The organism is Erwinia aphidicola (assembly GCF_024169515.1).
Lineage (GTDB): Bacteria > Pseudomonadota > Gammaproteobacteria > Enterobacterales > Enterobacteriaceae > Erwinia > Erwinia aphidicola.
Window position 1 is genome coordinate 922,747 of sequence record NZ_JAMKCQ010000001.1, and the last position, 56,122, is coordinate 978,868.

Annotated in this window: 56 protein-coding genes and 1 pseudogene (2 of these 57 running past the window's edge); 27 read left to right on the top strand and 30 right to left on the bottom strand. The window is 55.9% G+C overall.

Annotated elements, in window-relative coordinates; genetic code table 11:
- The 7 genes from lldD to J2Y91_RS04225 all read left to right on the top strand — a co-directional run.
- On the top strand, positions 1–168 hold the end of the coding sequence (lldD, locus tag J2Y91_RS04195) for an FMN-dependent L-lactate dehydrogenase LldD (RefSeq protein WP_133622773.1). It extends 978 nt beyond the left edge of the window; only the last 168 of its 1,146 coding nucleotides appear in the window; its start codon lies beyond the left edge, outside the window; its stop codon occupies positions 166–168.
- Between the two features lie 128 nt (positions 169–296).
- Positions 297–488, top strand: coding sequence for a type II toxin-antitoxin system RelB family antitoxin (gene relB / locus J2Y91_RS04200; protein WP_133622772.1), 192 nt, complete (start codon positions 297–299; stop codon positions 486–488).
- A complete protein-coding gene (locus J2Y91_RS04205) occupies positions 488–763 on the top strand; it encodes a type II toxin-antitoxin system RelE/ParE family toxin (protein ID WP_133622771.1) in 276 nt (91 codons plus the stop codon). Before relB ends, J2Y91_RS04205 begins: the two co-directional genes overlap by 1 nt.
- Before the next feature lie 125 nt (positions 764–888).
- Positions 889–1,350, top strand: a complete 462-nt coding sequence (locus tag J2Y91_RS04210; protein ID WP_048914667.1) for a nuclear transport factor 2 family protein — start codon at positions 889–891, stop codon at positions 1,348–1,350.
- Positions 1,351–1,353: 3 nt separating this feature from the next.
- On the top strand, positions 1,354–1,899 hold the full coding sequence (locus tag J2Y91_RS04215) for a TetR/AcrR family transcriptional regulator (RefSeq protein WP_133622770.1): 546 nt from the start codon (positions 1,354–1,356) through the stop codon (positions 1,897–1,899).
- A gap of 245 nt (positions 1,900–2,144) precedes the next feature.
- Positions 2,145–4,283 carry a putative bifunctional diguanylate cyclase/phosphodiesterase gene (locus J2Y91_RS04220; RefSeq protein ID WP_133622769.1) on the top strand — a complete coding sequence of 713 codons (2,139 nt, stop codon included), beginning with the start codon at positions 2,145–2,147 and terminating at the stop codon, positions 4,281–4,283.
- Positions 4,284–4,409: 126 nt separating this feature from the next.
- Positions 4,410–4,745, top strand: a complete 336-nt coding sequence (locus tag J2Y91_RS04225; protein ID WP_048914664.1) for a hypothetical protein — start codon at positions 4,410–4,412, stop codon at positions 4,743–4,745.
- 6 nt (positions 4,746–4,751) lie between these two features.
- On the opposite strand, the gene J2Y91_RS04230 is transcribed toward J2Y91_RS04225, so the two are convergent.
- On the bottom strand, positions 4,752–6,203 hold the full coding sequence (locus J2Y91_RS04230) for a methyl-accepting chemotaxis protein (protein WP_133622768.1): 1,452 nt from the start codon (positions 6,201–6,203) through the stop codon (positions 4,752–4,754).
- A 491-nt stretch (positions 6,204–6,694) separates the two neighbouring features.
- Here J2Y91_RS04230 and J2Y91_RS04235 point away from each other — a divergent pair, with 491 nt between their 5' ends.
- From J2Y91_RS04235 to J2Y91_RS04245, 3 genes are read left to right on the top strand one after another with little or no spacing between them, the layout of a single operon-like run.
- Complete coding sequence (locus J2Y91_RS04235) at positions 6,695–7,105, top strand: GNAT family N-acetyltransferase (RefSeq protein WP_048914663.1); 411 nt, start codon at positions 6,695–6,697, stop codon at positions 7,103–7,105.
- Between the two features lie 21 nt (positions 7,106–7,126).
- On the top strand, positions 7,127–7,816 hold the full coding sequence (locus J2Y91_RS04240) for a helix-turn-helix transcriptional regulator (RefSeq protein WP_062818080.1): 690 nt from the start codon (positions 7,127–7,129) through the stop codon (positions 7,814–7,816).
- A gap of 22 nt (positions 7,817–7,838) precedes the next feature.
- On the top strand, positions 7,839–9,137 hold the full coding sequence (locus J2Y91_RS04245; RefSeq protein ID WP_133622767.1) for a cytosine permease: 1,299 nt from the start codon (positions 7,839–7,841) through the stop codon (positions 9,135–9,137).
- A gap of 42 nt (positions 9,138–9,179) precedes the next feature.
- On the opposite strand, the gene wzz(fepE) is transcribed toward J2Y91_RS04245, so the two are convergent.
- The 3 genes from wzz(fepE) to J2Y91_RS04260 all read right to left on the bottom strand — a co-directional run bounded on the left by wzz(fepE) (position 9,180) and on the right by J2Y91_RS04260 (position 12,410).
- Positions 9,180–10,322, bottom strand: a complete 1,143-nt coding sequence (gene wzz(fepE) / locus J2Y91_RS04250) for an LPS O-antigen length regulator Wzz(fepE) (RefSeq protein ID WP_133622766.1) — start codon at positions 10,320–10,322, stop codon at positions 9,180–9,182.
- Between the two features lie 324 nt (positions 10,323–10,646).
- Positions 10,647–11,231, bottom strand: a complete 585-nt coding sequence (locus tag J2Y91_RS04255; RefSeq protein ID WP_133622765.1) for a YceI family protein — start codon at positions 11,229–11,231, stop codon at positions 10,647–10,649.
- Positions 11,232–11,387: 156 nt separating this feature from the next.
- Positions 11,388–12,410 (bottom strand): LacI family DNA-binding transcriptional regulator, encoded by a 1,023-nt coding sequence (locus J2Y91_RS04260; protein ID WP_133622764.1) that lies wholly within the window; start codon positions 12,408–12,410, stop codon positions 11,388–11,390.
- A 348-nt stretch (positions 12,411–12,758) separates the two neighbouring features.
- On the opposite strand from J2Y91_RS04260, the gene J2Y91_RS04265 reads away from it, so the two are divergent.
- The 5 genes from J2Y91_RS04265 (at position 12,759) to J2Y91_RS04285 (ending at position 17,807) form a co-directional block, all read left to right on the top strand.
- Complete coding sequence (locus J2Y91_RS04265) at positions 12,759–13,082, top strand: PTS sugar transporter subunit IIB (RefSeq protein ID WP_048914657.1); 324 nt, start codon at positions 12,759–12,761, stop codon at positions 13,080–13,082.
- The gene (locus J2Y91_RS04270; protein ID WP_133622763.1) at positions 13,079–14,401 is read left to right on the top strand and encodes a PTS sugar transporter subunit IIC; all 1,323 of its coding nucleotides are present in this window, start codon (positions 13,079–13,081) and stop codon (positions 14,399–14,401) included. The genes J2Y91_RS04265 and J2Y91_RS04270 overlap by 4 nt, the downstream gene beginning before the upstream one ends.
- The gene (locus tag J2Y91_RS04275) at positions 14,401–14,724 is read left to right on the top strand and encodes a PTS lactose/cellobiose transporter subunit IIA (RefSeq protein ID WP_048914675.1); all 324 of its coding nucleotides are present in this window, start codon (positions 14,401–14,403) and stop codon (positions 14,722–14,724) included. The genes J2Y91_RS04270 and J2Y91_RS04275 overlap by 1 nt, the downstream gene beginning before the upstream one ends.
- A 65-nt stretch (positions 14,725–14,789) precedes the next feature.
- Positions 14,790–16,217, top strand: coding sequence for a glycoside hydrolase family 1 protein (locus tag J2Y91_RS04280; protein ID WP_133622762.1), 1,428 nt, complete (start codon positions 14,790–14,792; stop codon positions 16,215–16,217).
- A gap of 150 nt (positions 16,218–16,367) precedes the next feature.
- Complete coding sequence (locus tag J2Y91_RS04285; RefSeq protein ID WP_133622761.1) at positions 16,368–17,807, top strand: 6-phospho-beta-glucosidase; 1,440 nt, start codon at positions 16,368–16,370, stop codon at positions 17,805–17,807.
- 148 nt (positions 17,808–17,955) lie between these two features.
- On the opposite strand, the gene J2Y91_RS04290 is transcribed toward J2Y91_RS04285, so the two are convergent.
- The 5 genes from J2Y91_RS04290 to J2Y91_RS04310 are packed head-to-tail and all read right to left on the bottom strand — an operon-like array spanning position 17,956 to position 22,725.
- A complete protein-coding gene (locus J2Y91_RS04290) occupies positions 17,956–18,834 on the bottom strand; it encodes a MurR/RpiR family transcriptional regulator (RefSeq protein ID WP_133622760.1) in 879 nt (292 codons plus the stop codon).
- Positions 18,831–19,787 carry an ABC transporter substrate-binding protein gene (locus J2Y91_RS04295; RefSeq protein WP_133622759.1) on the bottom strand — a complete coding sequence of 319 codons (957 nt, stop codon included), beginning with the start codon at positions 19,785–19,787 and terminating at the stop codon, positions 18,831–18,833. The genes J2Y91_RS04290 and J2Y91_RS04295 overlap by 4 nt, the downstream gene beginning before the upstream one ends.
- A 21-nt stretch (positions 19,788–19,808) precedes the next feature.
- A complete protein-coding gene (locus J2Y91_RS04300) occupies positions 19,809–20,861 on the bottom strand; it encodes a FecCD family ABC transporter permease (RefSeq protein ID WP_253537401.1) in 1,053 nt (350 codons plus the stop codon).
- Positions 20,858–21,883, bottom strand: coding sequence for a FecCD family ABC transporter permease (locus J2Y91_RS04305; protein WP_133622757.1), 1,026 nt, complete (start codon positions 21,881–21,883; stop codon positions 20,858–20,860). Before J2Y91_RS04305 ends, J2Y91_RS04300 begins: the two co-directional genes overlap by 4 nt.
- A complete protein-coding gene (locus tag J2Y91_RS04310) occupies positions 21,880–22,725 on the bottom strand; it encodes an ABC transporter ATP-binding protein (RefSeq protein WP_048914649.1) in 846 nt (281 codons plus the stop codon). The genes J2Y91_RS04305 and J2Y91_RS04310 overlap by 4 nt, the downstream gene beginning before the upstream one ends.
- A 454-nt stretch (positions 22,726–23,179) precedes the next feature.
- On the opposite strand from J2Y91_RS04310, the gene J2Y91_RS04315 reads away from it, so the two are divergent.
- Positions 23,180–25,351 carry a TonB-dependent siderophore receptor gene (locus J2Y91_RS04315; protein ID WP_253537403.1) on the top strand — a complete coding sequence of 724 codons (2,172 nt, stop codon included), beginning with the start codon at positions 23,180–23,182 and terminating at the stop codon, positions 25,349–25,351.
- A gap of 124 nt (positions 25,352–25,475) precedes the next feature.
- Here the strand turns inward: J2Y91_RS04315 and J2Y91_RS04320 are convergent, their stop codons facing one another.
- The 8 genes and pseudogenes from J2Y91_RS04320 to J2Y91_RS04355 form a co-directional block, all read right to left on the bottom strand.
- Positions 25,476–25,601 (bottom strand): type I toxin-antitoxin system Hok/Gef family toxin, encoded by a 126-nt coding sequence (locus tag J2Y91_RS04320; RefSeq protein WP_366521325.1) that lies wholly within the window; start codon positions 25,599–25,601, stop codon positions 25,476–25,478.
- A pseudogene (locus J2Y91_RS04325) lies at positions 25,543–25,692 on the bottom strand (DUF5431 family protein); the annotation flags it as partial. The pseudogene J2Y91_RS04325 and the gene J2Y91_RS04320, both read right to left, overlap by 59 nt.
- A 245-nt stretch (positions 25,693–25,937) precedes the next feature.
- Complete coding sequence (locus J2Y91_RS04330) at positions 25,938–26,240, bottom strand: hypothetical protein (protein WP_048914646.1); 303 nt, start codon at positions 26,238–26,240, stop codon at positions 25,938–25,940.
- Positions 26,241–26,255: 15 nt separating this feature from the next.
- A complete protein-coding gene (locus tag J2Y91_RS04335) occupies positions 26,256–27,521 on the bottom strand; it encodes a PTS sugar transporter subunit IIC (protein ID WP_048914648.1) in 1,266 nt (421 codons plus the stop codon).
- 41 nt (positions 27,522–27,562) lie between these two features.
- Complete coding sequence (locus J2Y91_RS04340) at positions 27,563–27,862, bottom strand: PTS sugar transporter subunit IIB (protein ID WP_062818079.1); 300 nt, start codon at positions 27,860–27,862, stop codon at positions 27,563–27,565.
- A gap of 89 nt (positions 27,863–27,951) precedes the next feature.
- Positions 27,952–28,395, bottom strand: coding sequence for a PTS sugar transporter subunit IIA (locus J2Y91_RS04345; protein WP_099755201.1), 444 nt, complete (start codon positions 28,393–28,395; stop codon positions 27,952–27,954).
- A 229-nt stretch (positions 28,396–28,624) separates the two neighbouring features.
- Positions 28,625–29,206, bottom strand: a complete 582-nt coding sequence (locus tag J2Y91_RS04350) for a P-loop nucleotide/nucleoside kinase family protein (RefSeq protein ID WP_133622754.1) — start codon at positions 29,204–29,206, stop codon at positions 28,625–28,627.
- On the bottom strand, positions 29,199–30,131 hold the full coding sequence (locus J2Y91_RS04355; protein WP_133622753.1) for a tagatose-bisphosphate aldolase: 933 nt from the start codon (positions 30,129–30,131) through the stop codon (positions 29,199–29,201). Before J2Y91_RS04355 ends, J2Y91_RS04350 begins: the two co-directional genes overlap by 8 nt.
- A gap of 267 nt (positions 30,132–30,398) precedes the next feature.
- Here J2Y91_RS04355 and J2Y91_RS04360 point away from each other — a divergent pair, with 267 nt between their 5' ends.
- Both J2Y91_RS04360 and ftnA read left to right on the top strand, forming a co-directional pair.
- A complete protein-coding gene (locus J2Y91_RS04360; protein ID WP_133622752.1) occupies positions 30,399–31,304 on the top strand; it encodes a sugar-binding transcriptional regulator in 906 nt (301 codons plus the stop codon).
- Between the two features lie 326 nt (positions 31,305–31,630).
- Positions 31,631–32,143 (top strand): non-heme ferritin, encoded by a 513-nt coding sequence (gene ftnA, locus J2Y91_RS04365; RefSeq protein WP_048914644.1) that lies wholly within the window; start codon positions 31,631–31,633, stop codon positions 32,141–32,143.
- Between the two features lie 266 nt (positions 32,144–32,409).
- Here the strand turns inward: ftnA and J2Y91_RS04370 are convergent, their stop codons facing one another.
- The 4 genes from J2Y91_RS04370 to J2Y91_RS04385 form a co-directional block, all read right to left on the bottom strand.
- Complete coding sequence (locus tag J2Y91_RS04370; RefSeq protein WP_133622751.1) at positions 32,410–33,537, bottom strand: ABC transporter substrate-binding protein; 1,128 nt, start codon at positions 33,535–33,537, stop codon at positions 32,410–32,412.
- 142 nt (positions 33,538–33,679) lie between these two features.
- Entirely contained in the window at positions 33,680–34,177 is a 498-nt protein-coding gene (locus tag J2Y91_RS04375; RefSeq protein ID WP_133622750.1) for a GNAT family N-acetyltransferase, read from the bottom strand.
- Between the two features lie 126 nt (positions 34,178–34,303).
- The gene (locus tag J2Y91_RS04380) at positions 34,304–35,410 is read right to left on the bottom strand and encodes a porin (RefSeq protein WP_436232200.1); all 1,107 of its coding nucleotides are present in this window, start codon (positions 35,408–35,410) and stop codon (positions 34,304–34,306) included.
- Positions 35,411–35,528: 118 nt separating this feature from the next.
- Positions 35,529–36,437: a LysR family transcriptional regulator gene (locus J2Y91_RS04385; RefSeq protein WP_048914638.1), complete on the bottom strand. Its 909-nt coding sequence runs from the start codon at positions 36,435–36,437 to the stop codon at positions 35,529–35,531.
- 132 nt (positions 36,438–36,569) lie between these two features.
- Between J2Y91_RS04385 and J2Y91_RS04390 the strand changes: the two genes are divergently transcribed.
- From J2Y91_RS04390 to J2Y91_RS04425, 8 genes are all read left to right on the top strand, one after another.
- Positions 36,570–37,889, top strand: coding sequence for an amidohydrolase (locus tag J2Y91_RS04390; protein ID WP_133622749.1), 1,320 nt, complete (start codon positions 36,570–36,572; stop codon positions 37,887–37,889).
- Positions 37,886–39,334 carry a M20 family metallopeptidase gene (locus J2Y91_RS04395; RefSeq protein WP_048914636.1) on the top strand — a complete coding sequence of 483 codons (1,449 nt, stop codon included), beginning with the start codon at positions 37,886–37,888 and terminating at the stop codon, positions 39,332–39,334. The genes J2Y91_RS04390 and J2Y91_RS04395 overlap by 4 nt, the downstream gene beginning before the upstream one ends.
- Positions 39,335–39,435: 101 nt before the next feature.
- Positions 39,436–40,959 (top strand): p-aminobenzoyl-glutamate transporter, encoded by a 1,524-nt coding sequence (gene abgT / locus J2Y91_RS04400; protein ID WP_133622748.1) that lies wholly within the window; start codon positions 39,436–39,438, stop codon positions 40,957–40,959.
- A 400-nt stretch (positions 40,960–41,359) separates the two neighbouring features.
- The gene (gene xyeA / locus J2Y91_RS04405) at positions 41,360–41,515 is read left to right on the top strand and encodes a XyeA family cyclophane-containing RiPP triceptide (RefSeq protein ID WP_133622747.1); all 156 of its coding nucleotides are present in this window, start codon (positions 41,360–41,362) and stop codon (positions 41,513–41,515) included.
- A 37-nt stretch (positions 41,516–41,552) separates the two neighbouring features.
- A complete protein-coding gene (gene xyeB, locus J2Y91_RS04410) occupies positions 41,553–42,743 on the top strand; it encodes a cyclophane-forming radical SAM/SPASM peptide maturase XyeB (RefSeq protein WP_133622746.1) in 1,191 nt (396 codons plus the stop codon).
- A complete protein-coding gene (locus tag J2Y91_RS04415) occupies positions 42,743–43,603 on the top strand; it encodes a pepsin/retropepsin-like aspartic protease family protein (RefSeq protein WP_133622745.1) in 861 nt (286 codons plus the stop codon). Before xyeB ends, J2Y91_RS04415 begins: the two co-directional genes overlap by 1 nt.
- A gap of 4 nt (positions 43,604–43,607) precedes the next feature.
- Entirely contained in the window at positions 43,608–44,825 is a 1,218-nt protein-coding gene (locus J2Y91_RS04420; protein WP_133622744.1) for an HlyD family secretion protein, read from the top strand.
- A 3-nt stretch (positions 44,826–44,828) separates the two neighbouring features.
- Positions 44,829–46,904, top strand: coding sequence for a peptidase domain-containing ABC transporter (locus J2Y91_RS04425; protein WP_133622743.1), 2,076 nt, complete (start codon positions 44,829–44,831; stop codon positions 46,902–46,904).
- A gap of 104 nt (positions 46,905–47,008) precedes the next feature.
- Here J2Y91_RS04425 and J2Y91_RS04430 read toward each other — a convergent pair whose 3' ends face one another.
- Positions 47,009–48,232 carry an oxalate decarboxylase family bicupin gene (locus tag J2Y91_RS04430; RefSeq protein ID WP_133622742.1) on the bottom strand — a complete coding sequence of 408 codons (1,224 nt, stop codon included), beginning with the start codon at positions 48,230–48,232 and terminating at the stop codon, positions 47,009–47,011.
- A 406-nt stretch (positions 48,233–48,638) separates the two neighbouring features.
- On the opposite strand from J2Y91_RS04430, the gene J2Y91_RS04435 reads away from it, so the two are divergent.
- Entirely contained in the window at positions 48,639–49,568 is a 930-nt protein-coding gene (locus tag J2Y91_RS04435) for a LysR family transcriptional regulator (RefSeq protein WP_133622741.1), read from the top strand.
- Here the strand turns inward: J2Y91_RS04435 and mdcH are convergent.
- From mdcH to mdcA, 8 genes are all read right to left on the bottom strand, one after another.
- On the bottom strand, positions 49,558–50,457 hold the full coding sequence (mdcH, locus tag J2Y91_RS04440) for a malonate decarboxylase subunit epsilon (RefSeq protein WP_133625009.1): 900 nt from the start codon (positions 50,455–50,457) through the stop codon (positions 49,558–49,560). The genes J2Y91_RS04435 and mdcH overlap by 11 nt on opposite strands.
- On the bottom strand, positions 50,457–51,065 hold the full coding sequence (locus tag J2Y91_RS04445) for a malonate decarboxylase holo-ACP synthase (RefSeq protein WP_133622740.1): 609 nt from the start codon (positions 51,063–51,065) through the stop codon (positions 50,457–50,459). Before J2Y91_RS04445 ends, mdcH begins: the two co-directional genes overlap by 1 nt.
- A 1-nt stretch (position 51,066) precedes the next feature.
- The gene (locus tag J2Y91_RS04450; protein WP_133622739.1) at positions 51,067–52,026 is read right to left on the bottom strand and encodes an AEC family transporter; all 960 of its coding nucleotides are present in this window, start codon (positions 52,024–52,026) and stop codon (positions 51,067–51,069) included.
- 131 nt (positions 52,027–52,157) lie between these two features.
- On the bottom strand, positions 52,158–52,958 hold the full coding sequence (gene mdcE / locus J2Y91_RS04455) for a biotin-independent malonate decarboxylase subunit gamma (protein WP_133622738.1): 801 nt from the start codon (positions 52,956–52,958) through the stop codon (positions 52,158–52,160).
- Positions 52,959–52,960: 2 nt separating this feature from the next.
- Positions 52,961–53,791 (bottom strand): biotin-independent malonate decarboxylase subunit beta, encoded by an 831-nt coding sequence (locus J2Y91_RS04460; RefSeq protein ID WP_133622737.1) that lies wholly within the window; start codon positions 53,789–53,791, stop codon positions 52,961–52,963.
- Entirely contained in the window at positions 53,784–54,083 is a 300-nt protein-coding gene (mdcC, locus tag J2Y91_RS04465) for a malonate decarboxylase acyl carrier protein (protein ID WP_133622736.1), read from the bottom strand. The genes J2Y91_RS04460 and mdcC overlap by 8 nt, the downstream gene beginning before the upstream one ends.
- A gap of 67 nt (positions 54,084–54,150) precedes the next feature.
- Positions 54,151–55,041, bottom strand: coding sequence for a triphosphoribosyl-dephospho-CoA synthase (locus J2Y91_RS04470; RefSeq protein WP_208864868.1), 891 nt, complete (start codon positions 55,039–55,041; stop codon positions 54,151–54,153).
- Positions 55,041–56,122, bottom strand: the 3' portion of a protein-coding gene (mdcA, locus tag J2Y91_RS04475; RefSeq protein ID WP_048914625.1) for a malonate decarboxylase subunit alpha. The gene runs 571 nt beyond the window's last position; 1,082 of the gene's 1,653 nt are visible here — the last part of the coding sequence; its start codon lies beyond the right edge, outside the window — the gene reads right to left on this strand; its stop codon occupies positions 55,041–55,043. The genes J2Y91_RS04470 and mdcA overlap by 1 nt, the downstream gene beginning before the upstream one ends.

The following is a 56,122-nucleotide window of genomic DNA, read 5'->3' on the forward strand; positions in this document are numbered from 1 at the left end:
CTGCTGGGCCGCGCTTATCTTTATGCGCTGGCGACCGCGGGTCAGGCGGGCGTGGAAAACCTGCTGACGCTGATTGAGAAAGAGATGCGCGTGGCGATGACGCTGACCGGCTGTAAAACCATTGCCGATATTTCGCGGGAATCGCTGGTGAACCGCGGCCTGGCATAAGGCTTGCTTCACTTTCCGCAGTGAGCGGAAAGTGAGGCTAACGTTTCCTGAACCCATCAATAACTTAATTGGTTTGCCCGCCAGGAACCGTTATACTGATTATAAATCCATCAGTTATGGAGCGAATCATGACCCACAAATTATCCCCTATCGTCTCGGAGTTTGAGACACAGGAGCAAGCGGAAAGCTATGACCGCTGGTTTCGCGATAAAGTCGAAACGGCCATCAACAGCAAGGCACCGCACTCCCCGCATGATGAAGTCATTGCCGGGGCAAAAAAAATGATTAAACAAGTGAAAGCAAGGAGAAAGCTGGCTTAATGCTCCCCATCAAATGGACTGATGAAGCAAAGAGGGACCTCTACGCACTTATTGCTTTCATTGCTGAAGAAAACCCTTACGCAGCGGAATCGCTGCTCCAGCAATTGCAGGAGTCTATTCTGCCTGTCGCTGAGCATCCCTATATGTTTCGCGCGGGCAGGGTTCCCGGAACCCGAGAAATTGTGGCCCATCCCAATTACATCCTCATTTACAAGGTCCTTAATGATGCCATTCTGGTGCTGGGCGTGCTTCATTCGCGTCGTGAGTATCCGTAGCGCATTATCACTCCCTCTCGCTTTTGTCTGTTTGAACATAAAAGGGGGCACAATCATTCCGCACTGGACACGGACTGTAACGATCGGTACAGTCAAGGCTCTTTAGTACACAAGCGGAGTTTTCCATGTCAGCTCTTGTCCCTCCCTTTACCCGTGAAAGCGCCATCCAGAAAGTTCGCCTGGCGGAAGATGGCTGGAACAGCCGCAACCCTGAAAGAGTGTCGCGGGTCTACACCCCCGACAGCCAGTGGCGCAACCGCGCCGAGTTCGTCAGCGGGCGTGAGGAGATCGTCTGCTTCCTCACACGCAAATGGGCCAGGGAGTTGGACTACCGCTTGATCAAGGAGCTGTGGGCGTTTGGCGATAACCGCATCGCGGTGCGCTTTGCCTACGAATGGCATGACGATAGCGGCAACTGGTTCCGCTCCTTTGGTAATGAGAACTGGGAGTTTGATAAGCAGGGGCTGATGCAACAGCGCTTCGCCTGCATCAACGATCTGCCGATTAGCGCGGACGATCGCAAGTTCTTCTGGCCGCTCGGCCGCCGCCCGGACGATCACCCCGGCCTGTCTGAGCTGGGACTGTAAGCGATGCGCAGCGTATATCAACGCGAGGACGTGCTGCCGCTGGTGGCGGGCGTATTCCGCGAGCTGGGCTATGACGGCACCAGCATCAGCCGCATTACGGAAAAGACCGGGCTGGGAAAAGGCAGCCTGTATCACTTTTTTCCCGGCGGTAAAGAGGAGATGGCCGCCGCGGTGCTGGCCGAGGTCGACAGCTGGTTTACGCTGAATATCTTCACTCCGCTGCATGAGCAGGCAGCGGCCAGCGCCATCCCTGCCATGTGGCAGGCGGTGGAGAGCTATTTTCACTCCGGCCAGCGCATCTGCCTGCTGGGCGCATTTGCACTGGATGAGACGCGCGACCGCTTTGCCAGCACCATCAGCCGCTACTTCTCGCGCTGGATTGAGGCGCTGACTGCCGCGCTTATTCGCAACGGGCAGCAGGCCGCATCAGCGCGGGAGAACGCTCAGGACGCGGTGCTCGGTATCCAGGGGGCCATCACTCTGTCGCGTGCAATGAACGACCCCGCACTCTTTACTGCCGCGCTGGTGCGCCTCTCGCAGCGCCTGTAACGCGGGTTTGGTACCAGGCAAATCGACCGCCACCCGCTCAATCTGCGGGCTGCCGATGGCGTAAATCCGCAGAGAGGGTTATACACAACCTTACGCCTCCTTTCCGCATGATTTTTTTCACTAATTTCAGACAATGCGTCATTTAATAACATCTTAATATTTGCCAATAATAGCCGATAAGGTAGTGTTTACTCTTTACAGAACCCGTGCTTACTGGGGCTACTCATCGTCTTTCCGGAACTTCAATGAAAATCGAACACAGCACGGTTGCTGAACTACGCCGCGAGTTTATGCGCAACGTTGTCGCACCAGTGGTTGCGGTCGTGGTGTTCGCCCTGCTGGGATGCGGATTTACCGCGTACTGGGTAACGGCACAGAGCAATGCGAAAGCAGAAGAAAAACAGCAGCAGGTCATTGAAAATATTTTTGCCCAGCATCTGGCTGATTTTGGCAACCAGCATAAAAATCTGCTGAAAGGCGCGGATTTACTGGTACAGATGGCAAAGCCGGACGAGTTTGGCAGCTGGCTCTACAGCCTCGCCGGTGACAACGAAATCTATCTGATGGACGCGCAGCACCGGCCAATTGCCGCCTGGCTGGCTGGCCGCGCAGCCCCGCTTTCCCGCTATGGCGGTGTCAGTCAGTCGCTCGCCAACTGGCTGCATCCTGCCGGCGGGGAGGATTTCACCCGCGATTTTATCCGCCTGCGCGGGCGGGTGGCGGAAGTGGTCATTGGCAGCCTGCCGGGCGATCGGGCTAATCGCCAGCTGGTGTTTATCCGCTATCTGCACTACAGCTTTATCGATTTTCTTGAACACCGTGGCGTCGTCAGCCGCTTCCGCTTTATCCCCAGCGATCCTGAACAGGCCAACAGCGCCGGTTTTCTGCTGACCTCGCAGCGCGGTATCCCGGTCAGCAGCGTCTCGTGGGAGCCGATGCGCCCGGGCACGCAAATGCTGAAAGTCACCGGGCCGCTGATTGCGGTGGCGATCCTCAGCATTACTCTGATGTGCATCCTGATGACGCACCGCCTGTGGTTCTCCTCGCTTAAACTCTCCAGCTCAATGCGTCGCCTGGCCGCCAGCGAAGCGCACGCCAGGCATCTGGCGCATCACGATACCCTAACCGGCTTGCCAAACCGTGCCTGGATTGAGGAGCAGCTCAACCGTCGCCTCTTCCAGCTGCCGCTAAAGGGCGAAAAACTGGCGCTGCTGCTGCTCGATCTCGACCGTTTTAAAATGATCAATGATACCTACGGCCATCATACGGGTGACGATCTGATCGTCGAAATCGGCCAGCGCCTGTCAAGACTGCTGCCGGGAGAGAATGCCGTGGGCCGTCTCGGCGGCGATGAGTTTGTGGTGATGCTCAGCAAGATCGAGAGCGAACAGCAGGTCGCGGAGATGTGCCAGCAGATCATCACCCAGCTGGCCGCGCCGATGACGCTGCGCGGCCACAAGCTGTGGGTTGGCGTCAGCATCGGTGTGGCGCTGGCTCCCGAGCACAGCACGGACCTGCTGGAGCTGATGCGTAAGGCGGATATTTCGCTGTACGCCGCCAAAGCGGAGGGCGGCGGGCGCTACTGCCTGTTTATCCCAATGATGGATGAAGCGCTGCAAAAGCGTCAGCGGCTGGCCCAGCAGCTGCGTATGGCGCTGGAAAACAATCATCTCGGACTGATGCAGTGGTATCAGCCGATTATGGATATCAGCGGCACTAGGCTGTTCGCCGTCGAAGCCCTGCTGCGCTGGCAGCACCCGACGCTGGGCGCCATTTCGCCGGCGGAGTTTGTGCCTATAGCGGAGGAGACCGGGCTGATTATTCCGCTCGGCGAGTGGGTGATTGAGCAGGCGTGCAGGCTGGCAACCCGCTGCCCGAAGCTGATCGTCGCAATCAATGTTTCGCCACTGCAGTTCCTGGCGCCCGGCTTTGTTGATACGCTGCGCGAAATTATCACCCGCCACAACGTAAATCCGCGTCATATCGAGCTGGAAATTACCGAGGGCGTGTTGCTGGAAGATGAGCAGCAGGCGCTGAGAACCATCCGCACCCTGCGCGCGGCCGGGTTCTGCATCGCGCTGGATGATTTTGGCACCGGCTACTCCAGCCTGAATTATTTGATCCAGTTCCCGGTGGATACGATTAAAATCGACCGCGCATTTATCCAGTCGCTGGGGGTACGTGCGAATTCGGCCACTATCGTGAAGTCGGTGATCAACCTCGGTCACAGTCTGGGGATAACGGTCACAGCGGAAGGCGTGGAAACCGAAGAGCAGCGTTTAATGCTGGAAGCCGCCGGCTGCGACCGGCTGCAGGGTTTCCTGCTGAGCCGCCCGCAGCCGGCGGAGCAGTTACGTCAGCTGCTCCTGGAAAAATTCACCTGACCAACGGGCGGACCGAACAAAATGGTCCGCCCCTACAGGACAATATAACCGTAGGGGGCGACCCTTTTTTCCGGTCGCCCCGTGCCAATGATTCGCAGCAAAATTTAACCTAATAAACGGAATAAAATGAAAAAGCTCTCCCTGGCAATAATCATGCTGGCCATCGCACTGCTGACCTGGTGGTTTGGTTTTCGCACTCCGCCGCACGACCCGCACTATGACGCCGCCGCCTGCGTGGCGCTGGATGTGCTGGGCACGCCAACCAGCGAGCAGGATTTTGTCGAGAAAATCCGCACGGTGATCGTCAACGAGAACAACTCATACTCGTTCAAACAGGTGAGCTACGACGACCAGCAGGGCCAGATGTCGATCGCTAAATATCGGGCGTTAAGCGCAGAGCAGAAAGCCACGGCGGCCAAAGACGTCGACAGCTGCATCCGCGTGATCTCCGCCAGCCACTGATTGTCCTCAGGCGAAGCGGAACACCGCAATCGCCTGCTGAAGCGCCTCAGCCTGCTGCTGCTGCTGCTGTGCAACCTCCAGCGTCTCCGCTACGTGCTGCAGGTTGTGCTGCACGCTGCTGTCAATGCTCTCCACGCTCTCCTTCATCTGCGTAATGCTGCTGAGCTGCTGGTCGTTCATTTGCATCAGTTCCTCAACCAGCTGCGCCAGGCCGCTGATAGTGGCGATCGCTTCCTGCATGGTTTTGCCTGCTGCGGCTACCTGCTCGCTGCCGCTTTGGCTGCGTTCCACCGAGGTGGCGATCAGTGTACGGATCTCCTTCGCCGCGTTTTCACAGCGCATCGCCAGGGTGCGCACCTCCGCCGCTACCACGGCAAAGCCCTGGCCGTGCTGACCGGCGTTGGCGGCTTCTACCGATGCATTTAGCGACAGGATATTGGTCTGGAAGGCGATGCCGTCGATCAACTCCAGAATCACGTTAATGCGCCGCGACTCCTGCTCGATCTGCGCCATTGAGCCGATGGCCTGTTCGAGATTTTCACCTCCACGCCGCGCCACCGCATTAGCCTCGTGCGCCAGCTGCTGTACCGCATGGGCTTTTTTGCTGGTCAACGAGGCCGCCGCATTCATCTGCTCCATCGCGCTCGCCGCCACAGCCAGCGCGTGCGCCTGCTCATCGGTGCGCTGCGACAGTGCGGCATTACGTTGCAGAATACTGTCGGACTCCTCCAGCAGCAGCCCGACGCCATCACTGACGCGGTTTAGCGTGCCGTGCATGGCGCCGAGCGTGGTGCTGAAGGTCCGGGCGAACGGCGTGCTGCTGCGGCTGTCTTCCGCCGTCAGCGTCAGGCGGCCCGGCTCGCGGTTGATCCACGCGGCTAACTGCGCCACTTCGCTGGCGGCACGGGCATCCGCCGCCATGCGCTGCGCAATGAAAATCAGAATGGCGGTTTGTGCCACGACGAATACCGCGTGGAACAGCACCATATGAAAACCCGGGTGCGTAAAGCAGACGATGCCGTAAAGGTCGTTTTCCTGCAAATAGTTGAACAGGGCGTGATGAATCGCGGCGGTGGCGGCACCCATCAATAACGGGCGGTAGTCGCGGTAGGCTAGCAGTGCCGAGAGCAGCACAAAAATAGAGAAGTGATATTCGACTTCACCTTCTCCAAGCTGGATCATCAGCGCCGAAAAGGCGATCAGGGTAACGGCAAACCACAGGCGGGTGGCCAGGCTTCCCGGCAGCAGCGCGCGCAGCAGTGTGCTGGCGAACGCCAGCGCGCCGCCGACAATCAGCGCCAGCATCAGCGAATCCATCACCCAGCCCACCACACTGGTGATAGTGAACATCCCCCACACCAGAAACAGCATCAGCAAATCGGCCTGGCGCCAGATTTTTTCCAGCGAGATAACTTCTACCGCCTGACCATTGCCCTGCTGAAACGTTGTAGCGTCCATAGGTACCCCAAAAAGAGAGATGATTGAGCAGATCATCGGCACGCGCTGGGTAAACATGAATCACTGCGAGGCTTTTTGCGATTGCGGTCACCTTTCAGCCAATGAAAAAAGGGACCGCGAGTTAGGCGGTCCCTTTAGGCAGGAATTTTCTTTTATAAAAGATTAGCTGAAGTTACTTTTGGCATCATCTTCAGTAATCTTTACTATTTCTCTTTCTGTCCGCTACCTGAGGTAGTCGCCGAAAAAGGTGCTGCGTGAGTAATTTCCCTGGTGAGGCGGAATATTTGCCTTGCCAAACTGCCGAGACGAAATGATATTAGTGTGATCTTGTTCACGGCTTCGTCTGATGGGTGACACCATAAGCGTTTTTGGCACCCGAGGGAACGGGGGGAAAACACTCTTGAAAAAAAGGCAAATTAATGATAATTACCCATCAGTAATATGCAGGTTATCTTATTAATTTTTAGTCAAATAATGAGTGCACGAAGCCAATGAAGATCCTTGTTACCGATACACCCGCTGCTGCTGATGAAGAGTACGTCATCGACAGCCTGTGGGCACATAATGCAAAAATAACGCCGGTGGATATCCATCCGCTGTTTATCACCCTGCGTGATGACGACAACCAAATCTACGCAGGGCTGGTTGCCAGAACCTGGTGGGGTGGACTGGAAGTTCAGTATTTATGGGTCAGCGATGCGTGCCGGGGGAAAGGGACCGGTCGTGACCTGATGCAAACCGCCGAAGCAGAAGCCCGCAAGCGCGGCTGCCATATGGCGTATGTCGACACCTTTGATTTTCAGGCGAAAGGTTTCTACGAAAAATTAGGTTATGCGCCTTACGGTGAGCTGGGCGATTACGCCCATCTGCACACCCGCCACTACCTGGCAAAAAAACTCTGACCGCACGCCCCCAGGAGGAAAATGGAATTGTCACCGGATAAGCCCGCATCCAGCTTCAGCGCATTGATTGCGATGATGGAGCATTTAACCGATCCCTGGGGGATTAAAGATCCCGAATCGCGCCATCTGTATATGAACCGCGCCGCATACAGCTACACCAATACGCCGGCGGATTTTAATATTGAAGGTCGCCTGGACAGCGAGTTTCCCGCCGCCTGGGCCGAATGCGAAGATGAGCTGATCGAACACGACCGCCGCACTCAGGCTTCTAACAGCCGGGTGGCGGTGATTGAGACCCACTACTGGTTCGGTCAGAAAACCTTAACGCCGTACGTCAGCGAGAAGCTGCCGCTGTATGACGAGCGCGGCGAGTATATCGGCGTGGCCTGGAATGCCAGGATCCTCGATACCATGTCGCCACTGAAATACATCACCCAGCAGAAGCCGGGGGTGCTGACCACCGAAGTCAGCAGCGATCTGTTCACCCGCTCCGAGCTAGATACGCTGTTTTTAATGCTGCAGCGCCTGTCGACCAAGGAAATTGCCCGCATTTATAACCTCAGCCATCGCACGGTAGAAAACCGTATTTACAACATCTACCAGAAAGCTGGCGTGCATACGCTGAGTCAATTTGAAGAGTACTGTCGCCACACCGGGCTGGACAACTTTATACCGGACCGCCTGATCGAAAAGGGCATTCAGTTTATTTAACTTTTAAGCAAGGAACCTCTCTGTGATCCGTATTGAAGATTACCCGCTCGAGCGCGTGCCGGACAATAAGCGCGTCTCATTTCTCAGCGTTGCGGTGGTGCACATGGGCATGCTCACCGCGCTCGATCAGTTTATGCTCGGCGCCGTGCTGGGTGACTCCATGAGTCTGGCCTCGGCCTTTATCGCTATTCTGGCCGGCAGTGTGATTTTCGGTATTGTCACCTACGGACTGGGCTATGCCGGGATGCGCGAAGGAATTTCCGGCAGCCTGCTGGCGCGCTGGTGCGGATTTGGCCGTATCGGGTCGGTGCTGATTGGCCTGGTGGTGGCGGTCAGCCTGCTGGGCTGGTTTGGCATTCAGAATGCTATCTTCGCCAAGTCGCTGAACTTTGCGCTTGGCGGCGTGCTGGGCTTCCCGCTGGCGGCCAGCCTTTCCGGCCTGCTGCTGACGGTGCTGGTCACCTTTGGCTTTAAGGCGCTACGCGTCACCGCACGCATTGCCGTGCCGCTGTTTATCTGCCTGGTCGGCTTTATCTCCTTCCATACACTGGCTGGCCACACCCTGCAGCAGATTATCGACCTGCCGCCAAAGGGCAGCCCGCTGACCATCAGTGCGGCAATCACCATGGTGGTGGGCGGGGCGATTGTTGCCAGCCTGATGACCCCCGACCTGACGCGCTATTCGCGCTCGTCGAAGCACGTGGCGGGTATAACCCTGATGACCATTATTGCCGGGGAGTTTATCGTGAACGGGCTGGCGATTATGATTGCCCGCACGCTGCAAACCGCTGATGTGGTGACGATTATGTCGCAGGTCGCGGGCGGCGTTGGCCTGCTGGTGGTGATCCTCTCCACCCTGCGCGTCAATGACCTTAACCTTTACTCTTCGTCCCTTGGGGTGATAAACGCCGTTGAGGGCATCTGCGGCGTCAAGCTGCAGTACCGTTACACCACGCTGGTGATTGGCCTGCTCGGTACGCTGCTGTCGGTGCTGGGCATTCTCGACCGCTTTGTCGACTTTCTGACGGTGCTGGGCGTGGTGTTCCCACCGATCCTCGGTATCATGCTGGTCGATTATCTGCTGCTGCGCAGCCATCGCGCCGCACTGGATAGCAGCCGCGCCGCTGGCAAGCTGCCAACGGATGCCGAGACGCCGGTGATTGGCTGGACGGCGATTGTCGCCACGCTGATAGGAAGTGTGATTGGCCTGATGACCGAGTGGGGCGTACCAACCATCAATTCGCTGCTGGTGTCCTGTGTGATCTACATCGTGCTATCGCTGGCGCTTCGCCGCAACCGCGTGGTGCAACCTTCCGTATAAACGTTCAGGGCGACGCACGCTGCGTCGCCCTGCTGTTCCTGATTACTTCACGCGCTCAGGCAGTAAATCAATCGTCTGGCTGCGCCTCTTCATCACGCTGTTCAGCAGTACCCAGGCACAGCTTGCCACCAGCCCCGCCAGAGCAAACAGAACCGCAATCAGCATCCGCTTCGGACCATCACGCTTAATGGGCTCGTAAGGCGCACGCATGTACTTGAACGGCTCAACGGTCAGCTCATCAATTTTCAGGTTGTTCAACTTTTCAATATACAGGCGTCGGTTTTGCAGGTCAGCGCTCAGTTGCGACGGGTCGGTAATTGACTTTTCAATCGCCAGTTTACGCTCCAGACCGTCGGCACCCAGGGTGACGGAAAAGTCCGGGTCATCCTGAATGGCAGTGCCGTTGCTCCAGGAAGGTTTTTTCAGGCCGGCAGAGCGGGCGATATCGAGGGCATACTGCAGGCGGTCAAGCTTAATCTGATGCAGATTTTTCGCCTGCACTAAATCAAATTCATAGCGCCCAATCTCTTTGCCTTTCAGCATATCAACCTGATATTTCAGGCGCTGATGCAGCTCCTGCTCCACCACCGTGGTGACATAGTTGATATAGCCTTCCAGCAGGTCGCGTGCGGCGGTGGGCGTTTCGGCGGTGTATTTGATCTCGTAATAACGGTACTCTTTTTTATCCCCGTCTTTGTCCTGCACCGAACTGTGCGAATCGATATTGCCATTGAGAATGGCATTGATCAGGTGATTACGCATCTCCGGGCTGTCGGCTTTGTCCTGCACCAACTCTTTAAAATAGGTAGTGTTAACCAGATATTTTTCGCGCAGAGTGCGTGAATCGAAGTTGCGCATAAAATCAGACAGCAGCGAGTCCGGGTTGATATCGGTTTTGATATTCAGCACCGCCAGCTCGGTCAGTACCTTTTCCATGCTGCGCAGCTGCGGCGCTTCGGCAGGTACCAGCACAGTGGAGCTGGTCCAGCGCTGCGGCATCAGATAGCTGACGCCAATCCCCGCCAATAATGCCAGCACGGTAAAACCCGCAATCAGATATTTTCGCTTTAGAATAATAGAGAGCAGCTCAAGCAGATCAATTTCGTCATCGGGGTGAGAATATGAATGGCCAGAATTTTCGATTCGCCGGGGGTGCGAATGCTCGTCAGAGGTGATGTAACTCATAGGTTCCTTTCCTGTAAAACTTGCAATAGCTCAGGGCGGGAGACACAGCGACTATACGTTAACCGATTGATATTTAACGAAATACATCACATTACTGCCATCACATCCCTTGATGGGCATTAATGTAACACAGACTATTCTTATTTTAAAAATAAAATTAACCGCAAATTAATCGTTAACAAAAAGTTATTTACTGGCAAAAAAGAATTAATAGGCTTACCTAGCTTGCGTCTTATTTACTCGCGACAAGCTAAGAATTGTCCTGGTATGGCAAGCGTATTAACCTGGCGGCGAAGCATTATCGCCCCGCCGCCGGTTGCAGCATTACTTCGCGTAAGCTTCGGTGCTGACGTGGATTTTCACCTCATCACTGACTGCCGGAACATACTTGTCGAGCTTAAAGTCAGAACGTTTGATGGTGGTTTCAGCATCAAAACCTATCGCCTGTTTTTTCACCATCGGATGCTCACCCTGCTTGTTCAGCACCGCGTGCAGGATCACCGGTTTGGTGATGCCTTTGATGGTCAGGTCACCATACACGTCCAGCTTGTTCCCGTCTTTGCTGACCACTTTGCTACTGCTGAAGGTCGCCGTGGGGTATTTCGCCACGTTAAAATAGTCCGCGCCTTTAAACTCGCTGGTCAGCGCCGCTACGTGCGTATCAATAGTGTCAATCGGCAGGCTAACCTGTACTTTCGATGCCGCCACGTTGGCCGCATCATAGGTAATTAAACCAGTAACGTTAGAGATATCCGCCGTGGGGTTAGAAAAACCAAAATGGTTCCAGGAGACCACCACGGCGGTATGGCCCGGGTCGATATCATAATTTTGTGCTGCGGCCATGGTGAACTGAGAATAGAGTGCGGCGCTCATCAGCAGCGGCAGGGCGATCTTTTTCATTGCAGACATTCAGGGGCATCCTGTTAGTAGAGTGACCTTTGAAGTCTGCAAGAGAAAGCGCGCCAGTGATATTGAAGATATTTGACCGCGACGTTCAAAAAAGCCACCTAATACCGGCAGGTTAATATCCCGATAACTTACTGTTTATATCGGTGATTATATTTATTACGTCCGCCCTTTATACGGCCCGGCCGCCACTGAATCACGCAGCACCAGCTGGCCATTGAATGCTGGCAGCGGTGCGGTTGGCTGACCATCCAGCATCAGCACCAGTTTTTCCAGCGTGTGTTTGATCATCTCGCCAACCGGCACATGTACCGTGGTCAGCGGCGGCACAAAGAAGGAGGCCATCGGGATATCATCAAAGCTGAGCAGCGACACATCCTCAGGAATGCGTTTACCGCTGGCGTACAGCGCCCGCGCCGCGCCAATTGCCATATCGTCGTTGCTCGCCACCAGCGCGGTAAATTCAACTGCGCGCTGCAGCAGCAGCTGTCCGGCTTCAAACCCGCTAAGCGGTGTCCAGCTGCCGTGAGCGACTAGCCGTTCATCAAACGGCAGATGATGCGAATGCAGAGCCGCACGATAACCGTTGAGTCGGCTGGTGCCGGTCGGCGAACCGGGCGAGCCGGCAATAAACGCGATGTCGCGATGCCCCTCGGCGACCAGGTAATTAACCGCATCAAAAGTATTTTGCTCGTGGGCGGCAAAGACGCAGTGCTGCGGATGCTGTTGCAGCTGACGATTGACGACAATAATCGGCTTGCTGGTTTGCTCAATAATCTCATCCAGCTCGGCGGTATTGAGAAAGCGCGGATAGATAATGATCGCATCACAGCGCAGATCGAGCAGGAATTCGATGGCCTGGCGCTCCTGACGGGCGTCATGCTTGCCATCAGCGAGGATCAGCTGGCGCCCATGCTGCTCGGTGACGGTGGCTGCCTGAAATAACAGTTCACTGAAATAGGGGCCGTTATATAAGGTATTGGTCACTACCAGCCCGATATTTTGCGATTTACTGGTGGCCAAATTGCGCGCCAGCAAATTAAGACGATAGCCCGTCTCTTCAATCGCCTTAAATACTTTATCCTGGGTAGTTTTACTGACGTAACTGTTTCCCGCTAATACCCGGGAAACGGTGGCTTTTGATACGCCCGCTTTTTTCGCAACATCCAGCATAGTAATCATTGAGGCATCCTGAAGACTAATTCCTGTTTGCCATAATACCCTGTTTTATCACCTGCCCCAACCTGATGTAGTAACAGCATGAAATTATTAGCTTTGTTGAGGTTCACTGTTGCCCTCCTTCGACTTTAATGCTGATAGATCCGTGAGTTAATAATAATTAAACTCGCTGATAACCTGCAGGTAACCTGATTAAAGATATATCTATTACCAGCATAAAACTGAGGTTTTACTCGGGCGATAACGGGCGATTGGGATCGCGCTCACAGAACGATTCAAAGAATATGAAACCGGTTGCAGAAACGGGGTTCTTTCGGCTATTTATTAAAAAAACCAGACCGGAGAACAACCATGAATAAGATCTTACTCTGTTGTGCTGCAGGTATGTCCACCAGCATGGTGGTACAGCGAATGGAAAAATCCGCGCAGGAAAAAAATATTGATGTTGAGATCAATGCCGTAGGTTTTGATGAGTTTAACCAGCAGATAGGCAGCTACGACTGCTGCCTGCTTGGCCCACAGATCAAGTACAAGCTGGTAGATTTCAAACCGATCGCCGACAAGCTGCACAAACCGATTGCCGTTATCAACATGATGGATTACGGCATGATGAACGGCGAGAAGATCCTTACCGACGCGCTGGCAATGATTGCCAATAACGGGGCAGCAAAATGAGTCGCCTCAGCGAGAAGCTGTTTGGCGTCATTGAGAACCGCATCAGCCCGATTGCGGCACGCTTATCCAGCCAGCGTCACGTGGTGGCGATCAAGGACGGCTTTATCTCCTCGATGCCGTTTCTGATTGTCGGTTCGTTTATGCTGCTGTTCGCTCACCCACCGTTTGGTGCCGACAGCCAGTGGGCATTTGCCCAGTGGTGGCTCGGCATGGTTGAGCGCCACAGCGAACAGATTATGATGCCGTACAACATGACGATGGGCATCATGGCGGTATATATCTGCGCCGCCATCGCTTACAACCTGGCGATTAGCTACAAAATGAACGGCTTTATGGCCGCCTGTCTGGCGCTGATGTCCTTCCTGGTGGTGGCCGCGCCGCAAACTAACGGCGCGTTACCGGTCAGCTCGCTGGGAGGGGAAGGGATCTTCACCGCGATTATTGTCAGCCTCTACGCCACCGAACTGATGCACTTCCTGCAAAAACACAATATCGGTTTTAAGCTGCCGGAACAGGTGCCGCCAAAGATCCGTCAGTCGTTCGATCTGCTGATCCCGATCCTGGCGATCTTCCTGACGCTGTTCCCGCTCAGCCTGCTGGTGCAGGATCAGTTTGGCATGCTGCTGCCGCAGGCGATTATGGCGATCTTCAAACCGATTATCTCCGCCTCGGATTCACTGCCTGCCATTCTGATTGCGGTGCTGCTGTGCCACCTGCTGTGGTTTGCCGGGATCCACGGCGCGGTGATTGTCGGCGGTATTTTGCAGGCTTTCTGGCTGACCAACCTCGGGATAAACCAGCAGGAGCTGAACGCCGGGCAGCCGATTACCCAGATCTTTATCGAGCCGTTCTGGCAGTTCTTTATCGTGGTCGGCGGTTCCGGTTCCACGATGGGGCTGGTGTTCCTCTACCTGCGCAGCCGCTCGGCGCACTTGCGCTCAATCGGCAAGCTTGGCCTGGTGCCCAGCATGTTCAATATTAACGAGCCGATTATCTTCGGTTCCCCGGTGGTGATGAACCCGCTGCTGTTTATCCCGTTTATTACCGCCCCGCTGGTCAACGCGGTGATCGCTTACGTTGCCACGCGCACCGACCTGGTCAATCACGTGGTGTCGCTGGCACCGTGGACCACGCCCGGCCCGATTGGCGCGGCCTGGTCTACCGGCTGGGATTTCCGTGCGGTGATCCTGGTTGGCGTGCTGATCGTGATTTCCACGCTGATCTACTACCCGTTTTTCAAGATGTACGAGCGCCAGTTACTGGCAGCAGAAGCCCCTGCCCCGTCCGAGGGTGAACTGAAAACAGTGGAGAATGCATGATGGATATGGAAAGCACGGTGATGGAGCTGATCATTAACGCTGGCGAAGCCCGCTCCTGCGCGATGCAGGCGCTGCGCGCAGCCCGCCAGTATGACTGGCTGGAAGCGGACGCGCAGTTGACGGCAGCGACCGCGGCGGCAAAGGCAGCGCATAAGATCCAGACCGCCTTAATCGGTGAGGATGAAGGCGTTGGCAAGCTGCCGATGAACCTGATTCTGGTGCATGCCCAGGACCACCTGATGAACGCCATGCTGTGCCGCGAGCTGGCAGAAGAGATTATCCTGCTGCACCGCGAGATTGCGGCCTTGAAGCACAAGGGCTGAGGCTGCGGGCAGACCGAAAAGAGGGTCAGGCGCGCCTGCCTCGTTAAACACGCAAGGAGAACCGGATGCAATACCCACAGTTAGCGCCCTTCCCTGACGGATTTTTATGGGGAGCGTCCACTTCGGCCTACCAGGTTGAAGGGGCGTCACTTGAGGATGGCAAAGGGCCATCGGTGATTGATAAAGCCAGCTTTGACCCGCGCCTCACCGACTTCACCGTCACCAGCGATCACTACCACCGCTTTAAAGAGGATGTGGCCCTGTTCGCTGAGCTGGGCCTGAAGACTTACCGTTTGTCGATCTCCTGGAGCCGCCTGTTCCCGAACGGCAGCGGCGAGCTGAACGCGAAAGGCGTGGAGTTCTACCAGCAGCTGCTGAGCGAATTGACCCAGCACGGCATTGAACCGCTGGTCACGCTGTACCACTTCGATCTGCCGTGGGCGCTACAGGAGAAAGGCGGCTGGTCCGATCCGGCGACGGTCGATGCATTCGAGCGCTTCGCCCGCACCTGTTTTGAACTGTATGGCGACCGGGTGAAATACTGGCTGACCATCAATGAACAGAACATGATGATCCTGAAAGGCGACGTCATCGGTACGCTGCCGGCAGGAACGCCCGATCCGCACAAAACCCTGTATCAGCAGAATCACCATATGATGCTGGCACAGGCGCGGGCGATGATCGCCTGCCATCAAATGCTGCCGGGCGCAAAAATCGGCCCGGCGCCGAATATCTCCTGCGTCTATCCGGCCAGTTCTAAACCTGAGGATGTGCTGGCGGCCCATAACTTCACCTCTATTCGCAACTGGCTGTACCTCGACCTTGCCTGCCATGGCCGCTACAACACCGTGGCGTGGCGCTTTATGCAGGAGAAAGGCTGGCTGCCAAAGATTAATCCGGGAGATATGGAACTGCTGAAGCAGGCGAAGCCGGACTTTATTGCCTTCAACTACTATGCCTCTGCCACCGTGGCTGCCGCGCAGGATGAGGCGGGCGAAGGCAGCCAGAAGGTGGATCAGCAGATGGCAGGCATCGATAAGGATGTTTACGTCGGCACCAATAACCCGCACCTGAAGAAAAACCAGTTTAACTGGTATGTTGACCCGGTGGGCTTCCGCATTACCGCACGCGAGATTTACGATCGCTACACGCTGCCGCTGATTATTACCGAAAATGGCCTCGGCGCCTTTGATGAACTGACTGCCGACAACAAGGTGCATGATGACTACCGCATCGCCTACCTCAGCGACCACCTGGCACAGCTGCAGCTGGCGATCAGCGACGGCGTGGAGATCTTCGGTTATTGTCCGTGGTCGGCTATCGATCTGGTCAGCACGCATCAGGGCATCAGCAAGCGCTACGGCTTTATCTACGTCAATCGCGACGAGCACGATCTGAAGGATCTGGCGCGCTACCGCAAGAAGAGTTTCAGCTGGTACCAGCGGGTGATCGCCTCGAACGGCGCGAATTTGCACAAAGATATCGGGTATTAAACCCGTGGGGATCGGGCATGCCGATCCCTACGGATTTCTCGGTTTCGCTGGGCGCGGCTCACCCGACCCCAGCGGATGTTCCACTATTTTGTAGCGGCGAGGCATGCCTCGCCCAGGACGTTGTTAATCTCACCAGATAAGGAAAAGGTTATGTCACAGCAGTTACCCAACGATTTTTTATGGGGCGGCGCGGTCGCGGCACATCAGGTTGAAGGCGGCTGGAATGAGGGCGGCAAAGGCCCGAGCATCGTTGACGTATTGTCCGGCGGCTCCCACGGCGTTGACCGCCAGATCACCGACGGCATCGACCCGTCGCTCAACTACCCGAATCACCTGGCGGTAGATTTCTACCATCGCTACAAAGAAGATATCGCGCTGTTCGCCGAGATGGGCTTTAAGTGCTTCCGTACCTCGATTGCCTGGACGCGCATCTTCCCGAAAGGCGACGAGCAGGAGCCAAACGAAGCCGGATTACAGTTCTACGATGACCTGTTTGACGAGCTGCTGAAGCACGGCATTGAGCCGGTGATCACTCTCTCGCACTTCGAGATGCCGCAGCATCTGGTCAAGGAGTACGGCGGCTGGCTGAATCGCAAAGTGGTCGACTTCTTTGTGCGCTACAGCGAAGTGGTGCTGAAGCGCTATCAGCACAAAGTGAAATACTGGATGACCTTTAACGAGATCAACAACCAGCGTAACTGGCGCTATCCGCTGTTTGGCTACTGCAACTCCGGGGTGATTTTTACCGACCACGATAAGCCAGAGCAGGCGATGTACCAGGTGCTGCACCACCAGTTTGTTGCCAGCGCACAGGTAGTGAAGCTGGGCCATGAGATTAACCCGCAGCTGCAGATTGGCTGCATGCTGGCGATTGTGCCGCTCTACCCGTGGTCGTGCCACCCGGACGACGTGATGTTCGCCCAGGAGTCGATGCGTGAGCGCTATCTGTTCGGCGATGTGCATCTGCGCGGCTACTACCCCTCTTACATCCTGAAAGAGTGGCAGCGTAAAGGCTACCAGATCGAGATGCAGCCGGGCGACGAGCAGGTGCTGCGCGACGGCTGTGCCGATTACCTTGGCTTCAGCTATTACATGAGCAATGCGGTGCAGTTCTCCGCCAGGGACAGCGATGATGGCCGCCATATTGAGGGCTTCCCCGGCAGCCGCCCGAACCCGCACGTGAAAGCGTCCGACTGGGGCTGGCAGATTGACCCGGTAGGCCTGCGCTACACGCTGAATGCCTTCTGGGAACGCTATCAGAAGCCGATGTTTATCGTGGAAAACGGCTTTGGCGCTTACGATACCGTGGAAGCCAACGGCGAGATCAACGACGACTACCGCATTGCCTACCTGCAGGCGCATATCGAGCAGATGAAGATTGCGGTGCTGGAAGATGGCGTTGAGCTGATGGGCTACACGCCGTGGGGCTGTATTGACTGCGTATCGTTCACTACCGGCCAGTACAACAAGCGTTACGGCTTTATCCACGTGGATAAAAACGATGACGGTACTGGCACCCTGGCGCGCGCTAAGAAGAAGAGTTTCGCCTGGTATCAGCGGGTGATCGCCAGCAACGGCGCAGATCTGTAAAGCTGGAAAACATCGGGGCGACCGAAAAAATAGTCGGCCCTGTTACTCCCCCCTCCACATCCTGTAGGGGCCGTCCGCTTTTCTGGTCGACCCGCATATCGATGCACAAGGTAAAACGGGCGAGGCATGCCTCGCCCCTGCGAGAAAACTACGCTTTCTTGCCAATCGAACGGTGCAGATCCTGAATGCGTTTCATCGACTTCATGGTTTTTTGCGGCGCCGTGGATGCCACCGACATCACCAGCATCTCCAGACACAGCAGCACCGAACCGTGCAGCGCCACTTTGCCGTTTTCCCCGCCGCGCGGGACGACGATCACCGTATGCGCTTCGCGACTGAAGCGTGAATCCGGCGCATTGGTCAGCAGAATCGCCGGAATACCGAGACGCCGCGCTTCGGCCAGCGTGGTCAGCCCCTCCCGATGCGCCGACTTCTGCCCCATCATGATCAGCACGTCGCCACGCTGCAGGCTCAGCAGCTGTTCTGCCAGCAGAATGCCGGTGCGGTTGAGCGCATAAGCCGGGGTGCCAATGCGCGTCATCATGCGCGCCGTATAGTCCGCCAGCACGCCGGAGGCACCAATGCCGAAAATCGCTATCTGCTGCGCCTCGGCCAGCAGCGCCACGGCCTGCGCCATCGCCAGGCGATTTTTCGGCTCGCTTAATACTTCGCAGGCGCGCTGGTGCCCCTCAATGACGAAATCGATACTGGCATTGATATCGCAGGAGAGCGCGCTGACGGTGGTGTTCATCTTCTCCGCCGAGTTCAGTCCCGGCCCGAGAAAGCCTTCCATCGTCAATTTCACATCGCGCAGGCCAGCAAAACCCAATGCCTGAATGGCGCGGATCACCGTCGCATCGGAGCTTTGCGTGGCGACCGCAATTTCCATGGCCGTATGTTCCAGTACCACGTGGCGATGTTCGTTGATATAGCTGGCAACGGCATACAAACGGGGAGAAAGCTGATGCGCCCGTGCTCGAAAGCGCTCGCCGTACAGATCGGTGCGCCGGCGGCTGCCATGGCTCATTGCGCCTCCGCTTTTTCCGGCAGCGTGCGCCCGGAAAGATGGGATTGAACTTGCGCCACCAGCAGGCCGAGCGAAGCGAATGAGTTAGAGATCACCTCATCGCGCGACAGCAGAATGTAGTGCCCGCTGCGGCAGGCTTTGAGGAAGTCACAGAAGCCGGGGATGACCCGGTTCATGTCGGCGATCTCATCTGCTGGCTTACCGCCAGTATCGGCACGCCAGGTATCAAAGACGAAATCGGCATCCAGCTCCGGCAGGCGTTCTGCACTGACATCGATGCGGCCCCCGTCCGGGATGCTGTCGACCAGCGGCGGGAACCTGAACCCGGCATCGCGCAGCACCCGGCCCAGCGAGTGATAGCTGTGATGCACGGTAATTTTGCCGTTGTTAGCCTGGATAACCGACACGCTGATGTGCTGCGTGTCGACGACGTGCTTCAGCTGCGCGATCTGCTGCTGATAGCGGCGTTCGAGGATCGCCAGCTGCGCCTGGGTGCCGGTGAGCTGCGCCAGCTTGCTGTAGATGCGCGGCGCCCCGCCAACCAGATGATCGATGCTGACGGTCGGCGCGATTTTCTCCAGCTGCTCTACCGCCACGTTGCGGCTCGGTTCGGTGATAATCAGGTCCGGTTTGGCGGCGGCAATCGCTTCGATATCCATGTCAGCGCTGCCGATAAACTGGATAGCGGAGTTATCAAAATCGACCCCGGTCAGCAGCCCGCTGGAGCGCAGGAAATGGCTACCGTCCGGGCGCGTTCGGCCGTGGCTGGCCACCGGCGGCGCGCCAAGCTCGATCAGCGGAATCGTGATATCAAGATCGTGCAGTGAGACGATGCGCGTGGGGTGCAGCGGCACGGTCACCGTGCGCCCGAGGTCGTCGGTAAATTGCTGGGTGGGTGCAGCCGCGCCCGCCGAAGCTGCCAGCAGCAGCAGGAAAACAGTGAGAATACGCATCAGATATCCATGAAGTAAGGCTTACAAAATATCGCGCCGCCGCCACAGCAGCAGCAGGAAAAACGGGCCGCCAACCAGCGCCATCACAATGCCCGCCGGAATTTGCAGCGGGGCAAACGCCAGCCGCCCCAGATTATCAGTGACCAGCACCAGCAGAGCGCCAATCAGCGCGCTGCCGCTCAGCAGGGCCACCTGGCCGCCGCGCAGCAGAAAACGCGCCATGTGCGGAGCGATCAGGCCGACAAAACCCAGGCTGCCGACGCAGGAGACGCTGGCCGCCGTCAGCAGCACTGGCGCGAAAAAACGCACCAGCGACAGCCGCTGCAGGCGCACCCCAAGCCCGGTTGCCGCCTGATTGCCAAGCAGCGCCACATCGGATGCGCGCGCAGTGAGAAACAGGATCAGCGCAGCGGGCAGCGCCCAGGCGAAGTCCACCGTCAGCAGAGGCCAGGTAGCGGCATGCAGGCTGCCCGCCATCCACACCAGCGCCGTCTGCACGTCACGCACATCGGCAGTGGTGATAAAAACGCCGATGCCCGCGGCAAACAGCCAGGAAACGCCGATGCCGATCAAGATAAAACGCGGCCGTGAGAAGTCGCGCGCCAGCGCCATGACCAGCAGCGCCACCATCACTCCGCCCGCCATACCCGCCAGCGGTCGCCACAGCAGGCTGAGCGCCGGAAATAACAGGATCAGCGTCAGCACTACCGCGCTGGTGCCCTCTTTCACACCAATCAGGCCGGGGTCGGCCAGCCCGTTACGGGTGATCGACTGCATTGCCGCCCCGGCCATGCCGAGCATCGCGCCGCACAGGGCCGCCATCAGCAGGCGCGGCAGGCGGATATCCCATACGATATAGTGCTGCTGTGCCGGCAGCGGCTGCGGATAAAACAGCGCCCGGCCAATCGCGGAAGCCGGAACCGGCAGCGAGCCTTGCGTCAGGCCGAACGCCAGCAGCGCCACGGCGCAGGCGGCCAGCAGCAGGCCAATCATCAGCAGGCGCGGGCGCAGCAGCAGCGTGCAGCGCGCCATTTGCAGGCGGTGGAAACCGACGCGCTGTGCGGCACTTTTCATTTGAAGAACCTTGAGGCAATAAAGATAAATACCGGGGCGCCGACCAGCGCGGTCATCACACCGGTGGCCAGCTCCTGCGGGGCAATCAGCGTGCGCGCGGCAATATCCGCCAGCAGCAGCAGCAGGGCTCCACACAGCGCCGACAGCGGAATACCAGCACGAATATCATCGGTCATCAGTCGCCGCACGATATGCGGCACCACCAGGCCGATAAAGCCGAGCGGGCCGGCAACCGACACCGCCGCACCGCACAGCAGCGCCGCCGCAATCAGCCCCAGCAGACGGGTACGGGCGATATTGACGCCCAGCCCGCTGGCGACAACATCCCCCAGCGCCAGCACGTTAAGATAGGGCGCAATCGCCAGCGCCAGCAGCAGGCCGATCAGCGCAGGCAGCGTAGCCGCCGCCGTCACTGCCCAGCTCAGCCCGGCAAGATCGCCAGCCAGCCAGGTGCGCATGGCCAGCAGAGTCTGCTCGTCGAGGATCAGAATGGCAGCGGTAATGGAGGAGGCAAAGGCCGAGAGCGCCACGCCGCACAGCGTCACCTTCAGCGGCGTCAAACCGCTGCGCCCGGCAGAGGCCAGCAGCATCACGACGGCAAACAGCGCGGCAGCCCCGCAGGCGGCAATCAGCGGGCGGCCAAACAGCATTCCGCCCCAGCTGGCGCCAAGCGCCGAACTGATGACCACCGCCAGCGCCGCCCCGGCATTTAAGCCAAGAATATGCGGCTCGCCGAGCGGGTTGCGGATCACCGCCTGTAACAGCATCCCGGCCACGCCGAGCGCGGCGCCGGTCAGCAGCGCCGCCGCCAGCCGCAGCAGGCGCAGGTCGACAATCACCCTATGGTCAAAGTTGCGCGGGTCATACTCCAGTAACGCCCGCAGCACGGTTGTCGGGCCGATATAGCGCGCCCCCAGCCCGAGATGCACCAGCGAACAGGCCAGCAGCAGCGCCAGCAGGGTCAGCAGCGCGCTGAACGGGCGAGCGCGACGACGGCGCAGGATAGCGGCGAGAGCGCTCATCCGGCAGGTGTCTCGCGGCGGCGAAATGGCATAAAGAGAGGCTTGCCGGTCAGCGGGTTAAGCGACATCTGCACCTCGACGTCGAACACCGTTTTGATCAACTCCGGAGTGCAGCTTTCACCCTCGTTAATCACGCCCGCCAGTCGCCCCTGCTTGAGGAACACCAGCATATCGGCGTAGTTGACCGCAAAGTTAAGGTCATGCAACACCACCACCACGGTACGGCCATGCAGGCGCGTAAGGTCGTGCAGCAGTTCGAGGATCTCCACCTGGTAGCGCAGGTCGAGGAAGGTGGTCGGTTCATCCAGCAGGATAGTGGCGGTCTGCTGCGCCAGCGCCATGGCGATCCAGCAGCGCTGACGCTGCCCGCCGGAGAGGCTGTCGACGGGCTGATGAGCAAACTCCAGCGTGCCGGTCAGGCGCAGCGCCTCTTCCACCGCCTGCTCATCCTGCGCTGACCACTGGCGCATAAACCCCTGCCAGGGAAAGCGCCCGCGCGATACCAGCTCAAACACCGTCAGCCCTTCCGGCAGCAGCGGCGACTGCGGCAGCATGCCGAGCTGGCGCGCTACCGCTTTGGTCGGCTGCTGATGAATGGATTTGCCGTCGAGCCGCACGCTGCCGCCCAGCGGTAACAGCATGCGCGCCATCGTGGTCAGCAGCGTTGACTTGCCGGAGCCGTTAGCCCCCACCAGTACGGTCATTTTCCCGTGCGGAATGTGCAGGCTGACGCCATTAACAATCAGCTGCTTGCCGTAACCTGCTGACAGCTGGTCAAGGACCATTCCGTGCTCTGCTGGCGCAGTGATTTCATCTGCTGTGTTCTCCACCCGCTGTGGCATTGCTGGCTCCTGCACCGCCACGGCGTGACGGCAGAGCCAGCGCGCGCGTAGGTATCAAATAAAAATAACTCTCATTCGTTTTCTCGATCATGCGTAGAATGACTGTAGTAGTCAAGAACTAATAGCGAGCTGAACTACCGCGCAGGCTCACCCTTTTTATGGAAATAACAGGAAAGATAAATAAATATAATACCTTTTATTTTCAATTGACTAATAAAAAACAACCTTAAATAAAACAGGACAATGATCCGCTTTTATTCTTGTCGGTTTGATTGCTGTTTTTTACGTTTACTACTACATCACTACGTGTTTGAATGATTCTCAATTACATATCCGACTCCCGTTTGCCGGGTCTCACGGATAGCGCTGCGCAGAGACGCAATCATCGGGCAATGACAATAACTCACCATCATCCCCGGAAAGGGGAGAGAATCGCTTGCGGGAAAAAGAACCAATGAAAGAATTATCCTGGCTTCTGGGGAAAAAAGGATCGGCTTTATTTTCACTGCTGTTTGTCGGTGCTCTTGCCTCGCCTGCCGCTCTTGCAGCGGAGAAGGAGAGCGCAAAAACTTCAGCGGATGCCAGCGATGGCGGGACGCTGACCGTAGAGGCCAGCGTCGCTGACGCAGACGCGGCAATGACTTCCGGCTATCAGCCGCTCAGCTCCTCCACCGCCACCCTGACCAATATGCCGCTGCTGGATATTCCGCAGGTGGTGAATACCGTCAGCGACCGGGTGATTCAGGATCAGCACGCCACCACGCTGGATGAAGTGCTGAATAACGTCAGCAACGTGGTACAGACCAACACGCTGGGCGGCACTCAGGATGCGTTTGTACGCCGTGGCTTCGGCAGTAATCGCGACGGCTCGGTGATGACTAACGGGCTAAAAACCGTGCTGCCGCGCAGCTTCAACGCCGCCACCGAGCGGGTGGAAGTGTTAAAGGGCCCGGCCTCAACGCTGTACGGCATTCTCGATCCGGGCGGAATGATTAACGTCATCACCAAGCGCCCGCAGACCACTTTTGGCGGCGCGATTGAAGCGACCTCCACCAGCTTCGGGGGCGGTACTGGCAGCGTCGATCTGACTGGCCCGATCGCCGGAACCCGGCTTGCTTACCGCCTGATCGGCTCATATCAGCACGAAGATTACTGGCGTAATTTCGGCAGCGAGCGCAGCAGCTTTATCGCCCCCTCCCTGACCTGGTTTGGCGATGACGCGACGGTAAACGTCTCTTACGCACACCGTAACTACAGCACGCCGTTCGATCGCGGCACTATCTTTGACCTGGATACCGGCCATGCGGTCAACGTCAGCCGCGAAACGCGCTTTGACGAGGCTTACAATATCACCGACGGCGAATCCGACCTCGCGCAGCTCAACACCGAGTACCGCATCAACAATCAGTGGACGGCTAAGTTTGACTACAGCTTTAGCCAGGATAAGTACAGCGATAATCAGGCACGCGTGATGGCCTATGATGCGGCAACCGGCAACCTGACACGCCGCGTCGATGCCACCCAGGGATCGACCCAGCGCCAGCATTCCGCGCGCTTCGACCTGCAGGGCGATGTGGTGATCGGCGGGTTGTATAATGAGATCCTTACCGGGCTGTCGTATGAGAACTACGATCTGCTGCGCACCGATATGATCCGCTGCAAAAACGTTAAAGATTTCAATATCTACAATCCGTCCTACGGCGCAACCGGCAAATGCACCACCGTGTCGGCCTCCGACAGCGACCAGACTATCAAGCAGGTCAGCTATTCCGGCTACGTGCAGGACTCGCTCTACCTGAACGATAAATGGATTGCCGTCAGCGCCATGCGCTACACCACCTTCACCGAATACGCTGGTAAAGGCCGCCTATTCAACGTCAATACCGACAGCCGCGACAGCCGCTGGGTGCCGAAATTTGGCCTGGTGTATAAGGCCGCACCGAACGTCTCCTTCTTCGGTAACGTCTCGCAGTCGTTTATGCCGCAGTACTCTATCGCCAGCTACATCGGCGAGCTGCCGCCGGAAACCGCCACCTCATATGAAGTGGGTGCCAAGTTCGACCTGTTCAGCGGCGTGACCGCTAACGTTACCCTGTTCAACATCGACAAGCGTAACGTGCTGTATACCGACACGGTGAACGGCGAAAGCGTGGCGAAAACCGCCGGAAAAGTGCGTTCGCGCGGCGTTGAGGTCGATGTCGCCGGGGCTCTGACGCAGAACGTTAACGTGATCGCCAGCTACGGTTATACCGATGCCAAAGTGCTGGAAGACCCGGATTATCAGGGCAAGATGCTGCCTAACGTGCCGCGTCACACCGGCTCGCTGTTCCTGACTTACGATTTCCACAACGTCATCGGCGGTAATACGCTGACCGTCGGCGGCGGCGGCCACGCGGTCAGCCGCCGTTCCGGCGACAACGATGAGGATTATTCGCTGCAGGGCTATGCGGTGGCCGATGCGTTTGCCTCGTATAAGATCAAGACGCAGAACCCGGTCACCCTGCAGGTCAACGTGAAGAACCTGTTTGATAAGACTTACTACACCTCGTCTATCGCCAGCAATAATCTGTCCAACCAGATTGGCGACCCGCGTGAAGTGCAGTTTACCGTGAAGATGGATTTCTGATAGCCGCCGATCAACGTAAAAAAGGGCTGCCCGGGAAGCGGACAGCCCTTTATAAAGGCGCTTGCGGTGCCAGCACAGCATCGGCTGCCTGAAAAGGCGGGGATCGCTCCCCGCCTCCAGGTTGCTACTTACCGGATTCGTAAGCCATGAAAGCCGCCACCTCCCTGTCTCCATCTCTGTAGCGAATTTCGCACAGCGACTTTCGCGTCAGCCAGGTGAATATTAACAGTGTGAAACACACGATTAATATGCACCAGATAAGGGTACTGCGTGGCAGTTTCATAGCCGGCTACTCCTTGCCTTGCGGCGGGTAAGAGGCTATCCTGATGTTGGTTGGACATAGGGTGAGCCTCGTGGGTTAATGAAAATTAACTTACGGGGCTTTCTTCTTTCTGCCTCACTACAAACCAGCATCACTACCGGCCACATGAGGCAAAAAGCCTCAAGCGCCGCGCCGACTATAGCGCCATACCCTCCGAATTGACAAAGGTTAAATTTCAAAAAAACCTTTCTAATTAGTTAGTTAAATAACATGCACCGTTAATCGGTATCCACGCCCGGGCCGGGTCGCCGCAGTGATTTGGGCTTAAAAGCCGTAGCGGATTGCGTCCTTGCTCTGCTGCATCAGGCCGTCAATTTTCTCTGAGTACAGCTCCATCCCTTTGCCGTCCCCGGCCTGCGAGCAGGCGCGGCGTTTGGCGTTGTAGGCCTTCATCAATTGCGCCTGGGCAAAGCCCGGCTTACCGTAGCTGGCCATGCTCTGCTCCCAGCACTGGATGGCGCTGTCGCCGTCACCCGACTCAGAGAATGCTTTACCCAGTTCGTTAAGCGCGGCGGCGCACTCCTTCGGCGCCAGGCCCTGCTGTAAGATCTTGTCAATTGCGTCCATAAAGCCTCCGGTTAATTAATGGAAGAAGTTAAGGATGTGGCCAAACACCAGACCGACGCCGATCACGTCCGAATCGCTAAAGGTGACGTTCTGGAAGCCGTACTGACCGAGCAGCGGCAGCAGCAGCGCCGGTAACAGGGTAATAAACAGCCCGTGGAACACGCCGCCGATAATCGCCCCGCGCCGCCCGCCAACCGCGTTAGCAAAGATGCCTGCGGTGCCGCCTGCGAAGAAGTTAGTCAGCATGCCCGGCAGGATCATCGCCAGCCCAACCCACGGGAACAGGAACATGCCAATCACCGCGCCGACGGTGGTCGAAATAAAGCCAACAATCACCGCGTTCGGTGCATAGGGGAACAGCACCGGGCAGTCGAGCGCCGGAACCGCATCCGGCACCACGCGCAGGGCGATGCCGCGAAACGCCGGGACGATCTCCGCCAGCAGCAGGCGCACCCCGGCCAGCAGCACGTAAACGCCAACCACAAACTGAATCGACTGCAGGAAGGCGTATACCAGATAGTTGACGCCGTTAGAGGATGCCGCCACCACTTCCGGACCGGCCGCAATCGCCGGGATCAGGTAGATCGGGATCATCACCACCATCATCGACAGATAAGTATCCTGCAGGAAGGAGAGCGCGGGTGGCAGCTCCATATCCTCGGTGCTTTTGCTGACGTCGCCGGTGACTTTAGCGACCCCGGCCTGCACCATATAGCCGATAGTGCAGAAGTGCCCGAGGGCGATATCATCACCGCCGGTGATCTTACGCACAATCGGCTGCGCAATCGCCGGCATCAGCACTGCCATCAGCCCGGCAATCACCCCGCCGAGCAGGATCAGTTCCACCCCGCGCAGGCCGCCCATGTAGCCGATAACCGAACAGACGGTCGCCATCCACAGCGAGGCCTGCCCGGTGAGGAAGATATACTTCCAGCGCGTCAGGCGGGCAACCAGGATATTGACGATAAACGCCACCACCATGATCAACGCCGTCTCACGGCCGAGAGTTTGCTGTGCAATCCCGGCGATAGAACCCACATCGGTTACCACGCCGCGCATATTAAAGCCTTTCTGGAATATCTCCCCGAGGAAGGTCAACGTGGCGACAATAATGCTGGCACCGGATAGCAGAACTAAAAAACCCAGTAACGTTTTTAATGTTCCGGTAATGACCTGTCCGGGGCTTTTTTTCAGGGCGATCAGGCCGATCATGGCAATCAATGAAATAAGAATTGACGCCTGCCCCAGTACATCATGGACAATAAAGGTAAGGAAAGACATAATACTCCCCTGTTCACTTATAATCGGATTTAAATGAAAAATTAAATAAGATAGCCTTTCTCTTTAAGGATTGGCTCTAGTTTTGTTTTTATTTCGTTTTTATCCACCAGCCGCTTGAGGTAAATAATGGTGGAGTTAATGGTGTAATGCTGAAACTGTGAACGGAAGTTTTCACCGGTCATGATAATATCAACGCGAGATGAGGTGGCACTGGATATATCACAGTGCGACAGGTCCGCATCGACACCCAGATCTTTTAGCGCCGCTTCAATACTCATTTCGCAGGCAAAGCTGCTGCCAAGCCCGGCGCCACATACCGCCAGAATGGATAATTTTTTCATCAGGCATACCTTAATTAAGTGTCTGTTAGTCCGCGACTACTGACTGCGGGTATGTTGACGGGCATCCCTTCCCCTGACCGCTCCGGGCTTCAGAACTGGCGTAAAATCTCCAGCACTGCTGATGGTTCTCTCGCCTGGCGCAGCCTCTCGACTACGCCATCTTCACAAAACAGCTGTGACAGACTGGCGATCATTTCAATATGAGAATGGCTGTCGACAGCAGCCAGGGCAAATATCACGTACACCGGGTCATTATCTTCACTGCCAAAACTCACGCCCTCTGAAACAATTAATAAAGAGAGCGCGGTTCTGATAACCCCTTCTTCTGGCCGGGCATGCGGCATCGCAATACCTTCACCCAGCACATAATAGGGGCCAATCTGCTTGTGCATATCATAAATAGCATTAAGGTATCGGGGTTCCACTGCACCATTATCGATCATCGGCTGCAGCGCAATCTCTACCGCTTTTTGCCAGTTATCAGTATGCGTTAACAGTTTCAGATTACTGTTATTAATCCAGTCGGTTAACATTCGGCTACCCTTGTTTATTGTTCAGAGAGTTAATTCACTATACTTTCTGTCGAATATTAAAAACGTGATCAAACTGACTTATTGAATAATAAATAATTAAATATCACTCAATTAAAATTAAAGCCATGGCATCAAGCTGGTTATTTCAACCAGTATTCGTCATTAATTTAATTCCTGTGAACCCTCAGGAAAGATCGACTTTAATTATCGGCGATAGTTAAAAGGTTTATTACCCCCGTTCGATGATCTCCCGCACCCACTGGGTTAACTGGCTGAAGTCGATGTCGCTGCGCTGATCGGCCAGCCATACCGGCCCCAGACTCATCGGCTCAGCGCTGTCGGCTAGCAGCTGCAGTTCGGCGACATATTCCGCCCCCGGATGACCCGGCAAGCGTGTATTCAGCCTCGCGGCGTAGCGCTGTGCCGCCAGTTCACCTGGGATCTGGCACCAGATCTCTGCCACCGTTTCAATGCCTGCACCGCAGATAAAGTCTTCGAGATCCGCCTTCGGCTGAAAGCCAAACCACGCATCGACAATAAAGGTGTTCCCCGCAGGTGCCGCCGCAATAATCGACCAGATCGCCTGATAAGCCGCAATGCCCAGCTTACGGTTCATCGGACGATCCACGCCGGTCAGCTGGCGCATAAACGGCTCTTTAATCGTGTCCAGCGTCAGCAGCGGCCAGCCGGTTTCCGTTGCCAGACGGGTCGCGATATGGCTCTTGCCCGACGCGGGTACGCCGTTAACCATCACCAGGCGTTTAGCGCCGGGCTGCTGGGCGGTGGGCTGCAGAGTGGACGTATCAGGCATGGCTGGTGCTTTCCTCTGTGGTAGTACGCGGCTGGAAATGTTTGCCAATCACCGCCTGGATTTCACGCAGGCGCGGGATAGCCAGCGTCTCCAGCTTTTCACGAGTGACGCGGTGATCGAGCGAGATGCAGTCCTTCCACAGCGCCCGCCCGGCAATCACGCCGGAAGCACCGTTGCTCATCGCATCCGCCACCTGGCCTAAGAAGGTACTGTGATCGACCCCAGCCGAGAGTACCGCCCACGGCACGTCCCCGGCAAGTTCGGTGATCGCCGCACAGTCTTTGGCCGAGCCAGGATAAGGGATTTTCAGCACTTTGGCGCCCAGCTCCAGCGACAGCCTGGTGCCTTCGTAGATCAGCGACGGCACGCGGCTTTTATACGCTTCTTCGCTTTCGTCGGGCAGAGCGTAGGTGAGGAACTCAACCACCAGCAGCAGGTCTTCACGGACGAAGTCCTCTATACAGTGGCGCAGAATATCGAGGTTATGACCGTTGGCGTCCGGGCGATCGGCGCGCAAATAGACCATAATTTTCCCCCCGTTAGCGCCCAGTTCGCGCACGCGGCGGGCGCTGATGCCCTCCACCAGGCGCGAATTGCGGTAGCCTTCCGGCGTGGTGTCAAAGCCGGATGCGTCAAGGCCGATCAGCAGCGCGGTATCGCGGGCAATAATGCCGTCATCAACCAGATCCGGCACCGCGCAGACGGCGTCCACCAGTACGCAAGAGGCCTGGCTGGCAAGATAGCGGGTGATATCGGCTTTAATGCCGCCCAGCTGCTGCTCGGAGATCGCTTTCTGCTGTTCCGGGTCGGCGCTCAGCAGGGTACGCATGGCCCCGCGCTGATCGCAGGCGATCACCAGCATCGCGCCGTTGCTGCCACAAATTTGCTGATAGCCGCGCAGCTCGGAAGTAGACATGTGTGACATAGGGTGGTCCTCACTTAGTACTAGGGTAAAAAAAGCCGTCATCGACGACCAGAAAGTTACCTTTAGCCTGTGTGCACGACCGCGGGCTGATTCCGCTGAATCTCCTGTCCTGTCAGGGGTTTCTGCCACCTGTGCACATTGCAATTTGTCTGGTGTTGCGCAATAATTCTCCAACCGATGAACTGAGTGTAATACATTGCAGAAAGGAATTACAACCTGAAAGAGCCACTTTTACAAGATCCCGCCACCACCCGGGCGATGATGCACATGGTGGCGAAGCTGCACTATCAGTCCGATATGTCGCAGGTTGATATCGCTAAAAAACTGGGCGTTTCCACCGCTACCATCTCGCGTCTACTGACCAAAGCGCGCGCGGCGGGGATCGTGCGGATCGAGGTGATTGAGCTGACGTCCCCCGAGGAGATCACCGCCGATCTCATTGCTCAACTGGGGTTAAAAAGTGCAGCGGTAGTGGAGTCGCCACCCGCAAACGTGCTGAGCGCGCTGAGCGCTCCGCTCGCCTCGCTGCTGCAGCAAGCGGATCTGGTTAGCGGTTCTGTGGTGGGTATCGGCTGGGGGCGGGCAGTGCGTGAAGTCACGCTCTCCGGTCTGCCGCGCCTGCCGGGAGTCATAACCGTGGCGCTGAACGGCGGAATGCAGCAGGCGGCGGCGCATTTTCAGATTAACGAATTTGTGCGCCAGGCCGCAGAACAGATGGGCGGCACACCGCATTTTCTGCATGCGCCCTATATCTCCTCCCCGGTGCTGCGCGATGCGTTTCTTTGCGACCCCGGCGTGCAACAAATTACCTCGCTGTGGGACAAGCTCGACGTGGCGATTGTCGGCGTGGGCCTGACGCATCATGCGCCGCAGCCGATGGAAGCCAGCACCGCCACGCCGGACGAGCAGGCGCTGAGCCACGCCGCTGGCGATGTGCTGCGCCATTACGTTACCGAAGCGGGAGAAGTGCTGGACTGGGAGGGGGAACAGCGGATGATCGCCGCCTCCCCCGATCAGCTGCGCCGCACGCCACTGTGCATTGGCGTGGCCGCCACCCCGGAAAAAGCGGCCGGGATCATCGGCGCCGTGCGTTCCGGCATGATCAACGCGCTGGTCACCGATATTAAAACTGCCCAGGCGATACTCGACCGCCTGGTAAGCGAAACGCTCTGACTCTTGCGGTGTGCCTTTACCTTAAGGGTAGAGGCACTTAACCTCATAAAAATCATCAGTTATTAGAAATATCTTATATCTAAGTTATTCTCATTTCGCTTTTTTAACCTGCCAGTTATTAATAAGAATAATTATCAAACTTATTTAAAAAACAGAACAATTTAGATTGAGCAAGGAATGATTATCACTTACCAATCATAACTTTAGGTAAGCAAATTTAATTTAGCCTTTGCTATATAAAACGGTTTTTATTTGTTCTTAATGCATGCATAATGCGCAGAAATCACCTGTTTGCTTCACCCTAAAAATAAATTAAAGGAGTCACCATGCTGACTAACGAAATGACTGCTCAGTTGAACGATCAGCTGAATCTGGAATTCTATTCTGCCAACCTGTACCTGCAGATGAGCGCATGGTGCAACGACAAAGGTTTTGAGGGCGCGGCTGCTTTTATGCGTGAGCACTCTAATGAGGAGATGCAGCATATGCAGCGTCTGTTCAACTACCTGAGCGACACCGGCGCGATGCCAGTGCTGGGTACGATTGAGGCACCGCCGGTGACCTTTAACTCCCTGCACGAAGTGCTGGAACAGGCCTATCAGCACGAGCAGCTGATCACTGGAAAAATCAACGAGCTGGCGCACGCGGCGATCACCACTCAGGACTATTCGACCTTCAACTTCCTGCAGTGGTATGTGGCTGAGCAGCACGAAGAAGAGAAGCTGTTTAAATCAGTACTGGATAAGCTGGCGCTGGTAGGCAACAGCGGCCAGGCGCTGTTCTTCGTGGATAAAGATTTGCAGAAGCTGAGTGAGCCAGGCGCAGGCGCGCACGGTTAACAAGAGGCAAAGGGCCGATCGAAATGAGGGTTGGCCCCTGAGTTATCCTCAGAAGTGACTGCGGTTGCTAAACGTCGGCTAACCGGTCTGCGCTCAGCCTGAGCACGCCGGAACGGCGACGCTCCCTGCGGGCTTCGGCACGCGGCATCCCTGCCACGTGACGTCCGGCTTATCTCCGTCCGATCTCCTTCCCCGCTATTACCGTGCTCGCAGTGGATCTATCACCGCAACGATAAGGCTCTGGGTGAAAGCAGCCCTGCCCCCTGTTACCCTTTCGGCTTCAACGTCACCCAGTATCCCGGCTGATAGTCGATCGGCAGGAAACGCTGGTGGAACTCGCGGAAGGTGGCATCGGGGTCGATATCCTTGAACAGCTCAGGATGCAGCCACTTTGCCAGCGCCTGAATGGCGACGAACTGGTACGGGCTGTCGTAAAACTGGTGCCAGATAGCGTGCGCGTTGCCGTTGGTTGCCACCGGCAGCGTGCGAAATGCCGGGCGGGCCATCAGCGCCGTCAGCCGCTGGGTGGCTTCGCTGATATTGGCGCCGGGACCCACTCCGACCCAGCCTCCGGCGGTGTTGTAGTTCTTCCAGTTAGCGCCGGTCACCACCACCACATCCGGGCGGGCGGCAATAATCTGCTCCGGATTAAGGGTGCCGAAGGTGCCGGGAATCAGCCCTTTAGCGATATTAATCCCGCCAGCCACTTCGACCATGCGGCCAAAATTCTCATCGCCGAATGACATGCAGCACTCTTCGGTATAGCCACCCGCCCTATCCAGCATCACTTTAGGCCGTGTACCCTGAAAGTTTTTCAGACGATCGGTAACGATGTCGATCTGCTGCTGGCGGAAGGCAATAATCTCCTCCGCCCGCTGCGGCTTGCCTACCAGCTGCCCCATGATGCGGATACTTTTCTCGGCATTCTCAAACGGCTTCTCGCGGAAATCGATAAACACCACCGGAATGCCCAGCTTATTCAGTTTTTCCGTCAGCTGGGATTCATCAGTTGCGGCTTTTGACTCAAGATTCATCAGCACCAGATCCGGCTTCAGCGTCAGCGCCTGCTCAACGTTGAAGGTACCATCTTTCGCGCCGCCAAAAGTTGGCAGCCGGGTAATAGACGGGTATTTTTTCGCGTAGACCTGGTAGCTGTCAAAGTCTGCTTTGGGCAGATCGTCACGCCAGCCCACCACGCGCTTGAACGGGGCATCGGTATCAAATGCGGCCAGCAGGTAGATTTGCCGCCCTTCACCCAGGATCACCCGCTGCACTTCGGATTTGATCTCAACTTTACGCCCGCTGACATCTTCCACCACGAACGGCGCGGCCAGCAGACTGGCGGATGAGAGCAACCCGCCAGCAACGATTAATGCTTTACCCCAGAACGTCATAGCCAACCTCATAAAAGAAAATGATTATTATTATCAATATCGCAATTACGTGGCGATGCTACGACGAGCGGCTGATTATTACAAGATGTGTCAGAGAGAAATTTCGGGCAGTGATTATCACGGCGCCCGGCGGCGCCATGATTCAGAAGCTAAACTGGTAGAATTTGCTGTCAACCGCCATCAGCGGGAAACTGGCGGGCAGCTCCGCGGGGAGGATTTCACTGAAGCCATTTTTTTCGTAAAAACGATGCGCGGCGAGGAAGGCGGAGGTGGTACCAAGAAACACGTCCTTTACGCGGCGATCGCGCGCCGACATGATCAGCGTGTTCAACAGCGCCGAGGCTACGCCGTGCTGCCTGCCGCGCCATTCTGCCGCAACAAACATCTTGCGCAGCGCCGCCTGCTGGTTGCCGATATCCTTCAGGCCGATGCAGCCCACCACCTTATTGCCCACCAGCGCCAGCCAGAAATCCCCGCAGCCCTGCTGATAAAAGTTTTCAATATCTCTGAGATCCGGCTGCTGCTCCGCCGTGATATTAATGCCGAACTCTTCGGTCTGGATCGGCAGGATCAGATCGACAACTCCAGCCTGAAACTCCGACCGATAGCGCTGAATGGTGACATGCTGTGTGGGCATCATGGTGAGCTCCGCTTTGGTTAAGATAATTCTGGCATTGCGGATTAATCTAGCGCTTTGGTCATGCATTGGCGAATGAAAATTCGCCAATGCTGAGATGAAATTTTCTCCACTCTCTGCTGGAACTGCTTAGAAATTATAGTAAAACGTCAGCCAGGTTTCATCGGGATCGTTGTCACTGCTGGCGGTGAACGTCCGCTCCAGGTAAACGCTGAAGCCCCATCCGATATCGGCCCCCATCCCAACATAGGTGTGATTCGCATGGTAGTTTTCATCGCTTTTCAGGCGCAGACTGTCCACCGCCACATAGGGTTGAATCGATTGTAGGCCGGGTTTGTTAATCTTGAAGGTGTAGCCGCCAAACGCCTCCAGGCCGTAGCCATCCCCTGCCAGATAGCGATCGGTGCGCTCGGCGTGCTGATTAGGCAGGAAGTGACGGTAATAGGTCGCGGTCCCCGCCAGATACCAGTTATTTGGCTGCCAGGTTAACGCCATGCCGGAATAGTGCTGCTGATAGCTGGTTTGCGTGCCGTTGCCATGTTTTATCGTTGCTTTGGTCTGATCCCACGCCGCACTGAGCGTCAGATCTTTATCCAGCTGATAATCGAAGCCAATCGCCGCGCCGCGATCGCGACGGTAATATTTGTTGCCGCCGAGCACCAGATCATTCTGCGGCAGCAGCCAGGCGGTATACAGCGTCAGGTCGCCAAAGGTGTTGGTGTAGTGGATGCTATTTTTGGGGCGGTTGCCACCGTCGTAGTCCCCTGCCACCCCGCTGCCATCCGCCGCCGCATAACCGTCATTATCCCAGACGTCACTTTTTACCCCGACGGTCTCATAATAAACGCCGTACTGATGGCCGAATGTCAGCGTGCCGTAGCGATCGTCTTTGATACCGCCATACAGCTGGCGCTGCTTGTCCCAGTTGCCATCGTGATCGTAATGATTTTTCAAACCGAGCATATGTGCGGTATCAATACCCCATTCGTAATAGGCAATAATGGAGGTGTCTGACGTCAGGGCATAATCACTGCTGAAGCGTAAACGCGTGCCGCCATCATGACCATTATGATTATCCGGCCCGCGGTTCCAGATAAATTCCGGGCGGATACTGCCGCCAATTTGCAGGCTTAACGGATCGAGCCAGCCAATATCAAAAGCCTGCTTCTTTAATAGCGTCACTTCCGCATGAGAGGCCGGAACCAAAGCCATCAGCGCGCTCGCGCCCAGTAACATCCTTGTATATTGCAAAATATCGCTCCATTGCTGTTAATAAATTCTGATAAGAAATCCGCGAATGGAGACGTATAAAATATCAATTAGATCATCGTCGTGATCTTTAGTGCTTTAACCATTATTTAACCGATTTTCCGCAATAAATGCGAAATAAACGCGCCAGCTCGGCCCCCATTGGCGTTAGCGTAGTGTCCTTCCGCTGAATTAAATAGAAGGTGGCATTAGGCAGCTGCTCTTTGATATTTAGCGCTACCAGCTGATTGCCCAGAATAGGATCGCCAATCACATCGCTGGAGAGAATACTGACAAAGTCACTCTGCGCAATCAGGCTGGTGCAGGCCATAAAGGTTTCGCAGGTAACGCTGATGGCCGGGGCCATGCCCATATCGTGCAGCAGATCGTGCAGCAGGCGGTAGTAGCTACCGCGCGGCGTTGGCATGGTCCAGTCGCAGTGCTGCAGCTCCGCCAGCGAAGTCGCGTGCTGGCACGGGTGCCCCTTGCGTACCACGACGCGGTATTCGCGCTCCATCAGCCGTTCATAGCTCAGCTCGCTGTCCAGGTGGCCGGGATAGGAAGTGTTAATGGTGAAATCCAGCTCGCCCTGGCGCAGTTCGGGGATCATCGAGACCAGCTGCCCTTCAACGATGCGGATCTTCACGTTGGGAAACTGACGCCGGAACTGGGTGATCACCTGCGGCATCAGGGTGCGTGCAATGCTGCCGCCCACCCCGATATTGACCGTACCGCCCGCCAGCCCCAGGCGCTGCTGGATATCCTCCTGCGCGACGCGCAGCTCTTCTATGATCAGGCTCGCATGTTGGAAAAAGTTATCACCGATTTCGGTGAGCGCCACGCCCTGACGACGGCGTATAAAAAGCCGCGCGCCGAGCACCTCCTCCAGTTCCTGAATCGATTTTGTTAAAGCGGGCTGAGACAGGCCTGCGGCGCGGCTGGCGGCGCGAATACTGCCGTGGCGCGCCACATCAACAAAGGCGCGTAGCTGGTGCAGCTTGATGGATGCGGGCATCGGATCTCCGTTTTTGTGATAACTGTTGATTATCAATCACAAGATATTGGCATCTTCTGCCTGCGGGATCCATTGTGTAGAACAGAAGGTGAACCCCTGAAAAAATTAAGCCCAATTCAGAAGGATGAACCGATGCACCAGGCTATTGCTGACTTTGTGAAAGAGATTGCGCCACGCCTGCAGGCACAGCGCCGCGACCTGCATAAATTTGCCGAATCCGGCTGGCTGGAGTTCCGCACCGCCACGCTGGTCGCCGCTGAACTGCATCGTCTTGGCTACGCGCTGCAGCTCGGCAAAGAGGTGGTCAACGCCGAAGCGCGCATGGGGCTGCCCCCCGCGCACGTGCTGGCCCAACACGAACAGCGCGCGCTTGAGCAGGGGGCGCTGCCCGAATGGCTGCCGCACTTCTCCGGCGGCTTCTGCGCGATTGTCGCCACGCTGGCAACCGGCCGGCCCGGTCCGGTGATGGCATTTCGCGTCGATATGGATGCGCTCGACGTGGTTGAGAACCAGAGCGCGGAGCACCGCCCGCACGCCGAGGGCTTCGGCTCTATTAATCCAGGCATGATGCACGCCTGCGGCCACGACGGCCATACCACCATCGGACTCGGGCTCGCGGCGGTGCTGAAACAGTTCGCCGGGGAGCTGTGCGGCACAATTAAGCTGATTTTCCAGCCTGCCGAAGAGGGCACGCGCGGCGCGAAATCGATGGTTGCAGCGGGGGTGGTCGACGATGTCGACTTCTTTACCGCTATTCACATCGGCACCGGGGTGCCCGCCGGGGAGCTGGTGTGCGGCAGCGATAACTTTATGGCCACCACTAAGCTCGACGTTAGCTTTCGCGGCAATGCCGCCCATGCCGGAGCGCGCCCGGAAGAGGGCAGCAACGCCCTGCTGGCCGCCGCGCAGGCCGCGCTGGCGCTGCATACCCTGACTCAGCACAGCGGCGGCAGCGCCCGCGTCAACGTTGGCGTGTTGCAGGCAGGCACCGGGCGCAACGTCGTGGCCGACCGCGCGATGATGAAGGTGGAAACCCGCGGTGCCACCAACGAAATCAACGACTTTATCTATCAACGCGCCCTGCAAACCCTGGCCGGTGCCGCCGCAATGTACGGTGTGGAACATCAGGTGACGCTGGTGGGTGCGGCGCGCAGCAGCCAGCCGACCGCGCCGTGGGTACGCTATATCCGCCGCCAGGCGCGGCATATTCCCGAGCTGACCTCGCTGGTGGACACGCGCGGTGCGGCCGCCGGTTCGGAAGATGCCACCTACATGATGGAGCGGGTAAAACAGCGCGGCGGCCAGGCCTCCTACATTATTTTCGGCACCGAGCTGAGCGCCGGGCATCACAACGAAAAATTCGACTTCAACGAGCAGGTGATGGCCGTGGCGGTGAAGACCCTCGCGGCAATTGCCTTCAATATTGAACAGTTTGAGCCGGAGGCCGCATGAACCCTGAGATGAATGACTTTGTCGCCCGCTACATCGACCAGCATCAGGCGCGCTTTACCGCCTTAAGTGACGCCATCTGGGACCAGCCGGAAACGCGCTTTACGGAAACCTTCGCCGCCGGGCTGCTGTCCGGCGCGCTGGAACAGGAGGGTTTTCGCATAGAGCGGGCGGCGGGCGGTATCGAAACGGCATTTATTGCCAGCTACGGCAGCGGCCAGCCGGTGATTGCCTTGCTGGGCGAATATGACGCGCTGGCCGGCCTGAGCCAGCAGGCGGGAAGCAGCACGCGCACGCCGCTGGTGGCCGACGGCAACGGGCACGGCTGCGGGCATAACCTGCTCGGCACCGCCGCGCTGGCCGCCGCCTGCGCGCTCAAAGCCTGGTTACAACAGCATGGCACTAAGGGCACCCTCCGCTTTTACGGCTGCCCGGGCGAAGAGGGCGGTTCCGGTAAAACCTTTATGGTGCGCGAAGGGCTGTTTGACGACGTCGACGCCGCGCTCACCTGGCATCCTGAAGGGTTCAGCGGCATGTTTAATACCGCTACCCTCGCCAATATCCAGGCGGCTTTCCACTTCAGCGGCGTCGCCTCCCACGCCGCCAACGCCCCGCATCTCGGGCGCAGCGCGCTGGACGCCGTCACATTAATGAACACCGGCGCTAACTTCCTGCGCGAACACATTATTCCTGAAGCGCGGCTGCACTATGCGGTGACCAACAGCGGGGGCAGTTCCCCCAATGTGGTGCAGGCGGAGGCGGAAGTGCTCTACCTGGTGCGCGCCCCGCAGCTCGACCAGCTGCAGGATATTTACCAGCGGCTGACCGATATTGCGCGCGGTGCAGCGCTGATGACCGGCACGGAAATGACGCTGCGCTTTGAAAAAGCCTGCTCTAACTATCAGCCCAATCGGACGCTGGAACGGCTGATGTATCGCCAGCTCAGCCACTTCGGCCTGCCCGAATACAGCCACGCTGAGCGCCAGTTTGCCAGCGAGATCCGCCAGACGCTGAGCGCGGACGATCTGCGCAACGCGGGCCTTAACGCCGCGCGTACCGGGGGGGATGCAGGCCGTAAATGGGTTGAGGAGTTGGGGGACCGCGTGCTGATGGACAGCGTGGCGCCCTACTGCGCCAGCGAGGAGGTACTTTACGGCTCCACCGACGTTGGCGACGTCAGCTGGGTGGCGCCAACCGCGCAGTGTTTCACCCCCTGCTTCGCCTTCGGCACCGCGCTGCACAGCTGGCAACTGGTCGCCCAGGGACGCACGTCGATTGCCCATAAAGGCATGTCTCTTGCAAGTAAAACGCTGGCAGCGACCGCGCTGGCCCTGTTCAGCGATGCGCAGCTGCTGGCAGAGGCGCAGCAGGAGTTTCGCCAGCAGCGGGCAAAACAGCCCTATCACTGCCCTATTCCGGCCGGAGTAAAACCGACGCCGCTGGCATAACGCATCAAGCACCACCCGGAGGCCTGGCTCGATCCCGGCCCCGTAAAAAAAACCAAAAAACGCAAACAACACCGTAACGACGACAAGGCTAAGGATGATCCATGAGCGAAACCACAGCGGCCAACAAAAGCCCGGGAAAAATCTTTTACTGGATTGAGCGCATCGGCAACAAAGTGCCCAATCCGTTTCTGTTATTTGTTTACCTGATCGCGGTGCTGATGGTGTCGACCGCGCTGCTCTCCTGGTTTGGCGTAGCGGTGAAAAACCCGGCCAGCGGCAAAATGGTCGAGGTAAAGAACCTGCTGAGCGTGGCGGGCATTCAGTGGATCCTGCCGAATATCATCAAGAACTTCAGCGGCTTTGCCCCGCTTGGCTCAATCCTTGCCCTGATGATCGGGGCCGGTTTAGCCGAGCGCACCGGGCTGCTGCAGGCGCTGATGAATAAGATGGCCTCGTTTGTCAGCGCCCGCTACGCCAGCTATATGGTGCTGTTTATCGCCTTCTTCAGCCATATCTCGTCCGATGCCGCGCTGGTGGTGATGCCGCCGCTCGGCGCGCTGATGTTTATCGCCGTCGGCCGCCACCCGGTCGCCGGGCTGCTGGCGGCGATTGCCGGAGTGGCTTCCGGCTTTACCGCTAACCTGCTGATTGTCACCACCGACGTGCTGCTCTCCGGCATCAGCAGCGAGGCAGCGAAAGCCATCAGCGATACGGTGCACGTCAGCGTAGTGGACAACTGGTTCTTTATGGCAAGTTCGGTGGTGGTACTGACGATTGCCGGCGGGCTGCTGACCGATAAATTTGTCGAGCCGCGCCTGCCCGCGTGGCAGGGCAGCAGTGAGGAGAAGCTCGCCAGCCTGACGCCGTTGCAGAACCGCGGCCTGCTGATGAGTGCGATTGCCGCCGCGGTGTTTATTGGTCTGGTCGCGCTGATGGTGGTGCCGGAAGGCTCGATGCTGCGCGATCCGGCCAGCGGTTCGATCATTCCCTCGCCGTTTATCAAAGGCATCGTACCGCTGATTATTCTGTTCTTCTTTGTGGTGGCGATTACCTACGGCGTGGCGACGAAGCAGATTAAACGCCCGGACGACGTGCCCGCCCTGTTGATTGAGCCGATGAAGAGTATGGCCGGATTTATCGTGATGGTGTTTCCGCTGGCCCAGTTTGTCGCCATGTTTAACTGGAGCAACATGGGAACGTTTATGGCGGTCGGGCTGACCGACCTGCTGGAGCAGCTGGCGATGACCGGCGCCCCGGCGTTTATCGGCCTGATGTTCCTGTCGGCATTTCTGTGCATGTTTATCGCCAGCGGTTCGGCTATCTGGTCGATTCTCGCGCCGATTTTCGTACCGATGTTTATGCTGCTTGGCTTCCATCCGGCTTTTGCACAGATGATTTTCCGCATCGCCGACTCCGCCGTGCTGCCGCTGTCGCCAATGTCCCCTTTCCTGCCGCTGTTCCTCGGCTTCCTGCAGCGCTACCGCAAAGATGCGCAGCTCGGCACTTACTACACGCTGATCGTGCCGTACCCGCTGGTGTTTTTCGCCGTGTGGATTGCACTGCTGCTGGCGTGGTATGCGCTGGGCCTGCCGATTGGACCGGGCGTGTACCCGGCAATGCCGTAGGATCTTTGTAGGGGCTGACCTTTTTTCCGGTCAGCCCTGAATACCGATACAGGGCCGATCGGAAAAGATGATCGGCCCCTACACTGTGCACACAAAACATTTATTATCCATTTATAAACGCCACCATATCTATTTCGTCAAAAAACCACTTTACCTAACAAAAAAATGCCACATTCGCCATCAGCAGATTTTCATTTAAAAAATAGAACCCATACAGAAGACATAAATGATAAATACCTCATTAAATTCAATAAGGTATCATCATGCGATCCCAAACTAATAAAACCCAACAATTTAACGAAAGAAAACTTTTTTAGTAAAAAACACAATTCAATTCAAAAACCAAAGCGAGTATTAATAAAAATACTCATCAATTATGGTGAGAAAAAAGGAGTAAGCAATGTCTAAATTATCTAAAGAGATAGCTAAAAACCAGGCTGAGGTCATCACGTCCAAAGATAGAAATGAAGAGAAGAAAGCATTAGCACAATCTATGCTTGACAGCATCTCTGGCGGCTGGGTTAATGCCTTTGCTCGCTGGGGAAAAAGCTTTTAATTAGCATCTGATACAGGGTGATTTAGCCCTGTATCATTTGAAAAACTGGAGCCAAAATGACCTTAAAAAAATAAAGCACCTTGAAATAATCTTAAAAGTCAGTGAAAGATGCAACATCAATTGCTCTTACTGCTACATGTATAATTTAGGGAATAACATTTCGATAAAATCAAAACCTGTAATCCCCTTCTCTGTAGTTAAAGACTTAAGGAACTTCTTTGAACAAGCAACTAAAGAACATGAAATTGAAACTATTCAGGTTGATTTTCATGGTGGCGAACCACTGATGATGGGTAAGGAAAGATTTGAAGTAGCTTGTGATGAGTTAGCCAAAGGCCATTACAAAAACACAAAACTGAACATGGCATGTCAAACAAACGCAACACTCATCGATGATGAGTGGATCGAGGTTTTTTCAAAATACAACATCAGTGTTGGTATCTCTATTGACGGACCCAAACATATCAATGATAAACACCGGCTTGATAAAAAAGGGCGTAGTACATATGATAAAAAAGTAAACGGCTTAAAGATGCTACAAAAAGCGTGGCAAGAAGGAAAACTAGCCGATGAGCCGGGCATTTTATGCGTAGCAAATCAATCAGTTAATGGAGCGGAGATTTATCGACATTTTGTTGATGATTTAAAATCTAAAAAATTTGATTTTCTTATTCCTGACGAAAGCCATGATACTTGTTCGAATCCAGATGGATTGTCAAAATTTTATTGCGATGCAATGGATGAGTTTTTTTCTGACGCTAATAAGAATGTCTATGTCAGGTACTTTCATACCCATATGCAGTCAATGTTAAGTCAGGAATTCCGTCCGGTAATGGGGATCAGCAAATCAAATGATGATATTCTTGCTTTCACAGTCTGTTCTAATGGTGATATATATATTGACGATACTCTCAGAGCCACTAATGATTCCATCTTCACGCCAATTGGTAACATTAAAAACTTGACATTATCCGATGCGCTGTCTTCATGGCAGATGAAAAAGTATATTTTGATAAAAAAAACATTGCCAGAAAACTGCACTGACTGCGTATGGAAAAAAATATGTGGTGGTGGACGTCATATTCAGCGCTACTCAAAGGATGATGACTTCAACCGTGAAACAGTATTCTGCCCCTCAATAAGAAAAATCATGAGCCGGGCGGCCTCTCACCTGATATCATCTGGCATTCCGGAAGAAAAAATAATGATGAATCTGGAGATAATATAATGACCAGGATTTTTATTTTTTTGATATTAATCTCTCTCAATTGCATGGCTGATACCATTACTGACTCATGGCGATTACGATATGATGAGCGTGGATTACCATTAATAGATGTAAAGATTGCTGACCGCTATCACACCCTGATGTTAGATACGGGTAGTGGGCAAGGTTTACACCTCTATTTATACAATTTAGAAGCTATTATTGCCAACCCAAGTATCGATGCCATAAAACTTACCTCGCGTCGAATGATAGATATAACTGGGCTTGATAACAACATTCCTGTATGGAAAATCGATAAACTTCGTATTTCCAACACTATATTTCATAATGTCGAAGCCGCTGGCTTCAAACCATGGGGACTGACGGTGGGAGGAAAACAACCCATTAGTGAAGTTTTGGGGTTAGGTGTCTTTCAGGACCAAAAAATCCTTATAGACTTCAAAAACGACAAATTAAAAACACTTAAAAACCTTCCAGCCAATATTAAAAACTGGTCATCTTTCCCAATTAAAAAAACAGACTCTGGGTTAAGAATCTCTGTTAATGCCAATCAAAAAAAACTAAATTTGATTATTGACACTGCAGCCAGTCACTCATTTCTTTTTTCAGACCGCTTACCGAAGAACATGAAATTTTCAGGCTGCCGTAGCATTGAGCCTGAAGCATCGAATTTAGATTGCACGGTAGCAAAAATAACATTAAAAGATAATAAAGACAAAATCACAAATAGTTTAGCCATGGTGACAAATAGCGTAACACCTAAGGAATTAGATTTTGATGGTTTGTTGGGCATGAATTTTATGCGTGGCCACCAAATAATCATTGATACAGAAAAACAAATGCTGTATTTAAGAAAGTAGCCCCATGAAAGAACGGAATTCAATTTTTAGGCCAGAATCCCTGAAATTCAAAAAAGACGCATGGCTGGGGAGTTTTACTGTATCGACGCCTTCTGTACTTCCTGCCGCCCTAGGGTGTGCCATTGCGGTCATAATCATCTTTGTCATTCTATCATTTACAACATATTCTAAGAAGGTTCCAGTAAATGGTCGCATAATTTACAACCCAGCAGCAGTAGAGGTTGTATTTAATCAAGATGGTATAATAGATAACATCGCTGTAAATCAGGGGAGGAAAGTAAAAAAAGGAGACACTATTGCCAGCATTTCACATGATGTTTCCTACGCTGGTGGTGGAATGAATAAATCATTACAGGATGCAGCTCAAAGCCAACTTAACAAACTTCAAAAACGAGAAGTTGAGCGACATCAAGAGGGAGAGAAAGAACGCCAGCTCTTGCTAAGAATGATCAGTACCAAATCCGCAGAAATTTCCGCTATACACCTTGCAATCACCACTGAACTTGAGCGCCAAATCAGTTTAAAAAAACGCCTGGGCTTTTATCAAAAATTACTCGAAAAAGGTGTTTCTACCGTACAAGAAAAAAACGAGCGAGAAAATGATTATTACAACACTTCCACCCAAATAAATATGCAAAAAATTAATTTATTACGTGCACAAGGGGAGAAAATTCAACTTGAGGATGAACTTTCCCATTCCAGTTCAAAAGAAAATCAATATATTACCGACATATACCAGCAAAAAGTCACGCTGCAACAGAAAATAATCAGTGCATCTGCTGTGGTTGAATCCAGGGTTTTAGCTCCCAGAGATGGCATTATAACATCAATGAGCATATTTGAAGGTCAGAGAGTCAGTGCAGGTAAAGTTGCCGCAGTTATTGTACCAGAAAACTCCCACCCATTTATCGAAATGTGGCTCCCACCCTTTGCGTTGCAAGAAGTAAAATTAGGCCAACACGTTATGCTGCGGGTTGAATCATTACCCTGGGAATGGTTTGGCAAAATACACGGTAAGGTCACAACTATAAGTTTAAGCCCTGAATTAATTACGGGTAGCAATCAACGTTTTCGTATACTTATAACCCCAGATGCCACTACACAGATTCTTCCTGCTGGAGTCAAGGTTGAAGCAGATATAATGACTTCGCATCGGAGAATTTGGGAATGGATCTTCTCACCAGTTAAAAATAGCATTCAAAGAATTTTGAATGAGGAATAACAGATGATTTTTTCATGGAAGAAAACACCTCTGACTTTACAATCGGAGACAAATGAGTGTGGATTAGCATGCCTGGTAATGATAGCAGGATATTTCAGAAAAAAAATGGATTTAGCTTCAGCACGTTTAATTCATGAGGCGTCCCGTCATGGAATGACATTGAGAGAACTTGTCGCCGCCTTTGACAGAATTGAAATGACGGCTCGCGCTGCAAGAATCGAGCTTAACGAACTTCGCTTATTATCATACCCAGTCATACTCCATTGGTCATTCAATCACTTTGTAGTACTTGTCAAGATAACTCGACGTGGTGCTATTATTCATGATCCTGCCACTGGCAGAAGAAATATATCATTACGTGAACTTTCTGATAAGTTTACTGGTATAATACTTGAAGCATGGCCCACTGAAAAATTCGATAAAAAACCATTAAAAATGAATGTTAAAACAACTGATCTTTTTCATGGAATCAGGGGGATTCGAACGATTTTCTCAGGTGTTTTGCTGCTATCAGTTTTGTTAGAACTACTGTCGATAGCTGTGCCAGCAGCGTCACAATTTACTATCGACATACTGGTTCGCTCATCAGATCGTGAAGGCATAATTTTAGTGGGATTTGTTGTTATCACTGCGTTACTGATCAAAGGTGCTTTTTCATTGGTAAGAGCTTGGGTATTGATGAATCTTCGCTATACGCTTAGCGTCAAGTGGGCTGAAATGTTCTTTAATAGACTAATTCAATTAACATTAGCATTTTTCGAAAAGCGCCACACCGGGGATATAGCATCGCGTTTTCAATCATTAACGGCCATTCAGGAGGCTTTTACTGCTGATATGGTAGCCTCGATACTCGATGCTATTGTCATCATTATCTCGTTAACTATCATTATTAACTACTCTGCTGTTTTGTCTATGGGGCCAATTTTTGCAGCCACCATTTTCATTGCCATAAAATTGAGCATGTTTTCAGTATACCGGATGAGTAAAATAGAGCATATCACCTCTGAAGCGTTACAATCATCTCATTTCCTCGAAACGGTTAGAGCCATAAGTGCTATAAAGATGCTTAATTTAGCCCCCATCCGTCGACATGAGTGGCTAAATCATGTTGTCAATAGTACTCATGCAGGAAACAAAATATTCAAATTAGATCTTCTGACAAACACTGCAGCAGCTCTTCTCATCGGACTATCGAGTATTTATGTACTAAGTATCGGAGCTGTAGGGCTTGATAATGGGATAACTACAGGAACATTATTAGCGATAATAATTTATTCTGACATGGTCATTTCTCGTACTATTAAAGTCGTCAACGCAATTTCTGACTTCTGTCTGTTATCAATGCATAGTCAACGCTTGACTGATATTGCTGTTTCGCCTATTGAGCAAGCACAAGATAACCCTCACCATCTTAAATTCAATGGAAATGTTATTATAAGGAATTTATCCTTTCGACATTCACCTAATGAGGAAAATATATTTGAAGGTATAAATATTGAGATTATGGATGGGGAGAACATAGCTATTGTAGGACCCTCTGGCTGTGGTAAATCAACGCTCCTTCATGTTATTTCTGGTCTCTACGCCCCTACTGATGGTGAGATTTTTATTAATGGCATTAACACATCACGCATTGGAAAAGAGAACTTTAGAGAAAATGTTTGTTTCGTTATGCAAGATGATAAATTATTAGCGGGCACCATAAAGAAAAACATAACTGGTTTTTCAGAAAACCCAGACGTCGAGCGAATGTTAGAATGTGCAAAATATGCATCGATTGATAAAGAAATTTGCAATTTCTCATTGGGCTATGACTCAATGATTGGCGATATTGGCAGTACCCTCTCAGGTGGACAGCGCCAACGTATTTCTATTGCCAGGGCACTTTACCGGCAACCTAAAATTTTGCTACTTGACGAAGCAACAAGCGATCTTGATATTGAAAACGAAAAAAAAATCACCCTCGCTATTAGTAATCTGTCAATCACACGTATTTTTGTCGCTCATCGCCCTGAAATGGTCAAATCAGCAGACCGCGTGTTTAATCTTCAATTGAAAAAATGGATCAAAAATATTTAATATTTATTTACATATTACACTTGTTGGCAATACCCTATTATATAAATATAAAATCACTCATAAAGAATATGGGGCGGGGCTTGCCCCGCCTGGAGCAACAGGGGTTAGTCGACGATCGGAGTTTTGCTTTTATTCAGCGCAGCCATAAAGGCGTCGTCCAGATGCAGGTGCTGCTTCACCAGCGCAGGCGGGGTCAGCGCCAGCCACTGATTGAGCGACAGATCCGCATAGTAATCGCTTTTGAACAGCTCTAAGAAACGCAGCGGCTTATCGCCGGTATTCTCAATGTAGTGCCCCATGGCAAACGGCACATAGCCGACGTCGCCGGCACGGAAATCAAAGGTGCGTGCCTGGCCGGAAGAGGCAAATACCCCCATGCGCCCCTGACCTTCAAGATAGTACTGCCACTCGTCGTTGTTCGGGTGCCAGTGCAGCTCGCGCATCGCGCCCGGTTCCAGCTCGACCAGCGCGGCGGCAATGGTTTTGGAAATTTTAAAGGTGGAGGAGTCGGTAATCCGCACCGTGCCGCCCTTCAGGGTTATCGGTTTCTGCGCCATCATTCGGTGGCTGAACTGCAGCGTGGAGCGCTTTGCCCCACTCATCGCATCCGCACTCAGCGCGCCGGGAACCTCGCCGGCAAAAATATACTCATCTGACGGCGACGGCAGCCGGTCGAAGGTGCTGGCGGGCACGCCGAAGTTTTTCGCCAGCACCTCCGGGGGAATATGCTTAAACCAGTCGCTAAGCAGGAAAGTGCTGTCCTCATCGAAATTACCGTCATCGAAGGCCAGCAGGAACTCGCAGCCGTCCGGCCCCAGCCCCTGAATTGAGTGCGGCATACCGGGCGGGAAGTACCACAGGTCACCCACGCCAACGTCATCCACAAACCAGCCACCGTCGGTATCCAGCGCGGTAATGCGCGCCCTGCCGTAAGTCATATAGGCCCACTCCCCCTCTTTGTGCCAGTGCAGCTCGCGGATGCCGCCCGCGTTGAGGCGCATGTCCACCCCGGCAATGGTGGTGGAGATCCCCAGCTCACGCTGAGTGACCTGGCGCGTCCAGCCGCCGCTGCCTTTGCGCACATGGGCGTCGCTGAAGGAGAAACGCAGATTGGGCAGGGTCCCGCTATCGGTCGCAGGGGGGTTCACGATATCCGGGTTCTCTGCTTCGCGGATGGGATCGTGCGGGCCAGGATCGGTGCCGCCCATTTTTCCGTTCCACGGCTGGGCGGTAATCTTGTTGTCATGGGCGTGGACGCTGCCTGCTGCCAGGGCCACGGTGCCGCCGGCGGCAAAGGCCATAAAACCACGACGTGTAATAGGCTTCATAATGCTGTTCCTTTTATCAGCTCAAATCAGACCACAATCAGAAGCGGAATAAACCACTCATTGATTAGCCTAAGCGATACTTCGTAACTCGCCAGCAACAGCCGAAGGGGATTAACGCATGAATTGTAAATAGAAATCCATTGAAAAATTTAATTAATCCGCTGAAAAACATCAATAAGATTAACGTTATCTAATTGTTGTTTAGGTTATATTGATGTTAAATATCGCAGCAGCGATTTTTTAGCACAAAACGGCGCTTAAACATCAAGTCTGTTTATCAACATTATGCTGCTGTTGTCATGGCTGGTTACACGCACTGCGCTACGATGCGTCAAGAAAACCCCTCTCGCCGGCCCTAAAATAGCCGGCTCACTCTGACTTCTTTTTACCTTCAACGCGGGCAACTATGAAAATCGATTCGGATATCACTTTTCGTAAGCTGGAGATCTTCATCGCCTTTATGAGCCGTGGCAACCTGGCACGCACCGCAGAAGCGCTGGGGATCAGCAGCGTCAGCGTTCACCGCGCCCTGCACAGCCTGGAAGAGAGCGTGCGCTGCCCGCTATTTATCCATCAGGGACGCAACCTGGTGCCGCTGCCCGCGGCGCAAACCCTGTGGGAATACAGTCAGGAGGCGCTGGATACCCTGTCGCGCGGCGTGGAGGAGACGCGTAAAGCGGCGGGTATCGGCCAGGGGCATATTCGCCTGGGCACGCTCTACTCGCTGACGCTGGAAACCATTCCGAAGCTGATTATGGGGATGAAGCTGCGCCGCCCGGACCTCGAAATGGAGCTGACGATGGGGTCGAATCAGCTGCTCACCACAAAGCTGGAGGATGGCTATCTTGATGCCATTCTGATTGCGGTGACGCCTGGCGAGATCGACTACAGCCGCTTTGAAATGCTGCCGCTGTTCGATGACGATATCTTTCTGGCGGCTCCGGCCGCTTCCGGGCTGGACACCAGCTTCCCCGCCGATCTGCGCGATTTTCGCCAGCAGAAATTTGTCTCGCTGGCGGAAGGATTTGCTACCTGGCAGGGCTTTCAGGAGGCGTTTAACGTTGCCGGATATGAGCCGGATATTGTCACCAGGGTAAACGATATTTTTTCTATGCTGAGCCTGGTGCAGGCGGGTGTCGGCTATACCCTGCTGCCGGGGAGGATGAAAAAAGTGTATGAAAATTCGGTGCAGCTGCTGCCGCTGGCGGAGCCATACCAGATGCGCCAGAACATCGCGATTGTCTTCGAGCGCAACCGCGAGCATGACCCCAACCTGCTGGCGCTGGTGGCGGAAGGCCGCATGTACAGCCGCCAGCGTCAGCAAACTAAGGCTTAATTCGCGCCACCAGGCGGCGGGCCAGCAGCAGCCCGCCCTGCTCCAGCGCTATCGCCTCCCCACGAGATAACGGCCCGCGCGTTAGCCCCGTCAGCACCGCGCCGGGCGGCATCTCAATCGCCAGCCCGACTTCCCGCTCGTTCGCCGCCACCATGGCTTCATGCCAGCGCACGGTACGCGCCATGTTCTGCGCCAGATCGTCGGCGATCTGCTGCGGCTGCCACAGCACGCGGGCGCTGCTGCCGCTGAGATAAGCACAGCGCGGGCGCTGGAGGGTTAACCTGTTGAAGGCGGCCGCCAGCTTAGCCGCCGGAGCGGCCATTAGCGCGCAGTGCGAAGGCACACTCACCGCCAGCCGATGCACTTTCTGCGCCCCGGCGGCCAGCGCTTTGTCTGCTACCTGCGCCATCAGCGCATCGCTACCGGCAATCACCAGCTGCTGCGGCGCGTTGATATTCGCCAGATAACAGCCCGTCTCCAGCAGCGGTTCCAGCTGCTGCTGCTCCAGCCCGACAATGGCCGTCAGGCCGTAGCCCTGCGGATAAGCCTGCTCCATCAGCGCGCCGCGCAGCGACACCAGCCGCAGCGCATCGTCAAACGCCAGCGCCCCGGCAACCACCGCCGCCGGAAACGCACCGATCGACAGGCCGCAGGTGATATCCGCTTCCACCCCCTGCCGCTGCAGCGCGTGCGCATGCGCCACTGCGGTAATCAGCAGGCACAGCTGCACAGCCCGCGTGTGCTGCAGCGCCTGCGCACCGTCAAGCGCTCGGGCATCCTCATGCAATACTTCACTGGCGCGATCCAGCAGCGCATCCCCCTGCGGCAGCTGTTGCAGCATCCCGGGGCGCTGTGGCCCCTGGCCGGGAAAGGTGAACAGCACTTTCATCATGGGCTACTCCACGGCTGAGCGGTGAGGCGCGGGCCAAGGTTGGTTTTCAGCAGAACCTGACCATCGCGCAGCCATTCATTGAGGGCAAAGGCACCGTACGGCGTTTCGACCTGGGTATCGACCCGGCACGGCAGCTGGCTGACAAACGCCTGCCAGCGCCGCAGCTCCGTCTCCGCGGCCGGATGCGGGCAGCGGATCAGCAGGTCGAGATCGCTGGTCGCTGACAGCACCGGCACTTCGGTCGCCAGCGCGTAGCCGACGCTGCCGGTAATGCCCCAGGGCCACCACCAGCGCTGCTGCGCCAGCTGGATCGCCGCCTGCACCGGCTGCTGCGAAACAAACGGCGAGGCCAGCAGCCGCTCCACGCTGCTGAACGCTTCCGGGTTTTGTACATGCTCGATGTCAGCGGCAGCCACCCAACCGGCCGCACGCTCCTCGCGCCGCAGCCCGCGCACGCCAACCGGGACACGCCCGTTCTCATCGCTGTCGCGGCGCACCACCAGCGGCAGCGCGCTGCGCCACTGGCTGCTGACCCAGGCGGGCAGATCGCCCGTCAAAGCCTGCGAGTGGCGGATCCAGACCAGATCGTGGGGCGTATAAGTCATATCAGAGTCCTGCAGTCAGCGTAATAAATAGCGGTAAGGTAATAATACATAACAGCGAACTGATCAGCAGCGTGGCTTCCGCGTCCGGCGAATAGACGCCAAAACGGTTGCCAAATACCACGCCGAAGAAACCCGCCGACAGCGCAATCATCAGAATGCCGGTCACGGCAACACGCCCATGCAGCCCGAACAACAGCACCAGTCCCCATGCGATAAAGGGCTCGATCAGCATGGTGGTAAGGCTGGAGATCACCACGATCCGGCTGAGCTTCAGTTTGCGCGCAGAGAGAATAACGCCGGTCAGAAACAACGCAGCCGCCGTCGCGGACAGCCCGAGAGGATGGATCGCCGCCAGCACCAGGTCCGGCATTTTCAGCTGCACCCCGGACAAGACAACCCCAAGCAGCGGCCCCCAGACTATCGGTTTGGTGACGGAACGCCACATCAGCAGTGGCAGCATCCCTATTCCGCCATGCTGACTATGGCCCGCTGCACGCGCTTTTTCACGCTCAAGGATCAGCAGGCAGAAGGGCGTCATCAGCACCGAGCCGCAGGCAATCGATGCCGCCACCGACAGTGAGGTTGCTGGCCCTGGCCCCAGCACGCTACCGAGGATCGGCAGGCCCAGCGCGGCATAGTTAGGCAGTGCCACGGTGAGCGTCAGCACTGCCGCATCCTGCGGTGACTTATGAAAGTATCGGGTACTAATAAAATAGATCGCGGCATAGGTCACCCACATGGTTAATGCCAGCACCACAATCAGCGGGGACTGCGCAATAATACCCTGCCACGGCGTCTGGACGGTCGCGCCAAATAGCGCAGCGGGCAGGGCGAAATCCATCACAAAGATATTCAGCGTCACGACGTTTTTATTATCAACCATTCCGGCTTTACCCGCATAAAAGCCGAGTAACATGATGACAAAAATAGGGGCAAGAGCATGGATAATAACGTAAGTCATAGCATCACCTGTTAGTTAACGCCGCGCGCAGGCGCGACAATTATTATTGTTTTCAGGCGGGAGTGAGGGCTATTTGCTTGCTGCTCCCGCCCTGCAGGTAGTTATGTTACTTATTGCCGTCAGGTGGCCGTTCACCAGGCCGCGCGCATTCTCTCACGCACCGCTTTCGAGCTGCGGCGATGCTCCGCCTGCAAACGGCACTGCAGACCCGGATCGCGCCGGGCTGCCGTCACGGCATCGTTCAGCGCCTGCTGCACCTGCTTAACGTCAGCCTCATCGGGCGCGTCCGGCTGGCGGATATTCAGCAGCGCTTCCAGCAGCCCCAGCGAGTGGTAATTTTTGATGTCGTAGGCCATCGGTGGAATGGTCTGAGCCAGTTTTTCCAGCGCCGCAACGCTGCGCAGGGTGATACGCGCCGCAGCCTCTTTACCCATCGCGTGGATCTGTACGCCCGGGTCGTTAAAGGCAATCAGCCGGTTGGCCTGATAGCCGTGCGCGAGGAAGGCGCCGGACATCGCCTTGCCGACGATCAGTCCGATGACGATATGCCCGGCGAGACGCGCTTCGGCATAGGCTCCGGCGGCGGCGGCCAGCGCCTGATGTATGCCAAAAGCCTCTTCCCGGCGGCCGTAGGCCTGGCTTGGCACATCAATCACGGCGATAATCAGCCGCTTGCCTGCTTTACCCGCATCCTGCTGCACCGCTTCACTGACCACTTTCGCCAGCGTCCAGCCCTCCAGCAGCCCGACCTCACCGCCCGCCGCTCGCGGATAGTGGTTAGCGGCATCCGGCACCACCGCGATAAAGCGTGCGGCCTCGCCGTTCAGCTCGCCATCCGCAGCCTGTACCGATGGGCAGAGCCCGGGCAGCCGGCTGGCACCGGCGGTGAGCTGTTGCAGCCAGGTTTCGCCGCGTGTGATGGTTTTTTTCATCCTCAATCCTCCCTGCTAAAGAGCTGTGTAATCCGCTGCGCATCCGCCTGCTGGCGGCTGTCGAACTGCGTCAGGCGCGGCAGATACTCCTGCCAGCGCTGCGAACGATGCTGCGCAGGAATGCCTTTTGCCAGCGCTGCGCGCATGGCGTTCTTTACTGCCTGCTGGCCATCCGCTACCAGCGTATCCACCAGCCCGCTGCGCGCGCGCACTTCGCCGCCGGTCATGCTCCAGATAAACGGCCGGTCGCGGGAGTCGTACTCGTCGATCCCCGCCTCCTGCTCTATCACCTGCGGACCATTCAACCCGAGGCGTGCTTCGCGGGTGGCGATCAGCGTGCTGCACAGCCCGGCGGCTATCGACATGCCGCCAAAGCAGCCAACGGTCCCGGCGATGATGCCAATAACCGGGGTGTAACGGCGCAGGTCGACGATTGCCGCATGGATATCTGCAATCGCCGCCAGCCCGAGGTTGGCTTCTTGCAGGCGCACGCCGCCGGTTTCAAAGCACAGTACGGCACGGGTTGGCGTGCCGTTACGGTTATCTTCTGCGGCCAGTTCAAGCGCGGCCGCCATTTTGGCCCCGGACACTTCGCCCATGCTGCCGCCCTGGAAAGCCCCTTCGATGGCGATGGCGACCGCGGGCTGGCCGTCAATGGTGCCCTTTGCCACGACCATGCCATCATCCGCCTGCGGCACGACGCCCTGCGCAGCAAGCCACGGCGACATGACGCCGTCAAACGGGTCGAGCAGTTCGCGGTAGCTGCCCTCATCCAGCAGCAGTCGTGCGCGCTGGCGGGCATTAAGCTCGATAAAACTGCGGTCGTTACGCATCGGCGACCTCCTCAAATACCTGTTCAATGCGGATGCGCGCCACGCCGGGCGTGGCGCCAAAATCGTGGATGGTCATCTGCCCGGCGGGCAGTGCGCCCAGGCTGCTCAGGCGATTAAACAACGCCTGCCAGCGTGCAGCGCTGTTATCCACCGAGGTGGTGACATCGACCTGGAGGAGATCGCTATCACTGGCGATGTACAGCACCTCCATGTCGCCGGAGCCGACCACGCCCGCGAGCGCTCTACCGCTGAGCTGGCGCGAAGCCGGAAATGAAAACGTGAACTGTTGCATAAGAACCTCTGAAAATGTGTTTTCCCTTTGCGGGCGGACCGAAAAAGAGGGTCCGCCCCTACAGCAATCATCTGGCGTTGTAGGGGACGACCTTCTTTTCCGGTCGTCCCGAAGCCATCCGGTCAAGAAACAATGCGGCGGACAGCAGGTCGGCCGCACCTCCGGGTGAGGCATTCAGCGCCAGCATCTTTGCATCCAGCTGCGCCAGCGCCTGCCTTCCGGCGGGTTGATGGCTTCCCCCCGCTGCCAGCACCGCACGGGCGCCCTGCTGCATCGCCGTCAGGCCGTTCATCCCGGCACGCGACAGCACGCAGGTGTCGCTCAGGGAGGTCATGATCGCCATCAGGGCATTCAGCTGCGCTGCGCTGTCATCGGCCCCCTGCTGGCGGCTGTGCCACAGCTGCGGCAGCGCAAGATGGATCACGTGCGGGAATCCGCGCTGCGCCTCTTCCCGCGCGCCCGGTACCTGATAGCGGGCGCTGGCACGCTGCCCTTTGCTGAACTGCTTCGGTGCGGCATCATCCGGCAGCTGCGCCAGTGCGGCGGCGCAGGTGACGATCTGCTGAGCATCCCCCATGCCGCCGCACATCGCCGCCGCACTGACCAGCAGTCCCAGCGCCCAGATCGCTCCGCGATGGGTATTCACCCCGCCCGTTTCCTGCATCATCTGCGCTTCCCCTGCGCGCCCCAGCAGCCCGACGCGCTGACGCAGGGCGATATCCGCCGGGCGCTGCCAGCTGTGCAGCGCCAGCGCATAAAACGTCGGGCGGAGGCTTAAGGCCGAGCGCTCCATCAGCGCCAACGTCAGGTCACGATGTGCGCCGCTGCCGCGCTGGTCCACCAGGCCGGGTTTAGGCGTCAGCCGGGCTTCATCCAGCAGGCAGGCGCTGGCCAGGTCGGCCAGCCGCTGCGCATAATGTTCAGCCGGGGAGGCGGCGAGCTGCCGCTGCAGGCTCATTACCAGCTCCTGAATTTTGCCGGTGGCTGATAGAGACCGCCGGACCATTCAACCAGATCGGCGACGCTGCCCGCCGCCAGCAGCGACCGGCTGGCATCCGTGCGACGAATGCCAAGATCTTCCGGGAAGGCCACTTTGCCCTCGCGCCTGAGCTGCGCGACGCGCTTCGCGTCGGCGCCGAGGCCGATATCGGTGATGCCCGCGACCGCAGCCACCATCGCCCGCCGCTCCTCCAGCGTTTTGGCGCGATAGAGGTAGGCAATGCCCTCTTCGGTCAGCACGTGGGTGACGTCGTCGCCGTAAATCATCACCGGGGCCAGCGGCATACCGGAGGCTTTCGCCACATCCACCGCTTCCAGCTTCTCGACAAAGGTCGGTTTTGCGCCCGCCTGGAAGGTTTCCACCATCTGCACCACCAGCTTGCGGCCGCGTGCCAGCGGGTCGGGTTCATTGATCATCGCCAGCCAGGCAGCCGTGGCATGACGGCGGCCGTGCGGATCGTGCCCCATATTGGGCGCGCCGCCAAAGCCGGAGAGGCGGCCTTTGGTCACCGTCGAGGAGTTAGCCAGCCCATCAATCTGCAACGTGGAGCCAATAAACATATCCGCCGCGTACTGGCCGGCCATCTGGCAGAAAGCACGATTAGAGCGCATCGAGCCATCGGCACCGGTGAAGAACACATCCGGGCGCGCGGCGACGTAGTTTTCCATCCCCAGCTCGCCGCCGAAGCAGTGCACGCTTTCCACCCAGCCACTCTCGATCGCCGGGATCAGCGTAGGGTGTGGGTTTAGCGTCCAGTGACGGCAGATCTTGCCCTTCAGCCCCAGCTGCTCGCCGTAGGTTGGCAGCAGCAGCTCAATGGCGGCGGTGTTAAAGCCGATACCGTGATTGAGCGACTGCACCTGATGCTCGGCATAGATGCCTTTGATCGCCAGCATCGCCATCAGCACGTGTTCCTGCTTAATCAGGCGCGGATCGCGGGTAAACAGCGGTTCAATAAAGAACGGCCTGTCGGCCACCACCACGAAGTCGATCCACGACCCCGGAATATCGACACGCGGCAGGTCGCATTCGTCATCCA

Excerpts from the sequence above, each read along its gene's own strand:
- J2Y91_RS04435 (WP_133622741.1), top strand. The coding sequence starts at position 48,639 with ATGAAAATCGATTCGGATATCACTTTTCGTAAGCTGGAGATCTTCATC.
- J2Y91_RS04355 (WP_133622753.1), bottom strand. The coding sequence starts at position 30,131 with ATGTCACACATGTCTACTTCCGAGCTGCGCGGCTATCAGCAAATTTGT.
- J2Y91_RS04315 (WP_253537403.1), top strand. The coding sequence starts at position 23,180 with ATGAAAGAATTATCCTGGCTTCTGGGGAAAAAAGGATCGGCTTTATTT.
- J2Y91_RS04225 (WP_048914664.1), top strand. The coding sequence starts at position 4,410 with ATGAAAAAGCTCTCCCTGGCAATAATCATGCTGGCCATCGCACTGCTG.
- J2Y91_RS04340 (WP_062818079.1), bottom strand. The coding sequence starts at position 27,862 with ATGAAAAAATTATCCATTCTGGCGGTATGTGGCGCCGGGCTTGGCAGC.
- J2Y91_RS04260 (WP_133622764.1), bottom strand. The coding sequence starts at position 12,410 with ATGATTACTATGCTGGATGTTGCGAAAAAAGCGGGCGTATCAAAAGCC.
- J2Y91_RS04210 (WP_048914667.1), top strand. The coding sequence starts at position 889 with ATGTCAGCTCTTGTCCCTCCCTTTACCCGTGAAAGCGCCATCCAGAAA.
- J2Y91_RS04280 (WP_133622762.1), top strand. The coding sequence starts at position 14,790 with ATGCAATACCCACAGTTAGCGCCCTTCCCTGACGGATTTTTATGGGGA.
- J2Y91_RS04205 (WP_133622771.1), top strand. The coding sequence starts at position 488 with ATGCTCCCCATCAAATGGACTGATGAAGCAAAGAGGGACCTCTACGCA.
- J2Y91_RS04350 (WP_133622754.1), bottom strand. The coding sequence starts at position 29,206 with ATGCCTGATACGTCCACTCTGCAGCCCACCGCCCAGCAGCCCGGCGCT.
- J2Y91_RS04390 (WP_133622749.1), top strand. The coding sequence starts at position 36,570 with ATGCACCAGGCTATTGCTGACTTTGTGAAAGAGATTGCGCCACGCCTG.
- relB (WP_133622772.1), top strand. The coding sequence starts at position 297 with ATGACCCACAAATTATCCCCTATCGTCTCGGAGTTTGAGACACAGGAG.
- J2Y91_RS04370 (WP_133622751.1), bottom strand. The coding sequence starts at position 33,537 with ATGACGTTCTGGGGTAAAGCATTAATCGTTGCTGGCGGGTTGCTCTCA.
- J2Y91_RS04305 (WP_133622757.1), bottom strand. The coding sequence starts at position 21,883 with ATGAGCGCTCTCGCCGCTATCCTGCGCCGTCGTCGCGCTCGCCCGTTC.
- J2Y91_RS04230 (WP_133622768.1), bottom strand. The coding sequence starts at position 6,203 with ATGGACGCTACAACGTTTCAGCAGGGCAATGGTCAGGCGGTAGAAGTT.
- ftnA (WP_048914644.1), top strand. The coding sequence starts at position 31,631 with ATGCTGACTAACGAAATGACTGCTCAGTTGAACGATCAGCTGAATCTG.
- mdcE (WP_133622738.1), bottom strand. The coding sequence starts at position 52,958 with ATGAAAAAAACCATCACACGCGGCGAAACCTGGCTGCAACAGCTCACC.
- mdcC (WP_133622736.1), bottom strand. The coding sequence starts at position 54,083 with ATGCAACAGTTCACGTTTTCATTTCCGGCTTCGCGCCAGCTCAGCGGT.
- J2Y91_RS04395 (WP_048914636.1), top strand. The coding sequence starts at position 37,886 with ATGAACCCTGAGATGAATGACTTTGTCGCCCGCTACATCGACCAGCAT.
- J2Y91_RS04215 (WP_133622770.1), top strand. The coding sequence starts at position 1,354 with ATGCGCAGCGTATATCAACGCGAGGACGTGCTGCCGCTGGTGGCGGGC.
- J2Y91_RS04415 (WP_133622745.1), top strand. The coding sequence starts at position 42,743 with ATGACCAGGATTTTTATTTTTTTGATATTAATCTCTCTCAATTGCATG.
- J2Y91_RS04220 (WP_133622769.1), top strand. The coding sequence starts at position 2,145 with ATGAAAATCGAACACAGCACGGTTGCTGAACTACGCCGCGAGTTTATG.
- J2Y91_RS04335 (WP_048914648.1), bottom strand. The coding sequence starts at position 27,521 with ATGTCTTTCCTTACCTTTATTGTCCATGATGTACTGGGGCAGGCGTCA.
- J2Y91_RS04295 (WP_133622759.1), bottom strand. The coding sequence starts at position 19,787 with ATGCGTATTCTCACTGTTTTCCTGCTGCTGCTGGCAGCTTCGGCGGGC.
- J2Y91_RS04275 (WP_048914675.1), top strand. The coding sequence starts at position 14,401 with ATGGATATGGAAAGCACGGTGATGGAGCTGATCATTAACGCTGGCGAA.
- J2Y91_RS04255 (WP_133622765.1), bottom strand. The coding sequence starts at position 11,231 with ATGTCTGCAATGAAAAAGATCGCCCTGCCGCTGCTGATGAGCGCCGCA.
- J2Y91_RS04240 (WP_062818080.1), top strand. The coding sequence starts at position 7,127 with ATGGAATTGTCACCGGATAAGCCCGCATCCAGCTTCAGCGCATTGATT.
- J2Y91_RS04425 (WP_133622743.1), top strand. The coding sequence starts at position 44,829 with ATGATTTTTTCATGGAAGAAAACACCTCTGACTTTACAATCGGAGACA.
- J2Y91_RS04235 (WP_048914663.1), top strand. The coding sequence starts at position 6,695 with ATGAAGATCCTTGTTACCGATACACCCGCTGCTGCTGATGAAGAGTAC.
- J2Y91_RS04330 (WP_048914646.1), bottom strand. The coding sequence starts at position 26,240 with ATGGACGCAATTGACAAGATCTTACAGCAGGGCCTGGCGCCGAAGGAG.
- J2Y91_RS04375 (WP_133622750.1), bottom strand. The coding sequence starts at position 34,177 with ATGATGCCCACACAGCATGTCACCATTCAGCGCTATCGGTCGGAGTTT.
- J2Y91_RS04430 (WP_133622742.1), bottom strand. The coding sequence starts at position 48,232 with ATGAAGCCTATTACACGTCGTGGTTTTATGGCCTTTGCCGCCGGCGGC.
- J2Y91_RS04290 (WP_133622760.1), bottom strand. The coding sequence starts at position 18,834 with ATGAGCCATGGCAGCCGCCGGCGCACCGATCTGTACGGCGAGCGCTTT.
- J2Y91_RS04345 (WP_099755201.1), bottom strand. The coding sequence starts at position 28,395 with ATGTTAACCGACTGGATTAATAACAGTAATCTGAAACTGTTAACGCAT.
- abgT (WP_133622748.1), top strand. The coding sequence starts at position 39,436 with ATGAGCGAAACCACAGCGGCCAACAAAAGCCCGGGAAAAATCTTTTAC.
- J2Y91_RS04310 (WP_048914649.1), bottom strand. The coding sequence starts at position 22,725 with ATGCCACAGCGGGTGGAGAACACAGCAGATGAAATCACTGCGCCAGCA.
- J2Y91_RS04380 (WP_436232200.1), bottom strand. The coding sequence starts at position 35,410 with ATGTTACTGGGCGCGAGCGCGCTGATGGCTTTGGTTCCGGCCTCTCAT.
- J2Y91_RS04420 (WP_133622744.1), top strand. The coding sequence starts at position 43,608 with ATGAAAGAACGGAATTCAATTTTTAGGCCAGAATCCCTGAAATTCAAA.
- xyeA (WP_133622747.1), top strand. The coding sequence starts at position 41,360 with ATGTCTAAATTATCTAAAGAGATAGCTAAAAACCAGGCTGAGGTCATC.
- J2Y91_RS04445 (WP_133622740.1), bottom strand. The coding sequence starts at position 51,065 with ATGACTTATACGCCCCACGATCTGGTCTGGATCCGCCACTCGCAGGCT.
- J2Y91_RS04360 (WP_133622752.1), top strand. The coding sequence starts at position 30,399 with ATGGTGGCGAAGCTGCACTATCAGTCCGATATGTCGCAGGTTGATATC.
- J2Y91_RS04265 (WP_048914657.1), top strand. The coding sequence starts at position 12,759 with ATGAATAAGATCTTACTCTGTTGTGCTGCAGGTATGTCCACCAGCATG.
- J2Y91_RS04385 (WP_048914638.1), bottom strand. The coding sequence starts at position 36,437 with ATGCCCGCATCCATCAAGCTGCACCAGCTACGCGCCTTTGTTGATGTG.
- mdcH (WP_133625009.1), bottom strand. The coding sequence starts at position 50,457 with ATGAAAGTGCTGTTCACCTTTCCCGGCCAGGGGCCACAGCGCCCCGGG.
- J2Y91_RS04460 (WP_133622737.1), bottom strand. The coding sequence starts at position 53,791 with ATGCGTAACGACCGCAGTTTTATCGAGCTTAATGCCCGCCAGCGCGCA.
- J2Y91_RS04450 (WP_133622739.1), bottom strand. The coding sequence starts at position 52,026 with ATGACTTACGTTATTATCCATGCTCTTGCCCCTATTTTTGTCATCATG.
- J2Y91_RS04470 (WP_208864868.1), bottom strand. The coding sequence starts at position 55,041 with ATGAGCCTGCAGCGGCAGCTCGCCGCCTCCCCGGCTGAACATTATGCG.
- J2Y91_RS04285 (WP_133622761.1), top strand. The coding sequence starts at position 16,368 with ATGTCACAGCAGTTACCCAACGATTTTTTATGGGGCGGCGCGGTCGCG.
- J2Y91_RS04300 (WP_253537401.1), bottom strand. The coding sequence starts at position 20,861 with ATGAAAAGTGCCGCACAGCGCGTCGGTTTCCACCGCCTGCAAATGGCG.
- J2Y91_RS04270 (WP_133622763.1), top strand. The coding sequence starts at position 13,079 with ATGAGTCGCCTCAGCGAGAAGCTGTTTGGCGTCATTGAGAACCGCATC.